General features: G+C 62.3%; 49 protein-coding genes (1 of these 49 running past the window's edge). 28 read left to right on the top strand and 21 right to left on the bottom strand.

What is annotated here, in order from left to right; translation table 11 throughout:
- From CH256_RS16900 to CH256_RS16890, 3 genes are all read right to left on the bottom strand, one after another.
- Positions 1-235, bottom strand: the 5' end (the start) of a protein-coding gene (locus CH256_RS16900) for an MFS transporter (protein ID WP_094670085.1). 1169 nt of this gene lie to the left of the window's left edge; the window shows 235 of its 1404 coding nt (coding positions 1-235); its start codon is at positions 233-235; its stop codon lies beyond the left edge, outside the window.
- Between the two features lie 13 nt (positions 236-248).
- Positions 249-1643: an MFS transporter gene (locus CH256_RS16895; protein WP_256989460.1), complete on the bottom strand. Its 1395-nt coding sequence runs from the start codon at positions 1641-1643 to the stop codon at positions 249-251.
- Positions 1644-2001: 358 nt separating this feature from the next.
- Positions 2002-2658, bottom strand: coding sequence for a DedA family protein (locus tag CH256_RS16890; protein WP_094670084.1), 657 nt, complete (start codon positions 2656-2658; stop codon positions 2002-2004).
- Positions 2659-2945: 287 nt separating this feature from the next.
- On the opposite strand from CH256_RS16890, the gene CH256_RS16885 reads away from it, so the two are divergent.
- The gene (locus CH256_RS16885) at positions 2946-3821 is read left to right on the top strand and encodes a helix-turn-helix transcriptional regulator (protein ID WP_037189065.1); all 876 of its coding nucleotides are present in this window, start codon (positions 2946-2948) and stop codon (positions 3819-3821) included.
- 174 nt (positions 3822-3995) lie between these two features.
- On the opposite strand, the gene CH256_RS16880 is transcribed toward CH256_RS16885, so the two are convergent.
- From CH256_RS16880 to CH256_RS16840, 9 genes are all read right to left on the bottom strand, one after another.
- Positions 3996-4352, bottom strand: a complete 357-nt coding sequence (locus CH256_RS16880) for a cyclophilin-like fold protein (protein ID WP_256989459.1) — start codon at positions 4350-4352, stop codon at positions 3996-3998.
- Positions 4353-4558: 206 nt separating this feature from the next.
- On the bottom strand, positions 4559-5017 hold the full coding sequence (locus CH256_RS16875) for a lipocalin-like domain-containing protein (protein WP_037189064.1): 459 nt from the start codon (positions 5015-5017) through the stop codon (positions 4559-4561).
- A gap of 669 nt (positions 5018-5686) precedes the next feature.
- Entirely contained in the window at positions 5687-6088 is a 402-nt protein-coding gene (locus CH256_RS16870; RefSeq protein ID WP_037189063.1) for a cupin domain-containing protein, read from the bottom strand.
- A gap of 44 nt (positions 6089-6132) precedes the next feature.
- On the bottom strand, positions 6133-6480 hold the full coding sequence (locus CH256_RS16865; RefSeq protein WP_094670083.1) for a carboxymuconolactone decarboxylase family protein: 348 nt from the start codon (positions 6478-6480) through the stop codon (positions 6133-6135).
- A gap of 153 nt (positions 6481-6633) precedes the next feature.
- Complete coding sequence (locus tag CH256_RS16860; RefSeq protein WP_037189061.1) at positions 6634-7662, bottom strand: zinc-dependent alcohol dehydrogenase family protein; 1029 nt, start codon at positions 7660-7662, stop codon at positions 6634-6636.
- Positions 7663-7690: 28 nt separating this feature from the next.
- Entirely contained in the window at positions 7691-9130 is a 1440-nt protein-coding gene (locus CH256_RS16855) for an MFS transporter (RefSeq protein WP_052047446.1), read from the bottom strand.
- Between the two features lie 996 nt (positions 9131-10126).
- Positions 10127-10978: a class II fructose-bisphosphate aldolase gene (locus CH256_RS16850; RefSeq protein ID WP_037189060.1), complete on the bottom strand. Its 852-nt coding sequence runs from the start codon at positions 10976-10978 to the stop codon at positions 10127-10129.
- 76 nt (positions 10979-11054) lie between these two features.
- Complete coding sequence (locus CH256_RS16845) at positions 11055-12596, bottom strand: four-carbon acid sugar kinase family protein (protein WP_218829147.1); 1542 nt, start codon at positions 12594-12596, stop codon at positions 11055-11057.
- A gap of 43 nt (positions 12597-12639) precedes the next feature.
- Entirely contained in the window at positions 12640-13260 is a 621-nt protein-coding gene (locus CH256_RS16840; RefSeq protein WP_218829146.1) for an aspartate/glutamate racemase family protein, read from the bottom strand.
- A gap of 580 nt (positions 13261-13840) precedes the next feature.
- On the opposite strand from CH256_RS16840, the gene CH256_RS16830 reads away from it, so the two are divergent.
- Positions 13841-15085 carry an MFS transporter gene (locus tag CH256_RS16830; RefSeq protein WP_217903139.1) on the top strand — a complete coding sequence of 415 codons (1245 nt, stop codon included), beginning with the start codon at positions 13841-13843 and terminating at the stop codon, positions 15083-15085.
- Between the two features lie 27 nt (positions 15086-15112).
- Here the strand turns inward: CH256_RS16830 and CH256_RS16825 are convergent, their stop codons facing one another.
- From CH256_RS16825 to CH256_RS16815, 3 genes are read right to left on the bottom strand one after another with little or no spacing between them, the layout of a single operon-like run.
- Positions 15113-15871, bottom strand: a complete 759-nt coding sequence (locus CH256_RS16825; protein ID WP_052047445.1) for an SDR family NAD(P)-dependent oxidoreductase — start codon at positions 15869-15871, stop codon at positions 15113-15115.
- A 52-nt stretch (positions 15872-15923) separates the two neighbouring features.
- Entirely contained in the window at positions 15924-17405 is a 1482-nt protein-coding gene (locus tag CH256_RS16820) for an aldehyde dehydrogenase (RefSeq protein ID WP_037189056.1), read from the bottom strand.
- A gap of 53 nt (positions 17406-17458) precedes the next feature.
- Positions 17459-18844, bottom strand: coding sequence for an MFS transporter (locus CH256_RS16815; RefSeq protein ID WP_141216754.1), 1386 nt, complete (start codon positions 18842-18844; stop codon positions 17459-17461).
- Between the two features lie 241 nt (positions 18845-19085).
- Here CH256_RS16815 and CH256_RS16810 point away from each other — a divergent pair, with 241 nt between their 5' ends.
- Positions 19086-19919, top strand: a complete 834-nt coding sequence (locus tag CH256_RS16810) for an IclR family transcriptional regulator (protein ID WP_082323550.1) — start codon at positions 19086-19088, stop codon at positions 19917-19919.
- Positions 19920-19952: 33 nt separating this feature from the next.
- On the opposite strand, the gene CH256_RS16805 is transcribed toward CH256_RS16810, so the two are convergent.
- The 3 genes from CH256_RS16805 to CH256_RS16795 form a co-directional block, all read right to left on the bottom strand.
- Complete coding sequence (locus CH256_RS16805; RefSeq protein WP_037189054.1) at positions 19953-21299, bottom strand: MFS transporter; 1347 nt, start codon at positions 21297-21299, stop codon at positions 19953-19955.
- 79 nt (positions 21300-21378) lie between these two features.
- Complete coding sequence (locus tag CH256_RS16800) at positions 21379-22758, bottom strand: MmgE/PrpD family protein (RefSeq protein ID WP_037189052.1); 1380 nt, start codon at positions 22756-22758, stop codon at positions 21379-21381.
- Positions 22759-22894: 136 nt separating this feature from the next.
- Positions 22895-23650, bottom strand: a complete 756-nt coding sequence (locus tag CH256_RS16795; RefSeq protein ID WP_094670081.1) for an SDR family NAD(P)-dependent oxidoreductase — start codon at positions 23648-23650, stop codon at positions 22895-22897.
- 1366 nt (positions 23651-25016) lie between these two features.
- Here CH256_RS16795 and CH256_RS16785 point away from each other — a divergent pair.
- On the top strand, positions 25017-25199 hold the full coding sequence (locus CH256_RS16785) for a hypothetical protein (protein WP_052047443.1): 183 nt from the start codon (positions 25017-25019) through the stop codon (positions 25197-25199).
- Positions 25200-25329: 130 nt separating this feature from the next.
- On the opposite strand, the gene CH256_RS16780 is transcribed toward CH256_RS16785, so the two are convergent.
- Together CH256_RS16780 and CH256_RS16775 are read right to left on the bottom strand one after the other, a co-directional pair.
- The gene (locus CH256_RS16780; protein ID WP_037189049.1) at positions 25330-26289 is read right to left on the bottom strand and encodes an alpha/beta hydrolase; all 960 of its coding nucleotides are present in this window, start codon (positions 26287-26289) and stop codon (positions 25330-25332) included.
- An 898-nt stretch (positions 26290-27187) separates the two neighbouring features.
- A complete protein-coding gene (locus CH256_RS16775; protein WP_306438722.1) occupies positions 27188-27991 on the bottom strand; it encodes an exodeoxyribonuclease III in 804 nt (267 codons plus the stop codon).
- Between the two features lie 739 nt (positions 27992-28730).
- Here CH256_RS16775 and CH256_RS16765 point away from each other — a divergent pair.
- From CH256_RS16765 to CH256_RS16730, 8 genes are all read left to right on the top strand, one after another.
- Complete coding sequence (locus CH256_RS16765) at positions 28731-30182, top strand: NAD(P)/FAD-dependent oxidoreductase (protein ID WP_037192135.1); 1452 nt, start codon at positions 28731-28733, stop codon at positions 30180-30182.
- Between the two features lie 134 nt (positions 30183-30316).
- Positions 30317-30556: a DUF3263 domain-containing protein gene (locus CH256_RS29015; protein WP_082323718.1), complete on the top strand. Its 240-nt coding sequence runs from the start codon at positions 30317-30319 to the stop codon at positions 30554-30556.
- A 451-nt stretch (positions 30557-31007) separates the two neighbouring features.
- Positions 31008-32144 (top strand): Re/Si-specific NAD(P)(+) transhydrogenase subunit alpha, encoded by a 1137-nt coding sequence (locus tag CH256_RS16755; RefSeq protein WP_052047776.1) that lies wholly within the window; start codon positions 31008-31010, stop codon positions 32142-32144.
- A gap of 159 nt (positions 32145-32303) precedes the next feature.
- Positions 32304-32630 carry an NAD(P) transhydrogenase subunit alpha gene (locus tag CH256_RS16750; protein WP_037192133.1) on the top strand — a complete coding sequence of 109 codons (327 nt, stop codon included), beginning with the start codon at positions 32304-32306 and terminating at the stop codon, positions 32628-32630.
- Entirely contained in the window at positions 32630-34072 is a 1443-nt protein-coding gene (locus tag CH256_RS16745) for an NAD(P)(+) transhydrogenase (Re/Si-specific) subunit beta (protein WP_037192131.1), read from the top strand. Before CH256_RS16750 ends, CH256_RS16745 begins: the two co-directional genes overlap by 1 nt.
- 113 nt (positions 34073-34185) lie before the next feature.
- Entirely contained in the window at positions 34186-34389 is a 204-nt protein-coding gene (locus CH256_RS16740) for a cold-shock protein (RefSeq protein WP_037192129.1), read from the top strand.
- Between the two features lie 467 nt (positions 34390-34856).
- Positions 34857-35672, top strand: coding sequence for an SDR family NAD(P)-dependent oxidoreductase (locus CH256_RS16735; RefSeq protein WP_037192127.1), 816 nt, complete (start codon positions 34857-34859; stop codon positions 35670-35672).
- 54 nt (positions 35673-35726) lie between these two features.
- On the top strand, positions 35727-36731 hold the full coding sequence (locus tag CH256_RS16730; RefSeq protein ID WP_094670079.1) for a GAF domain-containing protein: 1005 nt from the start codon (positions 35727-35729) through the stop codon (positions 36729-36731).
- 95 nt (positions 36732-36826) lie between these two features.
- Here CH256_RS16730 and CH256_RS16725 read toward each other — a convergent pair whose 3' ends face one another.
- Positions 36827-37279 (bottom strand): helix-turn-helix transcriptional regulator, encoded by a 453-nt coding sequence (locus CH256_RS16725; protein WP_037192122.1) that lies wholly within the window; start codon positions 37277-37279, stop codon positions 36827-36829.
- Positions 37280-38403: 1124 nt separating this feature from the next.
- Here CH256_RS16725 and CH256_RS16720 point away from each other — a divergent pair.
- The 16 genes from CH256_RS16720 to CH256_RS16645 form a co-directional block, all read left to right on the top strand.
- Positions 38404-39654 (top strand): hypothetical protein, encoded by a 1251-nt coding sequence (locus CH256_RS16720; RefSeq protein WP_256989457.1) that lies wholly within the window; start codon positions 38404-38406, stop codon positions 39652-39654.
- 49 nt (positions 39655-39703) lie between these two features.
- Complete coding sequence (locus tag CH256_RS16715; protein WP_256989456.1) at positions 39704-40297, top strand: hypothetical protein; 594 nt, start codon at positions 39704-39706, stop codon at positions 40295-40297.
- A gap of 74 nt (positions 40298-40371) precedes the next feature.
- The gene (locus CH256_RS16710) at positions 40372-41028 is read left to right on the top strand and encodes a hypothetical protein (RefSeq protein WP_037185244.1); all 657 of its coding nucleotides are present in this window, start codon (positions 40372-40374) and stop codon (positions 41026-41028) included.
- The gene (locus CH256_RS16705; RefSeq protein WP_094670077.1) at positions 41028-42317 is read left to right on the top strand and encodes a MinD/ParA family ATP-binding protein; all 1290 of its coding nucleotides are present in this window, start codon (positions 41028-41030) and stop codon (positions 42315-42317) included. Before CH256_RS16710 ends, CH256_RS16705 begins: the two co-directional genes overlap by 1 nt.
- Before the next feature lie 39 nt (positions 42318-42356).
- Entirely contained in the window at positions 42357-44420 is a 2064-nt protein-coding gene (locus tag CH256_RS16700; protein WP_094670076.1) for a cutinase family protein, read from the top strand.
- Between the two features lie 145 nt (positions 44421-44565).
- Positions 44566-46263, top strand: coding sequence for a peptidoglycan DD-metalloendopeptidase family protein (locus CH256_RS28885; protein WP_094670075.1), 1698 nt, complete (start codon positions 44566-44568; stop codon positions 46261-46263).
- Positions 46260-46856 carry a hypothetical protein gene (locus tag CH256_RS16690; protein ID WP_037192114.1) on the top strand — a complete coding sequence of 199 codons (597 nt, stop codon included), beginning with the start codon at positions 46260-46262 and terminating at the stop codon, positions 46854-46856. Before CH256_RS28885 ends, CH256_RS16690 begins: the two co-directional genes overlap by 4 nt.
- A 57-nt stretch (positions 46857-46913) precedes the next feature.
- The gene (locus CH256_RS16685) at positions 46914-47327 is read left to right on the top strand and encodes a hypothetical protein (RefSeq protein ID WP_037172763.1); all 414 of its coding nucleotides are present in this window, start codon (positions 46914-46916) and stop codon (positions 47325-47327) included.
- Positions 47328-47395: 68 nt separating this feature from the next.
- Positions 47396-48130: a hypothetical protein gene (locus CH256_RS16680; protein WP_037192113.1), complete on the top strand. Its 735-nt coding sequence runs from the start codon at positions 47396-47398 to the stop codon at positions 48128-48130.
- Between the two features lie 8 nt (positions 48131-48138).
- Entirely contained in the window at positions 48139-50322 is a 2184-nt protein-coding gene (locus CH256_RS16675) for a hypothetical protein (RefSeq protein WP_094670074.1), read from the top strand.
- Positions 50323-50325: 3 nt separating this feature from the next.
- Complete coding sequence (locus tag CH256_RS16670) at positions 50326-51912, top strand: SCO6880 family protein (protein ID WP_094670073.1); 1587 nt, start codon at positions 50326-50328, stop codon at positions 51910-51912.
- A 14-nt stretch (positions 51913-51926) separates the two neighbouring features.
- A complete protein-coding gene (locus tag CH256_RS16665; protein WP_094670072.1) occupies positions 51927-53429 on the top strand; it encodes an ATP-binding protein in 1503 nt (500 codons plus the stop codon).
- Positions 53426-54205 carry a hypothetical protein gene (locus CH256_RS16660; RefSeq protein WP_094670071.1) on the top strand — a complete coding sequence of 260 codons (780 nt, stop codon included), beginning with the start codon at positions 53426-53428 and terminating at the stop codon, positions 54203-54205. Before CH256_RS16665 ends, CH256_RS16660 begins: the two co-directional genes overlap by 4 nt.
- Complete coding sequence (locus tag CH256_RS16655; RefSeq protein WP_094670070.1) at positions 54202-56049, top strand: type IV secretory system conjugative DNA transfer family protein; 1848 nt, start codon at positions 54202-54204, stop codon at positions 56047-56049. The genes CH256_RS16660 and CH256_RS16655 overlap by 4 nt, the downstream gene beginning before the upstream one ends.
- Positions 56046-56669, top strand: a complete 624-nt coding sequence (locus CH256_RS16650; RefSeq protein WP_037192108.1) for a DUF4913 domain-containing protein — start codon at positions 56046-56048, stop codon at positions 56667-56669. The genes CH256_RS16655 and CH256_RS16650 overlap by 4 nt, the downstream gene beginning before the upstream one ends.
- Positions 56670-56933: 264 nt before the next feature.
- A partial coding sequence (locus CH256_RS16645) for an ATP-binding protein (RefSeq protein ID WP_218829144.1) occupies positions 56934-57671 on the top strand: 738 nt, incomplete at its 3' end.

The following is a 57671-nucleotide window of genomic DNA, read 5'->3' as shown; positions in this document are numbered from 1 at the left end:
GCGCTCCGAAGATCGTGCCGAGCTTTCCGCCGATCGGAGCGGAAACCGCTGTGGCGATATACATCCCGGAGATCAACCAGGATGCTCCCGCCGGCGAACCGAAGTGCGTGACGATAGCGACCATCGCCACCGCGATCATCGACGAGTTCAGCGGCTGCAGCACGCTCGCCGAAGACGCGGAGATACTGACCTTCGCCGGTACCGCCGCCCCGAGGGCTCTCTCTGTAGAACTCATCGAGCGAAGCAACTCACGCTCGATGTACGACCTTCGCCGAATCGGATGCGTCGGTCTCTTCGGTACCCCCCGGCACCGCGGAACTGGGCAGACCGTAGACGGACGACCGCAGATCGGTGTTCTTCGTTTCCGGCACAAGCCACACGCCAACCAGTCCGATGAGGCCGATTCCCGCCATCGCGTAGAAGGCTGGAGCGACCGGATTTCCGGTAGCGCTGATCAGTGCTGCTGCGATGAGCGGCGTGGTGCCACCGAAGAGAGCCACGGAGAGGTTGTACGAGATTCCATGGCCACGGCACCGAAGCGCCGTCGGAAAGATCTCGACCATTCCGGTGAACATCGCCGCTCCGTACATCGACAGGCCCATCGAGAGAAGTGCCTGTCCGACGAATGCGCCGGCTACCGTTCCTGACCCGGCAAGTGCGAACGCGGGATACGCGGCGACGAAGAGCCAGATCGCTCCGGCGTAGTACATCGGTTTGCGTCCGAGCCGATCGCACAGCTTTCCCATGACGGGAAGTAGTGCCGCGAGAACCATGATGGCCGCCATGTTCGAGAGCAACGCACTCGTGGCCGGTACACCTCCATGGCTGACCACGAAGGTGTACATGTAGCCGCTGAGCAGATAAGCGCCGATCGCGTACGGCGGCTGCAGCAAGATGACCAGAAGCATGGACTTGCGCGTGCCGAAGGCTCCCCGCATCGCGCCGGACACCGTCCCCGCGTTCTCCGGAGTGTTCATCTTCTCGTACTCCGCTGCGGCCTCGACGAACTCGTCGGGATCCTCCAACGTCCGGCGCAGCACGTAACCTACGACGGCCACGACTCCACCGAGGATGAAGGGGATTCGCCATCCCCACGCTTCGAATGCTTCTTCTCCCAACGCCGACCGAAGGCCGAAGATGATCGCAGCCACCGCGGCCACAGGCCAATACGAGAACGACTTCACCGTCCCCATCCAGGACGCTCGTTTCGTCGCGGGAGCCGACTCCACGATGTAGCTCTCGACGCCTGTCGTCTCGCCTCCGATCGACAGTCCCTGCAGCAATCGACAGAAGATCAGAATGAGTGTCGCGGCCAGGCCGATGGACTCGTAGGTGGGAATCATTCCGATGAGCATCGTTCCGACACCCATCAGCACGACGGTCCAGGACAAGACGGCGAGGCGGCCGAACTTGTCACCTACGTACCCAAAGAATGCGCCGCCGAACGGCCTCGCAACGAATGAAAGTGCATACACGGCGAAGGTTCCCAGGATCGCAGCCGCTGGGTTTCCTGCCGGGAAAAAGTGAATCGCGATGGTCGGTGCCATCAGCGCATATACCGAGTAATCGAACTGCGTACCGATCTCACCTATCGCCCCGCCGAGCTTCTTTCGACGGTCACTGTCTTTGTGCGACTCGGTCATTCGCTCTCCTTTTGTTCTGCGACGAGAACCCCTGCCGGCTCAGGGCCTCTTTGATTGCGGCACAGATGGGTTCGCGTGATGCAACGGACGGCACATCCAGATACATGCTGTATCAGCAGGATCTGTATGTCAATAATGACGTTAGATAATTGTCATACGTTTTGACGTCAAGGGCATGAGGCACAGCAGGCGGGGTACAGAAAAGCCCGTGGTCACCCGATATCTGATCGAATACTGGGCGAGCAGGTGGGGTGAAACCGGTCGGACACGGACCGCAATTCGACGCGGCTGCGATTCGACGATCGGCACTGGGCTTCCGTCCACTGAACTGCCGGCATCGCAGTCGTGAGAACTCCCTTTACGGGGTTGCCGGTACATCGAAGGTCGGTGCCGAATCCTTCGGCCCTGCAGAGGGTGTGCGTGCCCGGCGCCGTACGAGTCCCACGCCGTACGTGATGGACATCAGGCCGACACCGGCAGCGATGAAATACGGCGCGACGTTCGGATTGGCACCGACGGTGCTACCCACCACCAGCAAAATGGTCACCCACAACGCCGCGGCGGCAAAATTGCACAGCGCGAAAGTTCGGAACGCCATCGGGGAGGCCGCCGCCAACCGCGGACCGAAGGTTCTGGTTCCACCGAACAGATGACTGGCGATGGAGGCGACAGTGGCATGGCGATCGAAACCGCGCTGCGCCCGCCTGACAAAACCCGATGAAGACATCCTCTTCGGAGGAAGGGGCATCGAACTCGCGCCACCACGTCGGCGGCGTAGCAAGAAGGCTGTCTGCGCACCTCCGGACGACGCCAAGACCATCACCACTGCCGCAACGATCGGATCCACGCGACCGAGCCCGACGACCGACCCGACGATCAGCACGGTGCTGGTGCCTGGGAGGACGAGACCCACGAGCAGCGCAGACTCCGCCAACAGGACAACTCCGGCTGCACCGAGAAGATACGGCGCACAGACTCCGGCCAGGCAGACGAGAACAAGTCCGATATCGGGCACGGCCCCAACCTTTCAGTTGCATACGCCTAGCGGAGTGCGAGGTATCCAGCGCTGCCTTGCAGTGATGCTGGTTGTTGACGTCACCGGACTGGTCTGTCGGCACGCTCAGAAAGGACAGCGGATTTAGAGGACCAACGAATCCACGTTGCGCGAGCTGAACCCGTCGAATTCGTGACAGGACCAGCATTGCACGCGAACCCCAAATATGCGACGTTGCGACGGCGCCCCCGCGAAAGGTGTACAGATAGGGCATCGTTCATTGCCGCAACTGGCTCTACGCTCAGCTCATGGACAACAAAGCGGAGGTACGCGAGTTCTTGATGACCCGCCGAGCAAAGGTCTCGCCGGACGATGCGGGCATAACAGGCGGTGGGAACAGGCGTGTGGCCGGTCTGCGACGTAGCGAAGTTGCTGCTCTCGCCGGTTTGTCCGTCGAGTACTATGCCCGCATCGAGCGCGGCGCGATCGGCGGCGCGTCGTCCTCCGTACTCGACGCGCTATCGCGCGCATTGCGACTCGACGATACCGAGCACGCACACCTTCTCGACCTTGCGCGTGCTGCGGATGGCGTCCCCACGTCCGGACGCCCACGCCGAAAGACCGTGCGCGCCGCTGCCCCTCGGATAAGCCTCCAGTGGGCACTGGATTCGATTACCGACGGCGTTGCTTTCGTACGCAATCAGCGACAGGATCTTCTCGCCACGAACAATCTGGGCAAAGCGTTCTACGCGCCGATCATCGGAGACGGTGGGCGAGTTCCAAATCTTGCACGTTTCCAGTTCTTGGACCCGGTATCCCGCGAGTTCTACCCCGATTGGGATGCATTTGCTCAGATGTGCGTGTCGATCATGCGAGCCGAAGCCGGGCGCGATCCACACGATAAGGGGCTGCAAGATCTGGTGGGAGAACTCTCGACACGAGACGAGACGTTCCGAACATTATGGGGCGCACACAACGTTCGCTCGCACGGCGCTGGTAAGAAGCGCTTCAATCACCCCATCGTCGGCGAGGTTCATCTCGCCTACGAGGAACTCGTCATCACCGCTGATCCCGGTTCCATCCTGATGGTCTACACAGCGGAACCAGGTTCTCCGAGCGCCGAACGACTGCACCTCCTCGGCTCTTGGGCCGCCGAACACAGCCCGAGCAGTGGTCAGTCCTGAGGTAGCTTGTCTAGACGCTGCCTGAATTCGTATCCAGCTTTGCCGCAACGAAATCGGATCGGTACAGTTGTTCCCTTGGCCACTCGGCGACCTATCGTAGAGAACCGCGTCGTGCACCCGCCCTGCGACTGTAGGACGGGTGCACCGACAGATCTCGTAACGTCAGTGGGCGATTCAGTCCGATCGAGTAACGGTCACCGTCACGCTGCCATAGATCGCGCCGACAATGTCGGGTCCGGTCTCGTCCATGCTCCCCAGGATGACAATCCCTGGGAAGTAGCTCTGGTCACCGTAGTAGAGCACGAAATCGTTCCCCGGGGCATAGTACCCGATGTCACCCGGATTCGGGTCCGCCCCCGAAGGTGAACCCTCGGTTGTCAATTCGGCAGGCAGCGGCCCGGTCTTTTCCACAGAACCGTGATCGGCCATGGGGACTGTCAAAGGAAGCTGAGCCAGCAGGTCGCGGCTCGACGCGCTGCCGTTCAGCGTTCCACTCACCGTTCTGTCGCCTACCTGAATTTCGACGCGCATGGATTCTCCATTCTCTGTCGTGACGCTCTCCTCGCTGGTCGTCGCAGCATCCGCGGTCCGTGACCGGTCAGAAGCTCCCGACGGTGCAACGTCAGTGGCATCGGTTCCCCCGGAGCAGGACGCAAGTGCAAGGACGCACATCAGTCCGACCGCGGACGACACCCCGCGCATTCTGGATCGGTCCCCGGTTGTCGTGCCCGCCTCCCTCACGAGCTGGAGTGACGTTCGTAGGTCACACGAAACCCGTCGGCCGGATCACTCGGCGTCAGGACCAACGTGTCGCCATCGACCTCGAAGTTTCGATCGAGTGACTGCCCGATCAAGTCGCGCGCCAACGCCGATTCGACTGTGATGGTGAATGTTCCGGCATCCGAATCTATGGTCAGGTCGCCGTAGAACGCCTCGTATCCCTGCACCGTCAGAGCCGTGTCAGGCGCCTCGGTGTCCGGATTCATGGCCTGGACTGACACGGTGTCACTGGTGAAGGTGATCTGTCCCGAATACGGAACCGTCTGTAGATCACCCTCGGTGCCGACCTCGAGCGAGGTCATGCGCCACTCTCCGATCAGAGGGTCGCTACCCGCACCGTCCGAGCTCTGGGAACACGCGACGACCGAACCCATCAACCCCAATGTGACGGCCCCGGTGAGTATTTGCTTCTTCATTGTCCTACCTCGAGTGTGAGAAACGTTGTCCCTCCACACGGTAGGTGTACAAATCGGGCATTGGGAGTCCCTGCCAGGGCACCTATCGCAATCTTCGGGCCGCTCACGCACCGACCGATCAGTCTGTAAAGGCCGGCCGCGCGGGACATTCGAGCGCCGGTTTAATCGGTCCGGTGCGGTCAATGGATTGATATCCGGCGGCATCGGACCACCGTCGCCAGCGACCGCCCCGTCCGGCAGCCGGATGCCGGACATGCCTCCGCGCCGATACGTGCAAGTTCCAACTAGCGGTTGACGAAAGCACCGGATCGACTACGCGCCGTGGCCAGTAAACTCCTAGAGCAATCGAGACATCCGCACCGTTGCCCGTGACACGACCACCATCGTGTCCGCTCTCTCAGCCGGTACCAAGTCATCCTTCGCGAGAACAGCTCCGACATTTTCCTGCAGAACAGCGACCTGATTGCGCAGTCCGTTGCTGACGTCCTCCACGAGAGTCCTCCGTCCAAAACGCCGTTTCGAGACGCTCAAGCATTCCATCCATCGTGTCGGCGACAGAAGCACGTAGCTCGTCGCGCGGACCGCGCGCTTTCATTCGCCTCGACAGATCCCTTCCACTGAGATCGAGATCAGTGAAGCAGTGACCGAGCGATTGGCTGCCGAAGTAGCTCAGCGGCCCTCGTACTCGTCGTCGGTGATGTGTTCGGCCCAGGTCGTCGTAGTGGCGGGATCCTCGCCGTTCTGAAGCATGGCGATGTGCTCCATGTAGACGCCCGGAGCTGCGGCGTGCCAGTGCTCTTCACGGGGAGGGGTGTACAGAGTCTGCCCGGGGTGCACCTCGATGATGGTTCCGTCGCGGCTTCCGAATCGGGCAATTCCTTGCGTCACGCGCAGGTATTGGCCGTTCTCGTGGGAGTGCCATGCCGTGCGAGCGCCTGGGGCGAAACGAACCGTCGCGACGACCATGGTCTGACTCGACTCGTGCGGGAGCGCGATCGGATCCAGCCAGACATCACCGGCGAACTGGGCTGCGGGGTTCTTCGTGGTGGAAACTGGGGGTTCGATATTCACAATTTCACTTTCTATCGATCGAATCATCCGAATGCTTTTGTAGCTCAGCCTTTTTCGGCATTATCCTGGTCGTCGAACATCTTCTTCACAACACCCATCGCCGCCATCCCCTTGGGCCAGCCAGAGTACAGCGTGACGTGCGTGATCGCCTCGATGAGCTCGTCTTGCGTGACGCCGTTCTCGATGGCGCGGCCGAGGTGGAACCCGAGCTGCTCGGTGTCACCGCCGGCCGTAAGCACAGCCACCGTGAGGAGGCTTCTGTCACGGGCGGCGAGTTCGGTCCTGTTCCAGACATCGGCAAAGAGCATGTCGTCGGTGAGTTCGGCGAGCTTCGGGGCGAATTCTCCGAAGATCGCCCGCCCACCTCCTACTTGCTTGGGTTGGTCTGTCACGGCGTTCCTTCCTGGGCGATGTCACCAGCATGGCGCGAAAGACCCGAGGAAGGAAGGCACTACCGAGGAGCGCACCGACAGGGCATCGTTCACTGCCGGGCCTAGATCCCGCTGCGCACCGAAGCGCCCTGCTGCCCGATCCAGACAGCTACGTCAATCGAAGACGAAAACGCCCTTACCTATTTCACGTCGATCGAACAGCCGGTATGCACGTTCAGCTTCCGAAATCCGGAACTCGTCTGTGAACAGTGCCTCGATGTCGAGGCCACGCTCCGCCACGAACGCTGCGCACTCCTCTTGGAGGTTCTTGCTGAACGTGAGCGACCCCACGATTGTCTTGTGAAGGTGAATCAGTTCGTCACTGCTTATCTCCAAGGGTCCGAAAACACCTACCATGCACGCAGTCCCCCACTGCCGAATGGAAAGGACTGCTTGTTGTCGCACGGTCGCGTTGGCGCTGCACTCGATAGACTTGTCTGCACCTTCGCCGTCGCTGGTAAGTGCACGAACGGCGTCAACCGCGTCCACTTCGGCGGAATTGATGGCGAAATCGGCACCAAACCGCTTCGCCATCTCTAGTCGTGCCGAATCGATATCCACAGCAATGACGCGAGCACCGAATGCTTTGGCCAGCAGTGTCGCACTCAACCCGACCGGACCCTGACCGAAGATCGCGACCGTGTCGGTAGCGTTCAAATCGATCCTTTTGATTGCCGCGAATGCGGTACCCGTTCCGCACGAGATTGCAGCTCCGGTCTTGAACGACAACGATTCGGGCAGTTTGATCAGCGTGTGCGCAGGGACCTTCATGAAGTCAGCATGTCCGCCGTCACCGTTGAGACCCCCGTATACGATGCGGCCGTTCGGGCAATACTGTGTCCAGCCCGAGCGGCAATACCGACATGCGCGGCACCCGTCGTAGTGATGCACCATGACACGATCCCCCACCTGTGCCTCGGTGGGTCGAACCGCATTTCCTACCGACTCGACAACACCGCTCGGCTCATGACCTTCGATCACCTGTGCGTCCGCGGGCCGCTGCGGGCTGTGCAAGTGATGCAGGTCGCTACCGCACATACCGGAGGCCTTGACCCGAATTACCACTTCGTCCGGACCTGGCACTGGATCCGGTAGGCGACGAACCTCGATCTTGTTCTCGCCCAGAAAAACTACAGCATCCATTTCGTGGCTCCCCTGTGTGGTTTACGGTTCAGTGGCCGGTTCGCGTGCGTACGACCGACACGTCGGTATCCTTTGCCGGCCCAGAGTCGGCTTCTTGACCATCGCCGGACCGAGCCTCCTCGGCTATCTGGCTGAGAGCTTCTCGAGAAGTGTCGACGCGGGCAACGGCGTACATCAGGGTCGCGATCACATACAAGCCAGAAAGAGCCAGGATCACCCCGACGATTCCGAAGTGGGAGTACAACCAAAGAACGATGAACGGGGAGAAGATCAACCCCACACGACCGACGGTCTGAGTCAATCCGCCGCCCCGAAAACGGAAAGCGGTCGGAAAGAACTCAGGCACTGTGCCCAGACACATCGTCAAGAACGATGCAGCCATCGCGACCAGGATGAATCCGATGACAACGATCAGCGCAGGCTGCTGCATAAAGGGATAGATACCGGCGAAAATCGCAGCTAGCGTTCCGAAGATCACGATGCTGTTTCGACGACCGATGCGGTCCGCGATCAGAACACACAGCAACGGCCCCACGACATACCCGGACATGATCGCAGCGTTGAAGCCTAGTGATCGAGACACGGTAAGCCCCTGTTCGACGAAGAACGTGGGCATCCAACCCGTGATTACGTTGGAACCGAACAGGCAAATGACAGTGAGGAACAGCGCCATTGCCGTCCGTGCGACCACTGGTCGGGAGAACAACACCGTGATCGGCACCCACTCCGCCTTCTCGCTGACCGGGGTCGACGCCGCATTGGAGCTCGACGATGAGTCGATCAGGGTATTCGGGGTGCCGTTCTGCCTTTCGATCTCCTGCATGACCGCTTCGGCTTCCTCGTACCGCCCGCGTGACTCCAACCACCGCGGCGACTCCGGCATCGAACGGCGTAGCCACCACGCAACGAGCGCACCGACGCCCCCGATCACGAACATCGCGCGCCACGAGAATGTGGGAATTACCAACCAACCCAAGACAGCGGAAACTGTCACCCCCAGTCCGCCGAAGAAACCGAGGATTCCCAAATACCGACCACGACGAGCACGCGGAATGAATTCGGTGATCATTCCGTAGCAGATGACGTATTCGGCACCCATTCCTATACTCATGAGAAAGCGCAGGGCTATGAGAATTTCCATGTTGGGTGCCAATGCGGCACACAACGCCAACACCGCGAACAGACCCAGGTTGAACTGAAATGCGAAGCCTCGGCCGACACGGTCACTGAGCCAACCCGCAAACGCTGCTCCGATTGCCAGTCCCGCGAACGTGAACGACAAAAACAGAGAATTCAGTTGCAGCGTCGAAAATCCAGTCGGCAGCATCGAGGCAAGTACTGCAGCCGAAAGCTTGTTGTCGAACGCATCCCAGAACATTCCGAGCCCGACCAGAATGATCATGCGTCGATGAAACTTTCCCATCGGTAGGTTGTCGAGGCGTCTGCCCGCATCCACGCGTGTACTCACTGCCCCGCTCCCCTCAGCACCGGGTCGGTACCGAGACCGAGGAGCCACGCGCCTTGCATGGCTTGATCGACCGGACATGTTCGAAATTGGGTTTCCACAGCAACATACCTTTGGTTGGTGTTTCTATTTGTCGGACGCAAACCGATCGCCGGGTGGTCTTCGCCAACTCGTTCAGCAACACCATCCCGCCGACCGAAACCTGTTGCGAAGAGCACCATCGATCGAGAACCTGCAATCTTCCGCGATTCGTTCCTGATCGAACTCCGCAGCAGACAGATTCGCCGCACAACGCGACCAACGACTACAACCTCTCCGCCGATACGCTCGGCAGAAACCGGCGCGATGTGGCACCTGGTCGCGTGCAATGTCATGGTCCTTCATGTTGTACGAATCACTCTGGGCTCGTTGACCATTAAGTCGTCACAGCTCGTTCATGTCCAATACCGAAAGCCGATTTGACATATAGATCAGAGCGATAATTAGCGGCGAACTACTGGTCGAGTGAGGTACCGAACGCAGCAGATGCGCTTCGCGTCCTCTATTTCGGTCGGTCACAGCCGCTGAATCGATGGATCTGTGGTGCCGACGGCCGACCGAGCACAAGGCTTGGCCAGCGATCACCCACACGCGCTTCAGCCACTTCCGAGTAAAGAAGTGCGGATTTACGTGCAGGCGTGCCGACCGGGTCCGCGCCCGACTTCTCGATCACCGGACGATTCACCCGAAGGCAACAGCTTCATTGCGAGGCTAATGCCGCACGTCCGTCTCGCACACGGTGGCATCGACATTGCTCGCTCGGCTGCATGGTGCATCCAGTCGCCATACTCGAGCGAGAACTCCTGCCGGACGTGCCATTGGAATACCGTCGAATTAGGCGTGGATGTACCCGCATGGTGCCAAGCAAGAAGGATTGCCCCGAAAGATGTTCAGCTGCTGAGCTTTCGAGTTTCGACTGCTGCTATTCGAGAGGCTGCAGCACCGACGCCACTGCAGGACTCAGCGGGTGAGGGTGCCAAGGGTCGCGACGGCGAATGCCTGGGCGGCGTGATCCCACTGCCCCAGCAAACCGAGCAGGTTCTCCCCGTCCGCACGATACGACGGCAACTCACGTTCCAGAATCTCCAGAACGCCAGTTCGCAGCTCCGTGTTGAAGTTGATTTTGCCAACGTTCATCGTTGTCGCCCTGACCAGATCGTCTGCGGGGATTCCCGACGCCCCGTGCAAGACGAGTGGTATCGAGGTGCGAGAAGCGACGTTGCGTAGAACGTCCCATCTCAACTGTGGATCGCCGCTGTATCGGCCGTGAACGTTGCCCACTGCAACGGCGAGTAGCTGAGCACCGGTCCGATCCACGAAGTCCGCGACCAACTCCGGATCAGTGAGGCGGGCATCGGACGCCTCGGTGCCGGACGCGACGTGAGCACGGTCCTCGTCGCCGGCAAGACCACCCAACTCTGCCTCCATCACGATGTTGGGGCCGATGAGCTCGCGTGCCGCTCGAACCAACGCAATGTTGTCCTCGTACGCCAGCGAAGAACCGTCTACAAGAACGGAATCGGCTCCCGCCGCCACGGCGGAGGCGATCATCTCCAAGTCTCCTGCGTGGTCCAACTGTATTGCGACAGGAACGCATGCTCCGTCTGCGAGACCTCGAAGCGCCGTTATCAGCCGGCGACCTTGCTCGGTCGCTGCCGATTTGGGGGCGACCAACAACGTCGTTCCGAAGCCGGAGGCCTCCGCAGCCGCAACAACGGCGAGCGCCGTCGTGAAGTCGTAACAGGTGAACGCCGGCACCGCCGACCCATGCGTCAGGCTTGTGGAGACCAGATCATCGAGTCGAGTACGCATCAGAGGACGCCTTCCCAAATCCCGGCAATCGAACCCGGTTTTAGACCTACCCGTAACTTCGTTCCGCGATAAGTGCTCACGCTTGCCCCTCGACTTCTTGGTGGAACTTGCTACTCAGCTTTCGAGTGACGTCGACCAGTGACAGATCGTCGCCGACGTTGCCAGGGAAGACGACGTACGGGATACCCCGGCCGGGCCCCTCGGCTGGCTCCCACAACGAGACAATGCCGGGCAGCATCGGCCCACGAACGATCGCGTGGCGGATCTCCATCCCGTGTGCAGCAACGTCGGAGGATGTAATGCCTCCTTTGGCGATGACAAATCGAGGTGGGAAGGCTTCGAGGGTCCGCTTCACTACAGCAACCACCGCCGCCGAGACGGTACGAGCGATTTCCAGACTTGACGACGGGTCGTCGGTCTTGACGAGCGATCGGCAGGTGTGGACGATGACATCGCTGCCATGCAGGCCATCGACAACATCGGCGACGATAGCGTCGACATAAGGGTTGTCGAGCGCCTGGCGACCGGCAAGCAGTAGTTGCTCGACATCGATTTCGATGACACGAGCCGATCCATGAGCCGCTGTGAGGGCGTTGAGCTGACGTGTGGTGATAGCGACATGCGAGCCCACCACGATCAATCCGCCAGCGTCGGCGGAAGTGTTGCCCGCGTATACATCTTCCGAGACCAGTGCGGAACGAATCTCTTGGCCGATGCGTGCACGGACGAACGGCGGACCGACTCGGTAGAGCAACTTCTTTCCGCGGCGTTCGGCTTCCAGCAGTCCCAACGCCAGCGCTCGAAGGTCGTTCTCGGTGACGACGTCTGCGACGATCGGAGTCGAATTCGATGCAGGCTCGATTGCATCGGCGATAGCTTTGGCCGAGATGAGCGGGTCCTGCGCTGCCGCACCCGCTCGAATCACATTCAAATCCAGAACGATCACGGACTGTGCGGGAAGTCGACCGTCCGACTTCTCTTCGATGTACTCGGGCAACGACGAGTGTACGAAGCCGAAGCTGGCATCGTTGGCGAACTCCGTTTCCCCTACGGGAATCAGTTTTCCGGTCTCGGTGCCCGTAGCGCGCATGTAATGAACTCCACCGATGGTTATCCGCCCTGCGTCGGGAAACGCGGGTACCACCACAACGCCATCGGTGCCATCACCGGTTACTGCGGCCACGGTGGCGGCGATGACGTCGGGCTCAAGCGGAAAATGTCCACGCAGGGTCGAATCACCCCGACTGACGAACGACAGAGTCAAGTCTCCGCCGACGGTGGCCACTGCTGTCAGCGCGTTTCGTACCGCCTCCTCGTTCCGAGCAGCGGCCTCTGCCGGGCTCAGGCTGCGAGTGTTGGTCAGTACGTAGACGGCGGGCTTGGTTCCCTCGTCTCGAATGCGGTTGAAGGCCCAGTCGAAATCACTCGGTTCCCAGCTAGTGAGTACCGGTACGTCCCACACGGACTGAGTACCTGTGGGGTCATCGTCAAGAACGACCAACACGCGAGGACTATCTCCGTCGTGCGCAATGTTCTCCGACACTGTCGAGGCCGAAATAGCTACCTCGTCGGGAAAAGCTGACAACACTTCATGTTCGAGCAACACTGCGCACCCCATTGTGACGGTTAGTTCGGTTCCGAGACAGACCAACTGGAATCTGTCAGACGGCCAATTGAGAGACACGTTGAGCCAGGTAGCCAACACCCATCCGCGGACTGGACAACACCGTAACGCCGGTCCTTTCCTGCAATACCTCGGCGAGCCGGTTCATGGAAGCTTGCGCCAGGACGATCAAGTCGACCTTTTCGGCGAGGTTCGTCGCCTGCTCGATGATCAGCGCGTCATGCTTTTCGCGGTCTCCCGCCATCAGAACCGCGAAAGCGCCTTCGCACAACCGCTGCTCGATCTCCACATCGCGGCCGATCTCGACTGCCTTCTTTTCGATCAGATCGGAGGTAGGGCCCAGAGTGGTCGGCACCGTTGCCAGCACGCCGATCCGTCGACCGTCGCTGGCTGCTTGCAATGCCATTGCCTCGTCGATCTTGACCACGGGCGTCCCGACGTTCTGCGCAGCAACGTCCAAAGCCGGGCCGAGCGAAGAGCACGCGGAAAAGATGATGTCGGCACCAGCGGCCTCTGCAGCCTGGGCAAGACGCGTCATTCGCACTTCACTGTTCGGCGAAATTCCCTGTTCACGAACAACTGTGGCCAAAACATCGGAGTCCACGAAATGCATCACCTCTGCACCGGGGATCAACTCGGCGATCAAGTCGTTGATCACAGGTTCGACGGAGACGAAAACGAAACTCGTGTGAAGAATTGCAATCTTTTTGGTCAAGATATCCTCTTTCTTGGTGGCACCTGATTCTGACTCAGCGCGAAGTGGGCGAACAGTTCGTGGGACGACCAGCCATATCCACAGCTCGCGAGGCCGACACCGTGTCGCCCCAGCCAGCGGGCCGGCCGTGACCTCACCAGAAGCGAGATCGGACCGACGGTCGACGCGTTTGCGAAACGACAGGTCCGCGGATACGGGCGACTGCATGGACGCAGTCCGATCGATGTTCGAGCGCGATGCCACGATTCCCTTCGCCTTGGACGTCCGGTAGGTCCACCACCATTAACAGTCATCGGCTATTCGATGTCCAATATCGGTTTGTGATCAGCCATATAGCCTGCCACTATCGACTCGTGATCTACATCACCGCGCAGGTCACGTCGGCCGGCCGCGCGTGATCGCTCAATTCCCTCGCGTACAACATGTTTGACGATCGACGTAGAGTGTAGTCGACCGCCGGGAATCAGCGCGGCCACAGCGCGCCTGACCGACGAGTATTCGACGCCCAGAGCAAGGATCGACATTGGCATCGGCATTGCAAGAACGAACCTGGACCATCCGTCTGCTTATTCTCGCTGTTTCGGCTTCCATCGCAGTGAGCATCATCTATCTCCCGCAGGCGCTAATGACCGCCATGGCAGCGTCGTTCGGTGTCTCGCCGTTGATCACCGGTGCAGTGGCAACCGCGGTGCAACTCGGTTACGCGATCGGAATATTCCTGTTCGTTCCACTTGCCGACCGAGTACATCCCCGGCGACACATCACGATTCAGTCGGCTGCACTCGGCGTGGCACTGGCATGTTGCGCCGTGATGCCCAACGTCGTTGCGCTCGCTGTCAGCTTCTTCGCGGTAGGGCTAGTAGCAAACATTGCGCAGGTCCTCATCCCGGTGGTGGGCAAATTAGCTCCAGGTGACAAACGCTCCACGGCGACCGGGACCATGGTCGGCGCTCTTCTGGTCGGGGTCTTCGGTGGCCGAATCGTCGCCGGCCTGCTGGTCGACTCGATCGGATGGCGGCTCGTCGTAGCTGGTTTCGCTGCGACGATCCTCTGCACCATCCCGGTTACCAGGCGAATTCTGAAGGTGCAGTGGGTAACTCCCGCCCCCGGCAGTAAGTACCGCACGCTTCTGGCAGACACTTTGAAGCTCACCGCGCGTAGTCCCGAACTCGTCGAATCCTCGTGCATACAATTTTTCGCGTTCGCGACGTTCAACATGTTCTGGACGGTCAGCGTGATACATCTGACGTCGGAGACCCACGGCTGGTCCGTGGCATCCGCGGGGCTCTTCGGACTGGTCGGGCTCGCTGCGGTTGTGTTCACCCCACTGTTCGGTCCAGTCATCGACCGATTCGGATCTCTTGCAGTGATCGGAGTGAGCCTACCAATCCTGTTGTGCGCGTGTGTATCTGTCGCATTCGACTCCAATCACATCGCACTGTTTGCCGTGTCGCTGTTCGTCGTGACAGCCTGCAACCAATCGCTGCAAGCGGCGAACCAGACGAGGGTGCTCTCTGCAAACGAACAGTACGAAGCGCGAGCCAACACCATGTTCATGGTCGCCGTCTTCGCGGGCGGTTCGACGGGCGCTGTCCTCGCACCTCTTGCGTACGGGCTCGGCCGCATGCCTGCCGTCGCGGTGATCGCAGCGATACTCATCGTGCTCGATATCGCAGTGTGGTCCGCGGTCCGCGCGCGTCACAAGCGACGCACCGCAGGCCCATCGAGCGATCTGGAGCTGGTCGACGAGTCGACCAGCTCCAGATAGTCCAATACGATTGACAGGCAGCTTATTTCAGTGGAAGGACCGGCCACCATCGGTCGCAAGCGCTGAGCCTGTGACGTATGACGACTCCGAGCTGGTCAAAAAGAGAATCGACCGAGCAATTTCGATCGGCTCAGCCAATCGGCCCAGCGCATAGTTCCCAACGTTGTTTCGGTGTCCGTCTGCCATCGCGGTGTCCACCATCCCAGGGCACACACTGTTGACTCGCACTGTCGGTGCAAGCTCTGCGGCGAGAACGCGGGTCAGGTTCAACACTCCGCCCTTGGAGGCGGCATATGCGGTGTATCCGGGAGCATTGGGTAGCAAACCTTGCGCTGACGCGATGTTCACAATCGTCGCGGTCTCCTCCTTCTGCAGCCAGGGGATACAACTACGCAGAACTATGTACGCACCGGTCAAATTGACCTCTAGCACGTGCCGCCAGTCACCCGCTGTGACATCGGATGCTAAGCCGCGAAACATAATTCCAGCGGCGTTGACTACACCGTCGATGCCGCCCAGCGCAGTGGCCGCCCGATCGACTGCGTCCGTGACCGCCTCCTCGTCCGTGATGTCGACTGCGTAACCGGTTCCGCCGGTGAGTTCGGCAGACTGCAGTACGCCATGTTCGTCACGATCCAGTAGCGCGAGCGAAGCACCCTCACTAGCGAAGAGCTGGGCAGTCGATTTTCCGATCCCCGACGCCGCGCCGGTCACAACGATTCTGCGCCCGAGCAGTCGTTGCCCAGGCGTCGTCAGATGAGCTTCCATGGTTTCCAAAGGCGTCATGATGCCGCGTCTCCCTCTTTCGTATTCCGATCTCAACAATCAACGAACCGACTCAGCGCATCACGAAAGCATTGGATGGTGCACCGTCGTCGGTGGAGATAACAATGCTTTTGGTATCGAGATATCCGTCCACGGCTTCGATTCCGTGTTCGCGACCCAAACCGGACTGTTTGGTACCGCCGAATGGAACCATGTAGCTGTACGTACGGTAGGTGTTCACCCACACGGTGCCGACGTCGAGGGCCTTCGACATTCGTAGCGCGCGCCCGACGTTTTCGGTCCACACGCCAGCCACGAGGCCATACGCCACGTCGTTACCGAGGGCGATCGCGTGCTTCTCGTCCTCGAATTCGATGATCGAAAGGATGGGGCCGAACACCTCCTCCTGCGCGATCCGCATGTCGTTAGTGACGTCTGTATAGATTGTCGGCTCGATGAACTGACCACCGGTTAGATCCGAGCCACTGGCCGGCTTTCCGCCGAGAAGGCAACGAGCGCCCTCGGCGTTCGCAATGTCGATGTAGTCCAGTACTTTTCGGTACTGCGGTGGCGTAGCGATGGGGCCCACATTGGTCAGTGGATCGTTCGGATCGCCGAGTCGGATGCTGCGGGCAATCTCCACCAACTTTTCAGTGAACGCGTCCTTGATGGAACTGTGGACGAGCAACCTCGACCCGGCGGAACACATCTGGCCCGAAGCACCGAAAATCCCCGAGACCACTCCTGTCGCAGCCTTGTCCAGATCCGCATCCTCGAACACGATGTTCGGTGATTTTCCGCCCAGTTCGAGCGACACGCGCTTCATCGTGCGGGCGGCGCTCTCGTATACCTGCGCCCCGGTCGTATCGGACCCGGTAAAGGTAATCTTCGCGACATTGGGATGTTCCACGAGCGCCGAGCCGACGTCCGGGCCGAGTCCTGTCACAACATTGAACACACCGGCAGGGAACCCGGCCTGCCTGGTCAGCTCGGCGAACTCCAATGTGCTGGCAGAAGCGAATTCCGACGGCTTCACGATCACTGTGCACCCGGCGGCCAGAGCCGGCGCACACTTGACCGCCGCGAACCACAGCGGCGAATTCCACGCAGTGAGAGCTGCGACAACCCCGATCGGCTCTCGGTACGTGAAAGCAACCGAATCGGACTTCTCTATGGGAATTGTAGATCCCTGAATTTTGTCAGCAAACCCGGCGTAGTAGTACCAAACCTCAGCAAGCGACGCCAACTGTCCGTTGACTTCAGCGAGAAGCTTTCCGTTGTCACGAACCTCGACGGCTGCCAAGTGAGCGGCGTTCGCGAGGACGAGATCACCCAACCGGCGCATGATCTTCCCGCGCGCCGATGCCGACATCGACGACCACGGTCCATCCGTCATCGCGCGGCGCGCTGCCGATACCGTCCGTGTGACATCGTTCTGATTACCGAGAGGGATCTGTGCCCACGCTTCACCTCGATAAGGATCGACGGTGTCGGTCCATTTCCCTCCGTCGGGGTCGACCCAATCTCCGTCGACGAACAGCTGATACTTCTTCATAGTCGGTTCCCTTCGTGCGATTTGTCATGCGAGAAATGCCCATGCGAGTTCGATCACAGCGCAGGTCGAGCTCCGGCTGCACCGTGCACTGTGGCGGCAACTCCGTCGGTCGTGTATTCGGCCAGCTCGATGTGACGGCCCTCGTCGAGATTGGACACCGCGTATACGGATCCGACAATCACTGCCAAAGTGAACACCATCACCAAGCTTGTGCCACCTACGGCGGCGAGAGCTGCTGCAACGAATGGTGCCGGGGCCGAGAAGATCAGGTTGGCGAACGTATGCGACATGGCAGCGCCTGAGAAGCGCACCTCGGTCGGAAACTGCTCCGCGAACAGTGCAGGCTGAGCGCCGCTGAGGAATTGAATGGAGCACAAGACCAAGGTCACTATCAAGCCTGTGACGAGTGCGTTCGCGCTGGCAAGGGTGAAGAAGAGCAAGATTCCGGCGAAGCAGCTTGCAAGTCCGATGTAGAAGACTTTTCTACGTCCGATGCGGTCACACACCCATCCACCGGCGATCGAGAAGAGGATCGATACGCCGTTGGCAGTCATCAGGATCACGAACGCCGTCTGCGAGGACATCCCCGTCTCACTCGGAAGGTAGCTCAGCCCGTACACCGCGATCAAGTAGAAACTAAGTGACGAACCGCCCCAGGCCAGAGTCAGCATGAACACCTTGCGGGGGTGCGTCTTCAAGACCGACAGTCCGGCACTGCGCGACTTCTCGATCTTTTGCTCGACAGTACTGTTGACGACGAACGCCGGGGTTTCCTCGAGCTTCGTTCGAATGAAGACAGCTACGACGACGATGAGGATGCTGCCGAGGAACGGCACCCGCCAACCCCACGACTCGAATTGCTCCTGGCTGAGTGTTGCACTGAGAACGACCAAGGCGAGGTTCGCGAGTACCTGACTGACCGGCGAGCCAACGATGATGAACGAGCCCAGTAGTCCTCGCCGGCTCTTGTCGCCGTGTTCCATCGTCATGAGTTGGTTTCCGATGGCTTCGCCGCCCAACGAGAATCCTTGAACGAACCTGAGACCCACGAGCACAGCGGCAATACCGAACCCCTGTCCCGTCGGCAAAAAACCTATCAGGATCGACGAGCCGCCCATGAGAATCAGCGTGGCGAACAAAACGGGCTTACGCCCATGTCGATCACCGAGATGGCCGAATACCACCGCACCTACCGGTCGTGCGACGAACCCGACGCCGAACGTCGCGAACGACGCCAGGAGCGCACCAGTGGACCCCAGACTGTGGAAGAACAGGACCGGGAACAGTGTTGCGGCGAGAGCGCCGTACACGGCAAAATCGAAATACTCCAGAGCAGACCCCAGCGTGCCACTCACGACGGCGCGAGTCTCCATCGTTCTGGGATGCGTACGCGCGGCCGGGATAGGAACCGCCGACTCCGGTTGACTACCTGTGGTCACTTCATTCTCCGAATCTCTCCATTGAGTCGCCAGGCGGTCACTGCGGTGGACCGGGGCCTGAACGTCCCGATGCGGAATAGCTGATCAGGTTTTGGTATCGATGTTGCTTCGATCACAACTCCCCTGATCCCATTAACCCCTGTCCGTAGACCCACGTCCAATACCGACATCCGAACACCCAGATAGCCACTTCCTATTGCCCGCGTATCTTCGCGATGCTTCTTGACCCGACGTTTCATATATGAAACTATTCGGAAATCACGACGACTACCGCGAAAGTTGGGCTAGGAAATTGAGCGCAGAAGCACAGGATCAGAAGTACCGAGCGCCCGCCCTGGCGAAGGGTCTCGACATTCTCGAGCTTCTCGCTTCAACCGAAGACGGTCTTGCTCAGGCCGAAATCGGTAAGCAACTGGGAAGAACGACATCTGAGATCTTCCGAGTTCTGATGGTGCTGCGCGAGCGAGACTACGTCCAGGTCGATGAAGCCGACCGATACCGACTGACGACAAAGTTGTTCGAGATGGCGCACCGCACCCCTACCATTCAGCGTCTCACTGCAATTGCAGGGAGCGAGATGCAAAAGCTTGCCAATCGTATCGGCCAGAGCATTCACCTCTGCATCCTTCATTCTGGTCAATTACTCGTCGTCGCTCAGGTCGATTGCCCCGATACCAACGTGCACACCGTTCGGCTGGGTGCGCTCATTCCGATCGATAATTCCGCATCCGGCCGGGTACTTGCCTCGCAAATGGATCCCGGCGACCTCGAAATTTTACTTACCCTTGCCGGGCCCGGTGACAATGACCAACGCACCAGGTTTCTAGCAGATCTCGCCCAGGTACGGGCAGCAGGCTATTGTCAAGGCAGATCCCTTACGATCGAAGGTATCACCAACATTTCTGCACCTGTCTTCGACTTCACCGGCAATGCCGTGGCTGCGATGACTACCCCGTTCATACACCGACTGACGGGAACCGGAAATGTAGATCCAGACCATGCTCGGTCGTTGTTGGTACAGACTTGCGAAAGCCTTTCCCGCAGAATGGGAGCTGGAGCAAGCTGGAAACACTGACCTTTAATCGGATACCGATTCAACTAAATCCGCTCACCTCCGCTGCGCCTTTTCGATCCGGTTACTGCGCGAGGAGTCTCGCTGCGGAACCTTGACGAAAAGCAATAGAACGAAGGCGAGAGATAGTGCAACCAACGGGACGCTCATTCCGACGATGATGTCGCCGGGGGTCGCGATCTTACCGATGAGGAACGGTCCGAAAAATCCGCCTGCGGAGGCGAGCGAGTTTATCACTGCAATACCGACAACGGCTTGGCGCTTGGTCAGAACCTCGCTGATCAAGGCCCAATACGTCGGAATGTTCCCGATGACGCCGCATGCAAGCAGTATCAATCCGATCATCCCCAACAGCGGCGAGTCTCGGAAGACACCCGTTGTGACAAGACCTACTATCGCAGTGGCAAAGCAGAGCAGAACAATCGGCTTTCGTCGACCGCTAATATCGGCGTACCGAACCAAGAGCAACATCACGATGGCACCGCAGACGTACGGAATAGCTCCGTAAATTCCGATGCTGGTGGGTGAATATTGCGGATTCAGCTGGGACACAACCTGCGGGAGAAAGAACGTCATGCCGTACGTGGCAACTCCGGCAAGGGCATTGATGAGTCCGAGGTAGAGAACCTTGCGATTCTTCAGTGTCTTGAGCTCGCTCGAGTGCTCCTGATCGTCGTCCGGCATTGCCGCGTACTCGTCCGCAATCGAAGTCTCCAGCCAATTTTTCTCATCGTCGTTGAGCCACTTCGCTTTATTCGGACGGTCCGCCAACGTCAGCAAGATCCACACTCCGAGCAGTACGGGGGGCAAACCTTGCAGAATGAAGATCCAGCGCCACGAACTGAGCCCGAACCATTCGACGTGATCGAGAATTAGCCCACCGCTGAGGCTACCGACGATGAGGGCGAACGGCATTGCAAGTGCCATCACACCTATCGCGCGGCCGCGATCGTTGTTGAGGAACCAAAACGTCAAAAACAGAATCAGCCCCGGGAACAACCCCGCTTCAGCGATGCCGAGCAAAATTCGTGCGACGTACAGTTGGGTAACGGAGTGTACAAATCCGGTTGCAACAGTGACCAAGCCCCAGGTAATCGCGATCCGCGCCAGCCATACCCTCGCACCGACCCGAGCAAGGATGATATTGCTCGGAACTTCCAAGAGCACGTAAGCGAGAAAGAAAATTGCCGCAATTGCACCGTAGGTTGCCACATCGATGCCGAGCTCACTACCCATCGTGAGTTGGGCATAGCTGATCGATGAACGATCCATATAGTTGAACGCATACAGCAGAAAGACAATCGGCAGGATCGTCTTGCGTACTTTTCTGACAACGGCCTTGCCGTCGACCGGCGAACTTACCGGCTGAGGATTTGAAGTCACCGCGCTACCTCCATCTTGATTGGACCAGAATGGTTTGAACAGGAATTTAGGAAATCAATACTTCTACGACAACGACCGCTCAGCGAACGAGCTCGATGATTTCGGTCAGGTTGTTGCACTCCTCCAACCCCCAGAGCAGGGTCGTCACGCGGTCGATGTCATCCGTCGGTAATGGCCGAATAGACACACGTGCACAGTCATCGAACTTCTTGGCCAGCTCTTCTACAGTCATCGGTCGCTCCGGCGTGCCTGGAACATCGGAACCCCGGCGGGTAAAGATTTGTCCGTTTCGAAGTTGCACCTCAACTTTGCCATCCGGCAATTTCAGATCCCAGTTGAGTTCGGCATCCTGTACCGGAACCACCTTGCTCGCCACCGAAAGGACTTCAGCATCTTTCAAAGTGTCAATAGAGAAGTCGGACAGAAGCATCGATCCCTTCACCAGTGCTACTGCGACTGTGAACGGTAGCGAGAACTTAGCGTCCATCATGGTTTGAGGTGCTTGTCGAGCGTGGAGTGGGAGAGCCATCCGTTCTGCGAAGTTGCCCACGTACACTCTGACCTCGGCGATGTCGGCAGCGTCGAAGGGGTTTTCGCGTACCAGCTCGATTGCGGCATGAATGTATGTGTGCGCGTTTCCGACCGCTGGCCAGTACTTGTACGTCATGCCTTCGCTCAGGTAGTCGACTCCCAGGCCCGCAAGCATTTTCGCACGGTCGAAATTGCCACCGAAGTAGACATTGAAAATTCCGGCCTCCCCCTCGAAGAGGTTCTGCATTCCATGCATACCCTTCCCTGCCAGGAGAGTTGCATTCACACAGCTTTGAGCAATGAATCCCGCGTACAGACCACGGACATCGCTACCGACACCGAATATCTGCTCCATGGTGCCGCCCGCGGTGAGGCTCGAGATGCCCAACGAGTGGGCTATTTGCTCTGCGGTCAGCCCCATCAAGGAGCCACAGGCGGCAGTGCCCGAGTACGTCCCGACGACACTCGACAGATTCCAGTCCATGTTCCATCCGACATTGCAACGGAGCCGGATGAACAACTCTTGCCCGATCGCCACCGCAGTGATGAGGTCCTTGCCGGTCACGGAGCCCTTGCGTTCGGCCAGAGCGAGGAGAGCCGGCACAAGTGAGCTGTCCGGGTGCGCACCCCACGGAGTCTGACTGTCGTAGTCGAGACCGTGTGCGAGAGTGCCGTTCGCGAAGGCCGCGGCCGCGGCGGGGACGCGGCCACCAAAGCCGAGGATGCTTGCTTCTTCCTTACCACCCGCATCGGTGACAAGCTCGACGATCGGTCTGACAGCGGGCTCCATTCCACTTGCGCCCAGAATTACTCCAATTGTGTCGAGAATGCTCTTCTTGGCGGCCTCGACCGCGCCAAGCGGCAAGTCCACATATCGGGTGTTTGCAGCGAACTCTGCAAGGTCCTGAGAGAGGTCACGATTCGTCATCGTCAGTTTTCTCCAATTAAGTGATTGGTGTTTTCGGGTTATCGGGGTGGCCGTTTCGACGGCAATGCAGATCTCGAAACAGCAGGCCGCCGATACAAAGTGTCGGTGGTGACCAAGCACCACCACTTCTGTGCCCCTAGAGGCAAGCGGTCTGTCCGCCGTCCACCGAAACGACTGAGCCCGTCATGAAGCTGGCGTCATCGCTGAGCAGAAAAACGATCGCCGCCGCAATTTCTTCGGGATAACCGATTCGACCAATTGGATGTTTTGCGTTGATCGGTGCAGCCTTCACCGGGTCGTTCATCATGTAGTCGGTGAGCGGTGTTCTGGTCATTCCGGGGGCCACCGCATTGACGCGTATCCCTAACGGTCCCAACTCAGGGCACATCGATTTCGTGATTCCGGAGATCGCGAACTTAGACGCGACGTACGAGAGCCGGTTCGGCACACCGAGAATGCCTGCCCCTGAGGAGATATTCACGATCGCCCGCGGTCCCTGGGCGTCCTTCACGGCCAGCACGAAGGCCTGGCACATGTTTATTGTGCCGTCAAGATTGACAGACATGATCTTGCGATGCGCCTCAGGGTCAAGGTCGACGATTGTTCCTGCACCGGTGATTCCGGCGCAATTGACGAGCCCATTGATACCGCCGAGCTTCTGTCGCGTCGTGTCGAGAAGATTCACGGCTGCGGCGTGGTCGCAGACATCCAGCACCGCTCCGTGCACGCGGTCTGCGTTGGACACGTTGGCGATTGCCGCGTCTACCGCCTCCTGCGTCACGTCCACGACGACAACGGTCGCACCCTCGTCGATCAACCGAGCCGAGGTCGCGGCACCAATTCCGCTACCCGCGCCTGTCACAACGACAGTCCGTCCTTCAAATCGCAACATCACTCAATCTCCTACTGATCGGCAGAGGCGCTCAAGCTCACACCTGACGTTGGATGTGATGAGACGCACTTTCGTACATGAAAGAGCGTTTCATATATAGAGGATGCCGTCAAGGCCCGTGAACCCTCCGGCTGGGGCGGTCGCTTCAGATCGAGAACCACGACCAGCGCCAGCAGGTCGACTGGGCAGAGGTCCCGCGCTTGCCGGCACTGGCGTTGTAGGGCAGCTCGTTTCGGCAAATCCGTCGGGGTCGACAACAATCGGCGAGTTCTCCTGGGGTTGGCATAAGCCGACTTCGGTCAGGCAACGATGACGATGCAGTTATGCGCCTGAACCACATCGAGGACCATCGGTGACGTCCGGTATTCACCCCAGCCCGGGTTACACGGCCTCGCTGACATTTCAAGCTGTCTCTCAACAACGCGAAGAATCCACAGCGACGGCCGCGAAGCCTCGGTCCGGGGTACGCATCCGGGCGAACCGGATCCGTTCTGCCCCGCCTCCCCCCGGGAACACAGCGCAGCTGCGGGCGGACTCGAGCGGCGGTCGCAACGTGCCTGATACCTGCGAATATGCGTGTTGATTCACCCGGTTTCTCACGTCAGGTTCGGATGCCGCTCTGGTCACTGCGTAGCACTGGTGTGCGGCCGCGGTCGACGCCTCGGTCGAGAGGCCGATTCTTGTCGTTCGAGGAACTGGAGTTCATCGCCAACGGCGTCCGGGACGAGTGGACAATGCCCGCCATCGCGCCGCGCCTGGACCCAGCAGCGCCGATCCTGATTCGAGAATTCGAACAGCACAGCTATTCAGTGGTCCTCGCAAGGATCACCGGGCCCAGCGTGCTGCCCGTAAGTCAGTCACAACCCAAAATCTCGTAGCTGGCATCGACCAGCTGCTTCGGGAACGGGTGCAGGTGCTTCTCGAATGGAGAACTCGCCGAGCAGATCTCGGCGACATTGAGGAAGGAAGTTCCCCACTCGGCGAAGGTGCGTGCATCGCACGAAACGATCTACCGAACCCGCTATGGTCAAAGTGAAGCCGGAAGCCCAAGGAGCTGCGCAGGCAATCCCCTGACGGGCGAACCTGTGAAACTTACGCACGTGCGTACCACCGAGCGCGAATCCCGCGGATGCTCAACATCTCCGACCAGCCCGCCGATGTCGCCGATCGAAGCGTTCCCGGCCACTAGGAGGATGATCTGATCATCGAGACCAAGGGCGGGTCGACGATCTGGACGCAAGTGGTGATGTTTGTGTATTGCCCATCGCTTATTCGGCGTCGTGGGTCAATGATGCGATGAGGGCAAAGATCGCGGAACTGCCTGCGAACCTGGACCCTTCGCTTGGCAGGGATCAGGGTCGGGGAGATGGCCAGATATGCCGAGATCAAAATCGCCACGGGAGCGCAGATCCAGTTCTGCGATCCGCACTCCCCGTGGCAGAGGGGCACCCACGAGAACACCAACGGTCTGCTCCGTCAGTACGTCAAAAAGGTACCGACCTGTCAGCGCACGACCCCGAGCGATCCGACGTGGTCGCGGTCCTACTGAACCCCCGCACCCGCGCAGCCCTGGGATGGGCTACTCCGTTCGAGGAGCAGGAGAGACGAGGGCTCGTTGCGACCACCACATGAACGCGTCGCGCTTCCCGCACCAGATCGACGCGCCGGTCGTCAGTGGATTATCGGACAAAGCTTTCGCTGAAGAATTGTGAAATCTTGTCGAACGGGATGAGGTCTGTGCGATCGTAAAAGTCGATGTGTCGAGCGCCAGGGACCACGACAAGCTCCTTCGGCTCGGCAGCCTGCTCGTAGACTGTGTCACTGAAGTATCGAGAGTGAGCATGCTCGCCTGTGATCAACAGGATCGGCCGCGGCGAGATGTCCGGCAAATGAGCCAACGCGCCAAAGTTGATGTGCGAGGGACTACTTGTGACAGTGAATCCGCCGATCGACCGAGGGTGGCGACCGCGGTCGGTCACGTAGTACTCGTGGAATTCCGCCGTGACCGGATCGACGGCGTCGGGATTGAACTCGGAGGGAAAGACCGGCGTCAGCGCCGGCTCACCTGAATCTACGTCCAACCAGCGCTGCGCGGCGATGGCTTGCAGTGCTGCCCGACGCTCCTGGTCGGTTTGGGAGTCGAGCCATCCGCCTCGCGCGATGCGGTTGATGTCGTATAACGCGGAAGTTGCAACAGCTTTGATTCGAGGGTCGACCTGGGCTGCGTTCAGCGCGAAGCCCCCACTTCCGCAAATGCCGACAGCACCGATTCGGTTGCGGTCGACGTAGCCGAGCGATCCCAGATAGTCGACTCCTGCACTGAAATCCTCAGCAAAGATTTCGGCCGACGACGCGTGCCGTGATTCACCGCCGCTTTCCCCATTGAAGGAGGGATCGAATGCAAGGGCGACGAACCCGCGTCTGGCGAGTTCATTGGCGTACACACCGGGGCTCTGCTCTTTCACTCCACCATAAGGCGGTCCGATCACGATTGCCGATTGCGGAACCGACCTGTCGACGTCCTTCGGCGTGTACAGGTCGGCGGCGATGACGATCCCGTATCGGTTCTTGTACCGAACGGGAGTTCGCGTGACCTCGGTCGATGGAGAGAACGTGAGATCGCCTTCTTCTTGTGCCATGGCGACTAGAGCTCCTTCTTGATCGGGTTCCGATCAGCCAGACCCGACTGACCAGCGATAGTGAACGAGCAAGCGTGGTTTCGAGTGGGGAGGCAGGCCGGGACTACGGGGGGGTGCCCGACACACCCCGCTGATACGAAGCTCGCCGTGTTGTGGACAGGTGGACGAGGTAGAAAACAGATTTGCCGTGCAGAGCTTTCTGACGACGCGGCGGGCTCGTTTAGGCTCCGAGGACGTTGACTCCGTGCTGGTGCGGGGCTACGCCGCGACGAGGTCGCAGTCTCGGCTGGGGTGAGGATCGAGTGGCATAGCCGGCTGGAAAGTGCACACATGAACCGTATGTCGGATGAAGCAGATGTCTACCGATCGATGAAGTTGACGCTAATATCCCGACAGAATTCCTCGCCGAGGCGGACCGTTATTAGGTCACGGCGTCCGCATCATTCCTGCGGACCGTTCCGGATTGCTTGACATCGATTGTCCACGTTCCAGACGCATACGAACCTACCCGCACATGATCATCGTCCAGGACCAGAATATCCCCGCCTTGCATTAGGCGAACGAGGCATGTCATCGGGTAGCAGTCTGCTGCCCCATCGCTGATCACGTGGATACAGCTGCGGTTCGGACCCGAGCCGTAACGCCCTGAGACCTGACAGTCTTCTGCGATCGTTCCTCTCGTGTTCGTGGTCATTCAGCTGCTTTCGAGATCGTGTGAGTATCGGCTGACGGTCGGAGATCGGACTTCCAAGAACGACCTCGGACCAATTTGACAGCTTTCCTAGAGCCAAGTCCAGTATCGAAAGGCAATACGACTTATAGGCAAAAAGAGTAACTTCTCCTTGACGTCGGTCTCCGTGCGGTGCTGCAGGATAGAGTCCGCTGTGCAACGGCAGCTTCACCTTGCGCCCGAAGGGGGTGGGACCATCGGACCGAGGTCTCCATCGGGAGCCACATCCAGGTCCATCAGCACTGGGGCGTGGTCGCTGGGTCGTGATCCTTTTCGGGCACCGCGATCTACCCAGGCCGCACACACGCGTTGTGCCACAGGAGCACCCGACAGGATGATGTCGTAACGCACCCCAAGATTCTTGTGAAACATTCCGGCTCGATAATCCCAATAGGTGAACACACGCTCGTCAGGCCACCGCTGACGTACCACATCGTGCAACCCCAAAGACGTCAGTCGCAGAGCGACAGCGGCTTCTTCTTCGGTAGCCGCCACGCCGACCTCGAAGGCCTCGGGTCCGTACACATCAAGCAGAGACGGCGAGACATTCAGGTTGCCTGCCAGCACCACCGTATCCGGACCAGTTGCAACCAGTTCGCACAAGGCAGCCAGCCATTCGAGCCTGTAACGATGTTTGGGAGACGCATCGCCAGGCCCGCTGGGAACGTACAGAGAATGAAAGCTCACCCCGGCACACGTAGCCATGACGGCCCTACCTTGCGAACCCGCCAATCCCGATGCAACGTCATCGAGTCCGACACGAGAGAGGAGGGCTACGCCGTTTCGCCCACCCTCCCCTGTATGCGAGTACCCGTATCCACGTTCAGACAAATCGACGTCGAGCAAATTTGCAAAATCAGTATCCGAGACCTTGGTTTCCTGCAAGCAAACTACATCGGGTCGCCGCAAATCGAGCCAATCGACGAACTGAGTTCGTCGTTGCCTGATGGAATTGACGTTCCATGTGCTCACACGAATTTCTGTTCACCTCACCAAAGTTGCATTGCCGTCTTCTCGTCGAGTTGATGGGTGAACCCTAGTGCACTTTCGCATCCGACAATCGATCCATCACCGAGCGGACTGCCCAGATTCATTCGACTCACGTCGTACCGCGACGAGAATCCTGTTCGGTACCGATCCGAGGGCCGAACCGTCCACGACTGCAACCCAGGCGGATAGCTACCCGATGCCGCCGAACACAGCCTTCGCAACGCTGCACGTCGTCGTCGACGGCACCTAACGACCACCGGCACTCGTTACACGTACGCCTAGACGCAACCATCTTCTGCTCCGTCATGGTCTTGACCCGAAACGGCATACCCGTATTAGTTGATTCCAGCTCGAGTCCCCAGGCCACGCTAAGCGATCCGTTTCGCTACGGCGTCTGGCCATTGGAACACGAAGTACAGGGCACCCCGCGCCGGGGCTGGTTAAAACGCGTGGGACAGTCTCTGTCATCGAGTACCAGCTCGAGATCTCGAGGCACCGTGGTCGCGGGCAAGAGCTTCTGCATCAGTCTGAATTGCTGAGATCAATAAGCGGTATCGAGTTTCGATATTGGACTTGACTCGCCGGATGGTGGATAAAGAAGGCGTATCTGTGACAGCACCTACCACTGCAGCGGATGCGCACAGTAGTGACCCCGACGGTTTCCTGATTCGGCGAATGCTCGACAGCCGTATCCCCGTCCCGGATATGGAAGGACACCACGATTCTCGTATCTGACACGCCCGAGCTCACCCCTGCTCTCGCGCAGCGCATCCACAGACACCACGTCGTCATCATCGGCTCCGGGTTCGGTGGATTGTTCGCGGCGAAACAGTTGCGTAAGGCCAATGTGGACGTCACTCTCATCGCGAAGACCACCCACCACCTTTTTCAGCCCCTGCTTTATCAGGTGGCCACCGGCATCCTCTCGGAGGGCGAGATCGCTCCATCGACACGGCTGATCCTCAAGAACCAGCACAACGCGTCGGTCGTCCTCGGCGACGTCACCACCATCGACATCGATAACAAGGTCGTCACCTCACGCTTCCTCGAGCGGATCACCGTCACCGAGTACGACAGCATCATCGTCGCCGCGGGCGCGGGCCAGTCTTACTTCGGCAACGACCACTTCGCCGAGTACGCACCCGGAATGAAGACCATCGACGACGCCCTCGAACTACGCGGACGCATCCTCGGCGCATTCGATCAAGCCGAAGCCGCCACCGATCCAGCCGAGATCGAAAGGCTGCTCACCTTCGTCGTCGTCGGTGCCGGACCTACCGGAGTCGAAATGGCAGGCCAGATCGCCGAACTCGCACACAAGACCCTCGACGGCACCTACCGCCACATCGACAGCCGCAACGCGCGCATCATTCTGCTCGACGCGGCCCCGAAGGTGTTGCCGCCGTTCGCGGATTCCCTCGGTCAGGCCGCCGCGAAGCGGCTGTCCAAGGTGGGCGTGGACATTCAGCTCGGGGCGATGGTCACCGATGTCGACGCCGACGGTCTGTCCGTCAAGCACGCCGACGGAACGATCCGACGCATCTCGGCGCGCACCAAGGTGTGGTCTGCCGGTGTTGCCGCCAGCCCCCTCGGCAAGCAACTCGCCGATCAGTCTGGAGCCGAGGTCGACCGTGCCGGGCGCGTGCTGGTGGGCAAGGACCTCACGCTTCCCGGTCATCCAGAGGTGTTCGTGGTCGGCGACATGATGAGTCTCGACAAGCTCCCCGGTGTCGCGCAGGTTGCTATTCAGGGCGGACGTTATGCTGCACGGGTCATCGAAGATGGCGTCGAAGCTGTACGGGCGGGCCGAAAAATGCCTGCGCGCAGTGACTTCAAGTACTTCGACAAGGGCTCGATGGCCACGGTGTCTCGTTTCAGCGCCGTCGCGCAAGTCGGTCCGATCAAGATCACCGGGTTCATCGCCTGGGTCATGTGGCTGCTCGTCCACCTGCTTTACATCGTCGGCTTCCGCAGCCGACTGACCACCGTGATCTCCTGGCTGACGGCGTTCTTCTCCAAGGGGCGAGGTCAGCTCGCAGTGACCGAACAGCAGGTCGAGGCGAGGGCAGCAATGGTCTACTTCAACGCGCCGGATACGAGCGATGCAGGCATCGAAGTCACCGCACCGGAACCGGCGCTCGCCGCGCACCCACTGCAAGCGACCCGCGCGTAACCAGTAGAAACACGCACGATTCCGCCGAATGCAGTACTGCAAGCTCTCGGAAGAGGTAAAGCATTTGCCGTTGATCGGTCGGACTTCGCACATTTCTGATCGATTTTATGAAACTATGACCCGAAAGAGTAAACATGCTCCTGAAATCAGACAGAGCTATTTTGGATTTCGCTTTAAAGTGGCTCCCGTGGGGAGGGGGGTCTGACGAAGACATTATGGTTGGATTCGGACTATCGGCTGTGCAATTCTACTCACGCTTGCAGGCGTTTCTTGATTCCGGAGCGCGTCCGCAAGATCTGAACGAGACAAAAGTGATCGAATTATATCGACTGTGCAATTCACATCTTGCACAGGTTCGACGACTGCGAAAGTAAGTCAATTCAGCACACACCAGATCTCGCACAATATTTCACGCTGGACTCTCTGCCTCCTTGCACACACTACATGCGTTGCGTCGGAACATGCCCTCGTCGGTCTGTCTCGAACGGCAGCGTTGGACGACACAGCCAATAACATCTTAGTCAATTCCGTGGGTACCAGATATTTGGACCGTCCGCCCCTCGCGAACAGAGATCCGGCCAAGCTTGATGCTGCGGCTGCAATCCAGCCGCTAGGTCGATTGGCTCGATCAATGGAAAAGCATCCATGATCGTCTTCCTGTGCATTTCAGCGGTGGCCTTCGCAACCCGGGGCACATGTTCCCGTCGACGGTGGATACCTGGACCGCTGACTTCATTGCGGACATATGCCGGCCTAAATGAGCTCGCTCAAACATTATTTCGTTCCTACATTTCTACAAACTCGCTCTGATCAGAAAGCAACCCTATGACCGCTGATCCAAGAATTACGAGACACACCAAAGTCGGCGTCCTCCGCGAGTCATCGGACGGTGAACGCCGTGTGGCTCTGGTTCCCAAGATTGTTGGCTCCTTGATCGGCAGGGGTGTGGCGGTTGTTGTCGAGTCGGGGGCCGGTCTGTCCGCCCTCATTCCGGATCAGTTGTACGTCGAAGCAGGAGCCGAGATCGGCGACCCGTGGTCTGCCGACGTGGTGGTGAAAGTTGCCCCTCCCACCGACGCCGAAATAGCGAAATTGTCGCCGGGTACGACGTTGATCGGCTTCCTCGCACCTCGTAACGCCGACAACAAGATCGAGGCGCTCGCCGCAGCAGGAGTGCAGGCATTCGCCGTCGAGGCAATTCCGCGTATCTCTCGTGCCCAGGTGATGGACGCATTGTCCTCGCAAGCGAACGTGGCGGGTTACAAGGCAGTGATTCTGGCGGCGTCGGAGTCCACTCGGTTCTTCCCGATGCTCACCACTGCCGCGGGCACGGTGAAGCCGGCGACAGTACTTGTGCTCGGCGTCGGTGTCGCCGGTCTGCAGGCACTGGCCACGGCGAAGCGTCTCGGCGGTCGACCGACCGGGTACGACGTGCGTCCCGAGGTTGCCGATCAGGTGCGTTCGGTGGGTGCTCAGTGGCTCGATCTCGGCATCGATGCCGCTGGCGAAGGTGGGTATGCGCGTGAACTGACCGAAGACGAGCGCGCCCAGCAGCAGCAGGCTCTCGAAGAGGCCATCAAGGGCTTCGATGTCGTCATCACCACCGCATTGGTGCCGGGTCGTCCCGCGCCTCGTCTGGTCACTGCCGCAGCGGTCGAGGGCATGAAGCCCGGAAGTGTGGTCGTCGACCTCGCAGGTGAGACCGGCGGCAACTGCGAGCTGACCGAACCGGGCCAGACCGTCGTCAAGCACGACGTCACGATCGCCTCGCCGCTGAACCTGCCCTCAACGATGCCCGAGCACGCAAGCGAGCTGTACTCAAAGAACGTATCTGCACTGCTCGAGTTGCTGCTCGACGAGAACGGTGCCCTCGCACCCGACTTCTCCGACGAGGTCATAGCACAGTCCTGTGTGACCAGAGCGGAAACGGACGAGCAAAGCGAGACCGCAAATGCTGGCTGAAGTGACTTCTCTCGGACGTCCCGCGAACGCAATGGCCGACCGGTTGACGTCACTTGTCGGCCACCTGGTTTCTGCCCTCAGCAAGCCCCTCGAAGCTCGGCATCTCAGCCTTGAATTGGACGCGGCATCGCGTTCCCTGATTCCGGACAGTGAGTATTGATGTACACCCCACTTCTCGCGAACATCGCGATTCTTGTGCTGGCCGGCTTCGTCGGCTTCGCGGTCATCTCCAAAGTTCCCAACACTCTGCACACGCCGTTGATGTCGGGCACCAACGCCATTCACGGCATCGTCATGCTCGGCGCGCTCATCGTCCTCGGTCGCTTGCCGGAGGACGCGTCGTGGGGCGTGCGCATCATTGCGTTGGTCGCGCTGATCTTCGGCACGCTCAACGTCGTCGGCGGGTTCCTGGTCACCGACCGCATGCTCAGCATGTTCAAGTCCAAGCCGGTGCCCGCCAAGACCGAGAAGGGTGCCGACTCCTGATGAACAACCTTGTCAACATTCTCTACATCGTCGCCTTCGGCATGTTCATCTACGGCCTGATGGGTCTGACCGGTCCGAAGACCGCCGTGCGCGGCAACTGGATCGCCGCCGTCGGTATGGGAATCGCTGTGATTGCAACGCTGATCGAGGTGCGCGACGCCGCCGCGATCAACTGGATCCTCATCGCCGCGGGCCTGGCGATCGGTGTGCTCCTCGGAGTTCCACCGGCCAAGCGCACCAAGATGACGGCAATGCCGCAGCTAGTGGCACTGTTCAACGGTGTCGGCGGCGGCACAGTGGCGTTGATCGCGTGGGCCGAGTTCATCGAGACCGACGGATTCTCGGCATTCCAGCACGGTGAAGAACCGACGGTCCACATCGTCGTCGGATCCTTGTTCGCTGCCGTGATCGGTTCGGTGTCGTTCTGGGGCTCGCTGGTGGCGTTCCTCAAGTTGCAGGAACTGCTCAACAAGAACGTGGAAAAGGCGTTCGTCAAGAACGCACGAACCTTCCAGCTGACCAACATCGTCCTGCTGATACTCGCCGTGGCGGTCGCGATCTACATAGGAATCGAATCCACCCCGGGTCATGGCACCTCGGTCCTGTTCATCGTGCTGCTGCTCGTCGCTGCCGGTCTGATGGGCCTGTTAGTGGTCTTCCCGATCGGCGGCGCCGATATGCCCGTGGTGATCTCGCTGCTCAACGCTCTGACAGGTCTCTCCGCTGCGGCTGCCGGTCTCGCACTCGACAACACAGCGATGATCGTGGCAGGCATGATCGTCGGTGCCTCGGGCTCGATCCTGACCAACCTGATGGCAACAGCAATGAACCGGTCCATTCCGGCGATCGTGTTCGGATCGTTCGGAGGCGGCGGTGCCGACGCCGCTATCGGAGCAGACACATCCGGCGGCGTCGTCAAAGCAACGTCAGCAGCGGATGCAGCGATCCAGATGGCCTACGCCTCGCAGGTCATCGTCGTCCCCGGTTACGGCCTTGCCGTCGCGCAGGCCCAGCACGCAGTCAAGGACATGGCGGCAATCCTCGAAAGCAAGGGCGTTGAGGTGAAATACGCCATCCACCCCGTAGCGGGCCGTATGCCAGGGCACATGAACGTGCTTTTGGCCGAAGCCGACGTCGACTACGACGCGATGAAAGAAATGGACGACATCAACGGCGAGTTCTCACGCACCGACGTCACCATCGTGATCGGTGCCAACGACGTCACCAACCCGGCCGCGCGCAACGACCCGTCCAGCCCGATCCATGGCATGCCAATCCTAAACGTCGACGAGTCGCGCTCGGTGATCGTGCTCAAGCGCTCGATGAGCTCCGGCTACGCAGGCATCGACAACCCGCTGTTCACAGCCGACCGCACCTCCATGTTGTTCGGCGACGCCAAGAAGTCGGTCAACTCTGTGATCGAGGAGCTTAAAGCGCTCTAAACACCATTGTTGTAAGTGAAATGTAGGCCGGCTATCTCTTCGAGGTGCTAAACCACTCCGCAGAGATACCCGAAAGGTGATGACGCGACTTTGAGCACGAAGGGTAAGTGGTTATGGCGAACGGCACCGTGAAGTGGTTCAACGGGGAGAGGGGCTTCGGCGTCATCGAGCAGGAGGGTGGCGGATCCGACGTGTTCGTCCATTACTCCGAGATCGAGGGGCAAGGTTTTCGCAACCTGGATGAAGGTCAGCGCGTGGAATTCGAGATCGGTCAGGGCATCAAGCGCCCGCAAGCAACCGGCGTTCGCAGCCTCTGATAGCGCGGAACACGCACCAGGGCAACCGCATCGAATGATTGGGCACGCACGTGGCCGCACCCAATCCGTCCTGAGCGGCAGCACCATGGCGGCTGTCAGATCGTCACCAACGGGCAACTCCTGCAGACACTCGCATTCCCGTGTATGCCACTCGCGCGTCACTGCCTCTTCCGTTTCCGGGTGTGTGAACACATCAGCATCCCACGGCGGGCGGTAACCGCAGGTAGTGATCTCGCATGGCTTGTCGGCAGAGTCGAAGGCGAGCAGGTCGATCGAGACAACAGTGGCGCTGAACTGGTGTTCGGTCCCTCTTCGGGCTTCTTGCGCTGGCTGCCGAGGCGATTACAGAGCCGGTCCGATACTGGATACAGACCGCTATACAGACCAGCTGGTTGCTAGCGCGACTGCGGACAGTTCGTTACTGTGCCTAGTTACCAAGGGCAGCGAGGTGCGGGAGGCGCGGTTAGATGCCACGGGAATGGAGAGCAGCGGTCACCGGCGCAAGTTCTGGGGTCGGCCGCGAAATTGCGTTGCAGCTCGCAAGCCAGAACTGGTCTCTTTCCCTCGCAGACAAGAACTTCGACGCCCTCCTGGACGTCCAGTCACAGTGTGCGGCTACCACCAACGTCACACACGTGACCCGTCTAGACGTCGCCGACCGGTCTCAAATCGACTCGTGGGCAGCGTCTTCACGCTCCGCCTTAGGCGATATCGATGCGGTCTTCAACGTCGCGGGCATCCTCTACAGCGGCGACGTCATCGACACTCCCCCAGCTGACTTCGATCTCGTGATGGCAACCAACTTCGAGAGCGTGGTGAACAGCTCTCGCGCCTTTCTGCCGGATATCATGAAGTCACGTCGAGGTCGAATCATCAACGTGTCGTCCGCCTTCGGTGTCATGTCTGCACCCGGCTACTCGGCGTATAACTCATCCAAATTTGCCGTACGAGGTTTCACCGAGGCCCTAAACCAAGAGCTGCGGCTCGCATCACGAACGGCCCGTGCGACATGTGTCATCCCTGGTGGACTCAAGACGTCGATCGCGCGGACGGGACGGGCGGCACCCGGAGTTGATCAGGCGCGGACTGCCGAACTATTCGATAACCACGTAGCCCGAACCACCCCTGAAGTGGCCGCCCGCAAGATTATCGCGGGTGCGTGGAAGGGAAAGTCGCAGGTGACAATTGGGAATGACGCTCGCCTCATCGACGTGACCACGCGCGCGCTCGGCCCTCTTTACCAACAACTGCTACCTGCGCTCCAAGCACTGCGGCGGCGCTGACAAGCCGTCACCAACGGACAATTCACTCACCAGACCTGCGGGGGTCGGTCAACCATGTCGAATAGCTGGATCTTGATAGAGACGTTCGGAGACGAAGAGCCATCGGTTATCGGAGTTGGGTCTTCGCCCAAGTCCTTTGTCTCACCTCGTAATGTTCTACGCAGCTCCTCCAGCCGCAACGAGGCAATGGCCGCGGTAGCGGAAGCATTTTCCACAGGGGCTGTGGTGGATCGGCTGTCCAAAGACCGCTACAGGCGAGTACTGGCCGAACCACTGCACACCTTCGCGGGCCGCACCCATGGCGTGTGGGTGTGGCTCGGCCATCGCGACGAGACTCCACCTCGACGAGACGCCGCTGGGGCGTGGCAGTTCAACCTCACCAAGAGCACCGCAAGCGGTAGCAACGATCTACTCGACCTTTACCGCGTTCCGCAGGACGAGCGCGAGACCCAGCGTGCACTCGCGGGCGCGTTCACCCGACTTGTCACCAACCGTGACGAGAGCGAAGCTATGGCCAAGATCGTTCAATCAGCGCCTGGCACCACTCATCAGGCGGTCTGGACCGTCAGGACGGACGATAGCGAGCTTCGGGCCGCGCACTTCTCGTGCAGGATGATTGCCGAAGACGGGGTTTCGGGCACCGAAGTGATCCTGAGGGGTATCACCCACGACATCGGCCCCGCAGGGGAAATCAATATCGCTCCCCCACCTACGATTCTCGAGCATCGCGTTCTGGAGGCTTCCACCAAGGAGGGCGAGTACCGCGCACTGGTCAACCTCAGAACGCTCAACTTGTTGCGCTGGTATAACTCTGAACCTGCACCGAATATCTGCTGGGAGAACCTTCTGGATGAACCGTTACCGGCGATTCATCCGGACGACGTACCGATTGCGAAGCAAATGTCGAACGCACTCGCACGCGAACGCACCAACGGCGTGCTTCGCTTCAGGACTCTCGACGGAAATTGGAAGCCAATGACAGTCGACGCGGTTTTGGTCTCGCTCGATCAGCACACCACAGCCGCGCTCGTCACTCTGACCGAATTGCCCGAGGAGTAAATAAGTTCGCGGATACGGACGAATCCACATAGCCCGTTGTGGACTCCGAGCGGTCGAAGTACGCGCGCATAGATTCCGTTTTATAGTTGCGTCTTTTACAAGGATTGCGCGCGTGTCGTGCGGGCATCGCGGGTTCGACTCCACGCAGCCGCCACCGTCCGAATCGACACCCCATATGCATCGGCGAACAGTTCGATGCGCTCCTCGTTCTCGGGCTTGCGCCCACGTTCGATGTCAGCGAGAACGGTAGTCGACATCCCGAGCAGCTGCGCAGCGTCGCCTTGAGACAGCGCCGCGTGCACCCTCAAGTCGGACAGTTTGAGCTGGGACTCCGGGATCGGAACCAGCGCCGCGACCGACGTATGCAGGGCGTTCGCGATCCGGCCAAGCGTCGCAGGCGGTGGCGTCGAGCGCCCCGTCTCCCAGGTCGATACCGCCTGCCTCGTTGCACCCACTTTCGCTGCGAGGTCGTCAGCACTGAACCCCGCACGTACCCGTAGCTCCCGCAACCGGTCGGCGCGAAACCCACGAACTCCGCTTCGCGGCACTGTTTCAACTCCCTGTCGACCTTGCAAGACAGTCCCATCTTCCTCGGTCGACAACGACTGCGAGCCCTTGTGAGTTTTATAGTTGCGCGTTACTGTTGCTAATATGCACTCGTACGATTTGAGTTCCACGAAGCAGAACCGATTGCGCGGTGTACCGAACCTGTTCTACAGTCCTGATGCGCGCCCAAAAGGGATTCCTCGGTGCTTGTCTATCTCGGCACTGCTTGTAGCGCGGGACATCAGGTCGGTCTGTTCACAGAATCCGTCCGACCATTCCTGTCGGGAGTTCTACATGTTCGCGTCGCTCGCCCTTGCCGCATCGCAGTTGCCGTCGACGGCTGAGACCAGCAATTACCATCGTCGAACGTCAGCGCTGGGCCATGACGGACGAGGTGCGACGGCAGGTGCATTCAGCCGACATTGCCGCTTTCGCCGAAGTTACGGGGACGAATCAAAGTGAGTGCCGCACGGGATGCGATGGTGCCAAATCTTCTCTCACTGAATGAGTTCTGCGCATCAATTGTCGTAAATCGGACACACGGCGACCTGATTGCATGCTCGCTCGACCATGGGCATTCCGGTCGCCATCAATACATCGGTGACGACGGAGCCCTGCTAGCCGAGTGGGGTCCATCCGCATCATGCAATAAGCGGTCCACTCCTACCCCTAAGCCGTAGACCTGGCAGCTCGGACTGCAACCCGACCCGAGTGGGCTTTCGCTGATAGTCCCACTCGTGAGCTACAGGAGCTCCCCCGCGCCCTGTAGCTCGACCGGTGGACCGGCGCGAGGGTCGCGCAGTGAGCGCATTTCATCATGTTCAGCGCTGCGTGGCCCCGCCGGGACATCACCCCTCGAACTCACACCTCTTCGCACAGAAAGGATTCCGATACCCGATGTGGATTTTTCAGCAGCCGTGGTTCTGGTCGGTGGTCTTCGGCTGGCTCTGAGCCTCTAGCACGTGATGGGTGCGTGCGACTGGCCCACAACCTATGGATCGCACGCACCCATCCACTTCTCTCGACCGACTTACCTAAAACCAATTGTCGCCAGAACGGTTGCTCCGCAATCGCATTCACCAGCACGACCCGATCGCCGGGTCGCACCAGGAAGGGATCGACACCAATGCCAGCATCACAGGGCACCGGACACCACCGCCCATCGAAGAAGCGAGGGCGGGTGATCAAATCGCTGCCCGCCGTGGCCGCGGTGACCATCGCCGGCCTGACCGTGCAGGCCGCTCCTGCTCAAGCTGCACCATCGCAGCCGGGAGTGACCAGCCCTCGAGGATCACAACCGGGGGTCACGAGCGCACCACAAACGGCACCCGCCACCCCGCCGCCGGCCGCGCCGGCGCAGCGTCAGTACCTGCCCGGCTACCAGCCCTCACCACAGGTCCAGCAGACCCCGTCACGGAGTTACGACGACTACCTGGCGGGCAACCAGCAGTCCTCGTACTACCAGAACACCTACTACGAAGCCCCCGCTCCGCAGGCCGCCCCGAGCGAAGCGCCCCCGGCATTGCAGGCGACCCCGCCGCCCCCGCCGCCGGTCCCGACCGTGCAACGCACCGTCATAGCTCCGATCGACGCACCCGACGGCTACTTCCTCGTCGGCGGTGAACTCGTGCCGTACGACCCGAACATCGTTGACCGCAATTTCGTCGAGCAGTTCAACAACACCACCCAGGCAATCCAGGCTGATGGCGGAAACTGGCTCGCGGACAACGGGTTCGCCGACGCTCCACGCGCCGACCGCATCGCGGCAGGTACCGCTACTGGTGTCATCACCGGCGGCGCTGTCGGCCTTGCCGCGTCCGTGGTCCCGGCTGCGGTGATCACCGGAACGGCTGCTGCCATCGGCGGTGGACTCGGTGCCGCCGCCACTACCGCAGCCGCACCCGCGGTCATCTGGGGCGGGCCGCTGGGCTGGGTGTTCATTCCCGGCGCAGCCGCGCTCGCAGGAGCAGGAGTCGGCGCGGCCCTCTCCGCACCGATCGTGCTGGGTCTGACCGGCGCAGGCGCTGTCATCGGCGGCGTCCTCGGTGCCACCGTTCTCGGCGGCGAGCAGCAGATCATCGAAGAGCCTGCACCGCTTCCGGCGCCGGACAGCGTCCCGGCTCCTCCGGCTGCGCCGCTGACCGTCGATGCCCCCAGTGTGCAGAACGCCATCGACACCACGGTCGAGCAGGCAACTACCGCCGCCCAGGTGTGGACCGAACCCGCGTACGACGCCGTACAGGGATTCACCTCCACCGCGCTCGCACAGCCGGAGGTGGCACAGACCGTCGCAGCCGTCCAGTCCGCCACAGCTCCTCTGGTCGATCAGGCCACTGCCGCTCTCGGCGGCTTGCAGGCGGCGTTCGCACCCGCCTGATTCGCCCTACAGCCAGCTAGTTGAACAAGCCAGGAAGGACAACATCCAGATGATCCGCCGTTCGACGACATCTCCGATTGCCAGTGCCACCGGCCCCGCCCGGTCAGGGGTGCCGTCGAGCTCGCCCCGTGTGCCGCGATCGCGCCGACGCGCGGTCGCGGCAGCCGGGGCTGCTGTGGTGTTCGTGGCCGTCGCCGCCGCTGTGTTGTTCAGCGGTGGCGACTCCGAGCCGGACACGACAGCCACCGACACCATCGCCTCTTCCTCGGTCGCGCCGACAACCGTTGCGGTCGGGCCGGATTGCTCGATGCCGGCCGGTGATCGGAACAGCGGCCCAGGGGTCATCGCCGCGTTCGAGCACGCCTACTACGTCCAGCGATCGGGCGCGGCCGCGCACGCTCTGGTTTCACCGAACGCCCCGGCGAGTGCCCCGTTCTCCGTCGAAGCCAACCTCGACGCAGGTATCGCCACCGTCCCGGTCGGCACCACCTACTGCCTCGACATCGACCCGCTGCGCACCGGTTCCTACACCCTCACTCTCACCGAGAGCGGCCCGAACGGGCCTGGGACGCAGTACCGCCAACGGATCACCACCGACCAGGTCGACGGTCGCTACGTCATCGCCGCCATCGAGCCAGCGTGATCACCCACCGCCGCCACAGCGCGAGATCGCCGCAGCACCGCGGCGAACAGCCACCACGAAAGGAACGCCAGGACATGAGCGATGCAGCGAGCGAATGGGCCGAGGCCGCCACCGCAGTACGACAGGCACGCGAGACCCTCGAGGCGTCGACCGCGAGCGAGATCCGCGCATGGGCCGAAAAGTCCGGGCTGACCGACTGGTCGATGTGGCAGAAGATCAAACGCGAGCTCTACAAGCAGCTCGACCTCGACTACGACGGATTGCGCGCCAGCGAAGCCGAGCAGGTCACCGACGCGGTCGCCTCCGCGGCGTCGGCCGCACCGGTGGTCGAGCTCTACGCTGCAGGCGATGAGCGCGGCAGCTTCGCCGTGGTCGGAGACGGTGACGAAACAGCCTGGTACGGAACATTTCACGCCAAGGACGCGGTGTTCCGGCAGGGCGATCAGACCTCGGCCGACGACTCGGCGGCCGGCAAGGCAGCCTTTCTCGCCGGCAAGCTACGCGAAGAGCTCGACGCCCCCGCGATCCGGCTGATACTGCACATCTCCAACCCTCACCTCGACGGCACACGGCTCGCCGCTCTAGCCGCGCGATACGGAGTGCACCTCGAACGCCTCGAGATCGACGACGAGAACCCGGCCACCGTGTGGTGCGAGGTTCCCGGACACCGGCCGTGGCAGGCCATCCGGCTCTCCGACCTGCTCGTCGACGATCAAGCGGAGGTCGGCTGATGGCCGAACAGCACCCGCGCCCCGACGTCGAGAACCCCGTCGCGGGCTACGAAGCCGAGGACACCGTCAACCTCCGCGCTCAGCGGCTGCGCCGACCCGAATCCGAACCGGACGAACAGCCTGCAGAAGAGCCGGCCGACGACACCGCACCGGACCCGTACGGGGTCGGGCAGGACGCATTGGCGGCGGTCGAGACACCCGATGTCGACCCCGCAGCGTTCTACCGCGCACGACTGTTCGACCGCCAGGAAGAAGACCTGACCGCCGAGCCCGCCGAAGCAGGCCTGAGGGGCCGGATCAACGCCGCCCTGGGAACTCACCTCAAACCCAAGCCCACCTCTGCCGAAGTCAGACTGCGTCAGTCGATTCGCGTTGTGCAACAACCCCTTCCCGGATGCTCGGTGGTCTCGGTCATCAATCCCAAGGGCGGAGCCGGCAAAACTCCGACATCGGTCATGCTCGGTTCGACGTTCGGCAAGCACCGTGGCCACGGGGTGACGGTCTTCGACGCCAGCGAATCACTCGGCAGTCTCGGCGATCGAGCCGCCCGCACCACCGATCCGGAGCTCACGGTGTGGGACCTGCTCGACCACGCACACGAGCTGGCCTCTTCGTCGGCGGTGTCGGGATCGCTCAATGCGTTCCTGCGGCGTCAACCGACGATGGAAGGCATTCTCGCTGCTGATAATTCGGCCGACCGTGAGCGCAACCTGGGGTGGGACGAATGCGCTGCGGTGATGGCAGTGCTGCGCCGACACCGGGACCTGATCGTCATCGACACCGCTGCCAATCCTTTGGCCGAGAGCTGGCAGTGGGCCGTGCAGCATTCCGATGCCCTGGTCGTTCCGCTCCCGCTACGCCTCGACATCGCACGGCAGGTCTATCAGATGCTCGAGGGCATCATCGCCCGCGGCTACGGGCACCTGTTGGCATCGACGGTCGTGGTGACCTGTGCAACCCCCGATTCCAACCCGGGATTGGCGTCGGCGGTCTTCGAGGATCTGCGCAATCTCGGTGTGCAGGAAAGCAATTTCATTCAGGCCCCGTACGAATCAGCGCTCGCCCGCGGCGATCGGATCGTCTACAAGGACCTTCCTCCGGCCACGATCGAGGCCTACACCAACGTCACCGCCCTGATCGCCGACAACGTCGCCGCGGCACGACACGGCGTGGCCTACCAATTCACCGATCCGTACTCGCCGCAATCGGTGAACCGCCAGCCCGACAGCGCACCACCCCCGCAGCTCTCGCAGTGGGAGCGGCGCAGCCGCGACCGTCGCGGAGCCTGACCCGTTCCCACCCCGCTCGACGCACACGAGGAGAACACCATGACCGGCCAGAGAACGCACACCGCCCCGCGTCGACGACCGCGCCGGACACCGTCGGCGCTAACCATCGTCGTCTCCGCGGTGGTCCTGGCCGCGGGCACCGTCCCCGCACACGCAGCCCCGGCCGCGACGGCGGCGACCTCGTGCGCGAAGTACGTCGCGATCATGGCCCCGGGTACGTGGGAGACCAACGCCGCGGCGAATCCGAGCACCCCGGTCGGGATGCTTGCCACTGTCGGCAACGCGCTGAAACAGAAGTACGGCAACGACATCGAGGTCTACTACCCGGCGTACGCGGCCTCGGCGTTCGACAAGGGCCGCACCTACGCCGACAGCAAGGAGACCGGCAAGAGCGCGATCAACAACATCCTCACCTCGGCGTGCGCGACGTCGAAGTTCCTGCTCTCGGGCTACTCCCAAGGCGCGGACGCTGCCGGCGACATCGCCGCCGAGATCGGCAACGGCCGCGGCGTCGTGCCCGCGGCCCGCATCCTCGGCGTCGGTCTGGTCGCAGATCCGCACCAGGGCACCGCCGGCGGCACCGTCGTCGGGCCGAAGGTCGACGGCCAGGGCATCGGCGGCGTCCGGCCCGAAGGCTTCGGTTCCCTGGCCCCAGTGGTCAAGCAGCTCTGCAATCCCACGGACCTGTACTGCTCGACGAATGCAGGCAAGGACGGTCTGCTCGCGGGCCTGGGCAAGGTCCTGGCGAACAAGCCCGTCGACCCAGCCATCACCGGCAGGCAAACCAGAAGCGGATCGACCGCAGCAGCGTCGACGATCGCGCAGGGAGGCGTCACGGGTGCCGGAACACAGCCCGGGACGACACCGGCACAGTCGGCTTCGGTCAGCGATTTTGCGTCGTCGCTGGTCTCGGACTTCTCCCGCGTCGATCTGGCCGGTGCCGCGAACACCGCCTCGACCCTCGGCGAGCGGGTCGCCACCCTGCCCGACTCGGTGGGAACCAACCGCACTCAGTCTCAGGTCGCCAGCGTCGGGGCCTCGGCGATATCGCTGCTCAACACCCTCGAACCGGTCGCCGATGTGCAGTCGGTGATCGCCGCGAACCCCGGCATCCGCTCCACTCTCGACACCGCACCGGAAGGATCGCCGGAAGCGAAGACCTCCACGGTGCTCGACGCACTCGACCAGATCGACATCCCCGCAGTCCTGAGCACAGCGACCTCGATCGCCGACACCGCCTCGTCGGTACTCGGCGGAACCGGCACCACCGCCGGCCTCGCCGGCACCGCGTCGACCCTGAGCGGGCAGGTCGCACCGTTGCAGTCCGTGTCCCCGGACGCGCTGACCTCGGCAACGCAGGTCCTCTCACTGCTCAAGCCGAAGACAGTGGTCAACCAGATCGTCAACGTCGCTACCGGCTTCACGAGCCTGGACTACCAAGGCATCGTCGACAACCTGATCGCGCTGCCGCAAAAGGTCGCCGCACTCGATGTTGCGGGATCGCACAAGATCGCCGGAGACCTCAACAACCAGTTCGCACCGATCGTGAAAATGGCTGCGGGAGTGGACCTGAGCACCCTGGCAGCGTTGGTGGCGATGATCCCCGACCCCAGCGGCTCGGCGCAAATCGCCTCCCTGGTGCTGAGCTTGCTCGGCAACGTCGACGTGATCCGCCTGGCCAACGATGTCGGCGCGATTCAGGAAGTCGCGTGGAAGATCCTCGAAACCGGCAACCTCGCGGCCGCCGCCGAGCTGCTCCCGATCGGGCTCGACCTCGCCTCGGTCGCGGTCGGAGTGCTCACCGGATCCTCCAAGACCAGCCCCGACCAGCTCGGCGCACAGACCCAGGTCACCGGTCAGTCCGCAGCGATCGGTCAGCAAGCCTCCACCGGCGACTTCGCCGGTCTGGCAGGCAGTCTCGTCTCACTGGCCTCGTCACCGGGTGCCGGCGATGCTGCCGAGCTGGTCGGTGCCGGTATCGACGCCGCGACGTTCTTCGCCTCCGGTGCGCACCAGTCCTACGGCGACTTCACGGTCGACTCCACCGGCCGCAGCGCCCTGCAATGGCTCATCGACTTCTTCACCCAGAAGATCGGGGGCTGACCGGCGGCCACCGAGCAGGCTCTGCAGCCGGGCGGGCATGACGCAGAGCAGCCGAAAACTACAGCACCACAACAGAAATACGCGTACCACCACAGGTGTCCGGGCGGGCACTGATCATTCTTTCGATTCGTGAGGACATGCACCGATGGCAGCATCACAGCAAGGCAGCAAGGGCAGTGCCGGCGCACTGAGCCTGCTGCTGATCGCTGCCGTCGCCGCGATCGGCCTGTTCGGGGTCCTGTCGGGCGATCGCACACCGCCCGTCGACGAAGGCACGTGTCTGCCTTCCGGTTCGGCCGTGGTGGCCCCGCACTCGGGCACGGTGGTGATGCCGCTGCGTGAAGGCACCTATCAGGCCACGAGCGGTTTCGGTGCCCGCACCAATCCGGTCACCGGCGAGGCCGAGGGACACCAGGGCCAGGACTACTCCGCCCCGCTCGGGACCCCGATCTATGCGGCCACCGACGGCACGGTCGTCAAGGCCGAACACGCCAGCGGGTTCGGCAACTGGATCATCATCGACACCACCGTCGACGGCCAGTCGCTCTCGACGGTCTACGGCCACATGAACGACGACGGTGTCGGGGTGAGGGCGGGCCAGACCGTCAAGGCCGGTGACCCGATCGGCGGCGTCGGCAACGCCGGTCAATCCACCGGGCCGCACCTGCATTTCGAGGTCTGGCCCGGGACTCGTCTCGCGTCCGGATCGAGCCCGGTCGATCCCGTTGCCTGGCTCGCGGCCGCGGGTGCCACCGCACCGACCGCGAGCGCGGACGTTCTCGCCGCTGCCCCGGCCGGCCTCTCCGCCGCGATGCCGACCACCGATGCCGCGGCGCAGGGTGTATCGAGTCGATCAGTAAAGCTCGCCGCTGCGGTCAAACCCGGATGCGGTGTCCCGGCCGGGTCGACCGGACTGCGGCCGGGGTCGGTGCCGGCAGACTTCGAGCCGTGGATCGTCAAGGCCGGCACCGTGTGCCCCGAGGTCACCGCGCCTGTCGTCGCGGCGCAGCTCGAACAAGAGGGCGGTTTCGACGTCAACGCCCACAGCAACGGTTCCGGCGCGGACGGGCCTGCGCAGTTCATGCCCGCCACCTGGGCCGCGAAGGGCGTCGATGGTGATGGAGACGGCCGCAAGGACACCCGCAGCATTGCCGATGCGGTGATGAGTCAAGCCGCCTACGACTGCGAGCTGGCGGGCATCGCCAAGGACTCGCTCGCCGCCGGCAAGGTCAGCGGCGACCTGACCGAGCTGTATCTGTCGATGTACAACTGCGGCCCCGGCGCGACCCTCTCGCAGGGCCGGGTGTGCCAGAACGCCGAAACCCTCGACTACGTCGCGAAGATTCCCCGCAGGGCCGCAGAAGCGTTCTCCGTCGCCGTCCCCCAGGCCACACCGGGCATTGTCCCTGGTGGCCCGTTCGGGCAGAACGTCGTCGCGGCCGCGATGCGCTGGCTCGGCACCACCTACGCCTGGGGCGGAGGCGACCGCAACGGACCCACCAAGGGAGTGAGTGACGGCGGCGGCCGCGCGGACATGATCGGCGACTTCGACAAGGTCGGCTTCGACTGCTCCGGACTTGTCCTCTACGCCGTCGCACAAGCCTCCGGCGGCGCGATCGTGCTCCCCCACCAGGACTCGGCGCAGATCGCCGACAGCCGCGGCCGCGTGATCGCCACCCCCGGCGACCTCGCTCCCGGCGACATCATCCAACCCCACTCCGGCCACATTTTCATCTGGCTCGGCGGAAACAAGGTCGTCGAGGCACCGCAGTCCGGCGACGTCGTGAAGGTATCGGACTGGAGCCCGCCCGCGAGCGGCCTGACAGCACGGAGATTTGGATGAGAACCACCCACACCGCACTGGCCGCAATCCTCATCGCTGCAACGGTTCTCACCGCCTGCAGTGGTGGAAGCACGGACAACGGCAGCGACGATGCCCCGTCGATACCGGCGCAGCAGTGGACACCGGGAACGCCCCCGCCCAGTGGCAGCGATCCCACCCGCACCCCGCCGCCGACTGCGACTGCGCTGCCCGACATCGCGGCCGGGGTGGACCGGCAGGACCCGGACTCGGTGGCCACCGCGGCGTTGACGGTCTGGTTCACCTGGAACACCGCCGTCGACGACGGACCCAACGATGCCGCCGCCCGCACCGCGCCGCTGCTCACCTCCGAGTACGCGCGCGAGATCACCTCCACCACAGCGCAATCGAGCCCCGGAGCGCAGTGGCTGGGCTGGGCCGCGAGCGGCGCGGTGCTGACCCCCGATCTCGCCGCCGACGACGAACCCGTTCCCCCGCAGACAGATTCGACGGCCTACCGGTCCTACCGCGTCACCCAAACCGTCGACGGTGCACCGGTGAGCGAGAGGGTCGTCGCGATGATCTTGCGGCGCGGGTCCGACGGCTGGGAGGTGAGCCGCATTCAAGACAAATAGCCCTGCCTCGTTCACCCGCTTCACTGCAGAACAACCCGTTTCGGAAAGGAACCCCCGATGGACACAGAATCCGTCACCACACCCACCACCCGTACACCGCACCGAGCACGCCGCGTACTCGGCGTCCTCGCTATCACTGCCGCGCTGACCGTCCTGGCCGGCGGAGTCGCCGCCGCACAGGCGGTCAACCCGTACGACGGGGTCAACCCGGACATCGGCTTGTTCGGGCCCGCCCTGAACCAGACGTGGAAGCGCCTGCTCGCGGCGATCTGGGGAGCCAGCATCGCCCTCGCGGGCCTGTGGGTGCTGACCTCGTTCCTTGCCTCCAGGAAGGCCCGCAAGCGCAACATGTCCAGCGATCTGAGCGAGGCGGGCGAGGATCTCAAGCTCTCCCTCATCATCTTGGGCGGTGTGGCTGCTGTCTCGCCGATCGTCGGCGCGGTCCTGCTTCTCGTCCAGCCCGGCGCGTAGCCGACCCGGCTCTACCCTCCATTTTCTTTGCCCCGACGCGGCACCGTCCGCAGAAACGAGCACTCATCATGGCCATCGACTACCGCAACGTCGGCTCCGAACCCCCCAGCTCGCCCAACACCGGCACCGTCTCCGGTGATCAGCACTCCGACAGCAAGTCCGGGTCCAAACGCTGGATCATTCTCGGGGCAGTCGCCCTGGCGATCCTCGCCGTCGTCTCGGTGATCGTGGTCGGTCTGTCGGGCGGCTCCGACGAGACCGGCGGCAGCGATGCCATCCGCGCAGTACACGGGCCCACGACGGTGAACAACGGTGTCCCCAGCGGCTACACCCGCGACACCCAGGGCGCATCGACGGCCGCGGTGAACGTGCTCCAGGCGTTCGATCAGGCCAGCCAGGGCCGCATCGACATGAACGATGTCCGCTCGACGATGATCGCCGCCGACCCCGGTGCCGAACTGGCCCGCGAGATCGAACTCGGCAGCAACCGCGTCGAGAGCAGCGACGTGATGAACACCCTGCCGGCCGCGGTGCACGTGTCCTCGTTCTCCGCCGACGCCGCGCAGATCTCGGTGTGGTCGATGACCACCACCCAGTCCGACATCAACAACACCGGCACCGTCGCTGTGAGCACTCTGTGGGCGACCACCGACATCTCGTTGGTCTGGCAGGACGGGGACTGGAAGGCCAAGGACTGGTCCTACCGCCAGGGCCCGCGGCCGGAAGACGCCTCTTACCCGGCCGCTGATTCCGCGCTCGGCGGTCAACTGACCGCCGGGTACTACACCTTCTACATCGACTAGGAGAGAACATGATTCGCCGTCTCGTTCTCGTCGCGGTCACCGCCGCACTGGTGGCTCTGTTCGGGTCATCCGCTGTTGCGCTCGCTCAGCCTTCCGCCGTTCCCGCTCCCGCTCCGGGGGCGGTCACCGCCCAGCAACCGGCATCGAGGCTGCCCGCGCACTTCCCGGACGATCTCAAGAAATTCATCGGCGGTACCGAGGAATTTCGGAGCGGGCCCTGGTTCACGGGGAACTGCGCAGACCACGGCGGCGACCTGGGAACCTATATCTCCCAAGCACTCACGAACGAAAACCGGCTCCTGTACTGGACGGCATCGGACGAGAACAAAGCCGTCATGCTCGGCGGTGCGGGCGCGGTCGGCTCCGACCCGCAGGCCCAGGCCACGGCCGAGATCACCCGTCAGGCCGTCGCCGACGGGACCGAACCACCCGCCGACGCTCTGCCGACCGTGTTTCCGGCCGGGGACACCAGCTTTCACCCACCGACGGGAACCTGCGCCGAGGACCTCGCCCGGTGGGGCACCAAAGAATGGGGAACGTGGGGCTTCGCCTGGGCGCAGACCCCGGACGCGGACTCGCTGACCGCGATCAAGGCGCTGCCCGGTGCCGACAAGGTGCCCGACGCGGCCTGGTCGGACCCGTGCTCGCAGGGCTCGGGCGACCAGTACTGCATGCATGCGTTCTTCGTGGACTGCTCGAAAGCCGAACGGGCAGATGCCAGCCGCTGCCAGGACTGGAACCTCTCGATCGGGCGATTGTTCGCCGGCACCGCGAACTGGATCGACAAGAACACCTCGTTCACCGAACGCCTCGACGACACTCTCGGCAAGGTCATCGCGGCCACCCCGCAGTACAAGCTCGGCAAGGCCTACCTGCAGGCGTTCTCCTGGATCTCGGGGGCAGCGAACGACGTCGTCGACTTCGTCACCGATCCGACCACCGTCATCGACGACTGGGTCAACGCCACCAAGAGCGGGGCACTCTCACTCACCGACGCCGTCCTGCGCGGACTCACCTCGACCGGCGACTTCGATCCCACCCAGCAATGGTTCGTGACCTATTACGCCGGATCGACAGGTCTGGGAATCATGGTCATGTCGCTGGCGGTACTGCTGGCGATCATGCGATCACGGCACAAGGGCTCACCGTCGGAGCTGGTGGCCAACGTCTTCGGCTACATGCCCGCCGGGGTGGTGATGATGCTGTTCTCCCTGGCCCTGGCTCAACTGGTGATCGAGTTCGCGACGGTGCTCACCGAGGGCATCGCCAGTTTCAGCGGCTCCACGATCACCGAGATGGTGCAGAACATCTACGCCACGATGGGCACGCTGAACAAGGACACCGTCGTCGGCGGCTCGATCGTCGGGCTGGTCTTCTTCGGCATCCTGCTGCTCGGTGCGATGTCGGTCTATCTGGGTCTGCTGATGCACCAGATCGGGCTTCCGCTGACCGCGTGCATCGCCGGAATCGGCTACGGCATGTGGGTGCACCCGACGTGGCGAACCAAGGCCGTGCGGCCATTGTTCACGTTCGTCGGCATCGTGCTCAGCAAGCCGATGCTGTTCCTGCTCATCGCGATCGTGCTCGCCGGGGCCAACAACGCTCTGCTCTCGGGCGGCGGCGGCTCGGGCGACCTGACCTCGCTCGGCGCTCTCGTGCTCGTCGGTGCCTCGATGGTCGTCGTCGGCCTGGCACCGTGGGCGATGCTCAAGTGGGCACCGATCCTGCCGACCAAGGCCGACTCCGAAGGATTCGGCGGCGGTGGTGGCTCCGTCGCCGGCGGTGTCATCGGAGGCGTGGGCAGCTCGGCCCTGTTCCGCAGCCGTAGCGGTGGAGGCGGGGGCGGAATTGGTCGACGGCGTCGAATGCCCGGATCGGGTGGCCTTGTCGACGCCGTCGCCGGAGCGGGTCGAGCGCGGTGTGACGGTCGACCCGCCTCCGCCTCCGCCCCCGGCCACACCACCGGGGCCGCGCACAGCGGCGGCACCGACAAGGGCGGGGCGTCGACACCGAAGCGCTCGACCATGGGAATGGCCGGCCGACTCGGCGGAAAGCTCGCGACGGGCTCGGCCGCGACGGTCGCCTCGGCCGGGGCCGCAGCGGTGCCGATCGCCGCGCAGTCCGCAGCGGCGGCGATGAACAAAGCCAAGTCCGGTGCCGAGTCCGCTCCGTCCGAAGCCGAAGGCAGGTAAGCGATGTCGACCGAGATCGTCGAGCACGACAGCGAGCAGAGAACCTCCATCCTGGGCGGTGAGATCGCGCGCCGGGGTATGACCGGGATCTCGGCACCGGTGCTCATCACCTGGACCGCGGCTCTGGTCATCGGCGTGGTGTACTACTTCGCCGCGGGCGGGGGCGCGATGACCGTCGGGCTCGTGGCCGTGTTCTACGTCGGGGTGTTCGTCTCGACGTACGAATTCGGCGACACCTCCCTGGCGGCGCGGCAGTTGCACCGGTTGCGGAACTGGGCGCGGACGCGGCGCGGGGAGCACGTCTACCGCAACGCCGACGACCCCGCCTACGGGATAGCCGACCTCGACCCCGGCTGGGAGTACCCGGTGCCGCTCGGGCGGACCGCCCCACTCGACGTCGCCGGCACCGGCCTGGACGAGATGTTCATCGTCCGCACCGCCAACCCCGGCGAGCGGGCCTATTACACGGTCGTACTGTCCGTGCAGGGCCTGGCCTGGGGGCTGCGCACCGACGCGGCCTGGGCGACGACCTCGGAGAAGTTCGGTCTGTTCAGCGCCTCGATGGCCCGCAAGACCTCGCTCATCCGCGGAACGCAGCTGATCCACCGCTCCATTCCCGCGGATCTGACCATGCACGAGGACTGGGTCGAGCGGGAGGTCGAACAGCTCGGCGACATGCGTCTGCGGGCACCGGTGGAGTCCTACGGCGACCTCATCGACACCATTCGGCCGCACTCGGAAGAGCACCGGGCGTACGTGGTGCTCAAATTCCCCCAGACCGACCACTTCGAGGCCGAAGCCGCGCGAGCGGCAGGCGGGAAAGGTGCCCGATTCGAAGGCGGTGTCGCCCAAGTGATTCGCGACGAGACGATGCGCGCGGTGAGCAAACTCGTCGCCGCCGGCATGGGCCGCGTCCAGGTCCTCGGTGAGCAGCGCACCTGTGCGCTGATCCGCGCGTTCATCGACCCGTCGAACCCACTCGATCGACACCAAGGGGCGCGGTGGTCGAACTGCTGGCCCTCCTACATCGGTGGCCACGACTCGGTGGTGGTGTCCGGACGCTGGCACACCCGTGTCGGGTTCCTCCCGCCGGCGAGCATCGAACCCATTCCGCTGGGCCCACTGTGGCTCGCGCCGCTGCTGACCGGGGTCGCCCCCGACATCGGCGACGATGAGAACCCGCCGTCCCCGACGATCCGAACAGTCAGTGTCCGAGTCGATTTCGTACCCGACGCCGTCGCCCGGGAAGCGGCGAGTCAGGACTTCACCCAAGACAAGGCGGCGCAGGAAAGCGCCGCACGCAAAGGCATCACCGGCGACGGCTCGGCAGAAGTGATGGCCACCGCGTCCGGACGTCGACGCACCGATCTGATGCCCGGCTCGGGCCATCACGGCACCATCTACTCCCTCGCCGTCGCAGTCACCGGCCGCGACGAAGACGACCTCGAGCGGGCCTGCATGCGCGTGGAGGAAGCCGCCGACGAATCAGCAATCAAAACCATCACCTGGCAGGACGACACGCACGACGTCGCCCTGTTCACCACCCTTCCCTTCGCTCGCGGTCTCGCCGTGACGCGCTACACCAAGTAGGCCAGGAGATTTCGATGCCGCAACACACAGCCCATCGCCCCTCCAACCGACCCGCAACCGATCAACCGTCCCGATCGGCACGCCCCCGGCTGCTCGGCGGCGATCGCGAACGGCTCGGCCACAGTGCCGCCGTCCTTGAGGCCGCGGAGGCGATCCCCGCCAAGGTCGCCCGCCGTAGGCCGCCTCGGCGGTTCACGATCCTCGACCGCTACGGCTGGTACGAACCCCGCACCGAAGGCGCGTGGAGTACAACCAGGCAGTCCGAAGCGCTGAACCTGGCCATCAGCCGCCGCAGTGCCCGCCACCAGGGAGCGGTGACCGGTCTGAACCGGATCTCCCAAGATCTGGTGATCACCGATCCGTTCGAGCTCTACGGCACCGACATCTCCAACATCAACGTCTGCGTCGTCGGGGACATCGGCAAGGGCAAGTCCTCGATGATCAAGACCGCGTTCCTGTGGCGGCAGATCATCTTCGGCCGACAGGTGGTGGTCATCGACAAGAAACGCCAGGGCCGCGAGGGCGAGTACTCCATCTTCGCCCGCACCCTCGACGTGGAATCGGTCCGGTTCAAAACCGGTGGCGGCGGCGCCAGACTAAACCTGCTTGACCCGGCGATCACCACCGGCGGTGAACACGCCGGCGGCCTCGACGGTGTCACCCCGGCCGGTCAGGAAGCCCTCGTCCTCGCCGTCCTCGCCGACACGATGGAACGGCCCCTGACCACACCGGAGAAGAGCGCCGTCGGCCGGGCGTTGGAGCTGGTCAACGCCGACGCCGACGCCACCGGTCGCGCACCGGTGCTCAAGGATCTCGCCCGCCGCCTCGTCGAACCCTCCACCGACGACGGCACCTACTTCGGTGACCGCTGGTCCGAGCGTTCCCTCGAATGGGGCTACGAGCCCGGACTGGCCCTGCTGCGTCTGGTCGACCGGGATCTGAAGGGCCTCGTCGACGCAGAAACCTCCCCGGAGGTCCGCGCCGCGCTCGAGCACCCCTTCGCGCACTTCGACGTCTCCGCGCTACCGACCGAAGGGCCTGCGCTGCGGGTGGTGATGACCGTGATCAACACCTGGCTGGCGAACCTGCTCGCTGCCCGCTCGTCGGTGTCCAAGCAGACCATCCTCATCGTCGAGGAAGGCTGGCACGTCGCCGAAGGATCGACCGGCGCGGTGTTCCGGTCGAACATGAAACTCTCCCGCGGACTAGGTCTGTCGACCGTCTCGGCCTTCCATCACCCCTCGGACATGTCCCACGACTCCCCCGCCCGTGCCCTGATGCAGGAAGCGGGAATCGTGTTCCTGTTCGCGCAGGAACGCTTCGACGACGCCCGCGAGACAGCCGAGATGTATCACCTCCCACCCGGGTCCATCGACATCATCATGGGCCTCGGCCAGGGCGAATGCCTGGTCAAGATCGGCTCGTCCGACCCGATCCTGATGGAACACGTCCGCTCCCCGCAGGAAATCGCCCTCACCGACACCGACGCCGCCGTCAAAGGAGTCAAGCCAGCATGAACACCTCCTCGCCAGCGGCCCGGCGTTCCCGCACCATCGACGTGCGCGTGAGCTCGCTGGCCTCAATCGGGTACGCCGACGACACCTGCTCGAGCAGCGAAGGCCGGTTCGCATCCCCTTCCGCCGCAGCACGATTCGCCGCCGCCCTCGACGCCGGTCACCCCGACATCACCCACACCCCCACCGGCCACGGTGACGACGAAGTCTGTGTGTCCGGCACCCCCGGCGAGATCACCTGCGCGCTCGCCACCATCCCGATCTACAGCGCCGGCGTCCGCACAGCGCGGATACCGGCACCGGACTACCTTCTTGCCGCCGGCGACGAGGTCACCCTGCCGATCCAGTGGCGGGGCGACGTCGGCCCCGATAGCCGTGTGATTGTGGCGGCCGGCGTCGATGTGCGTGTGCTTTCGACTCGGCCCGATCCACTGCCGAACTCGACACTGCTGCTCGGACAGTGGGCACCGGTCATCGCGCACCGCCTCGCGCACGACGTCGCCCGCTCGATCACCGAGCGCAGCGGTCGACGGACCCCGGCCACCGTGACGTACCTGCCCGACCGGGGGCGGTTCGAGATCACCCATCCCGACCTGATTTCCGATACCGACGCCGCCGCGGTGGCCCGGTACATCCGGATCACGCAGCTACGAGCCAACCTCGCCGCCCTACATTCGGTCGCCGACGCGGACTGCGCAGTCGGTCTCGCCGCCGAGCTGCATGTGCTCGAAAGCTATTCCCGCCGTGTCTCTTCCACCGACGATAGGACCGTTCGATGAGTGCGATGCAATCCCCTCCCCATAGGCCCAGTGGGCCGTTCGTTCCGTCCGAGGTCTGGGTCGGTGCCGCTCTGATCGTGGGGCTGGTGTTTGCTGTCGCCGGCGGCGGCATGGTCTCCTCGCTGGTGTCGGGCAAGGTGATCGCGATGCCCACCAGCTTCGGTGAGCTGTTCTCGATCTTCCGCGGGTTGGTCACGAATCCGTCGGACCCCGCGGCCGCGTGGCCGGCGACCGCGCAGCCGGGCCCGGCGTGGGTGACCTGGGTGTGCATTCTGGTGCTCGGTGCGCTGTATACCGCTGTGGCCCTGTGGATCAGCTCCGAGATCCACGACTGGCAGCACCACCGCGGTCAGGCGCAACGCGGCTTCGCCGGCCGACGTGAGCTCGCCCGGGCGGGTATCGACGAGAAGAGTGTTCGCACCGCTGCCGTCGCCACCCGCCTTTCGTTGAAAGGCACGCGGGCCTCGAAGCTGGACGCGAGCGAGGTCGCGATCGCGTTGGGCCGCAACATGGTCGACCCCGACAGGGTCGTCTACATCAAGCAGAACGACTGCATGCTCGTCGAGGGCGTCACCGGCTCGGGTAAGACCTGGCGCGTGGCGTATCGGCGCTGCATGGACGCACCGGGAACCCTGCTCGTGACGTCAACGAAAGTGGATCTGATCTCGGCAACGTACGAGCACCGCGCCGCGCTCGGACGGGTGTCGATCTTCGATCCGGACAACATCACCGGATGGCCCGACCCGATCCGCTGGTCGATCCTCTCCGGATGCAAGGATCCGGACGTGGCGATCCGCCGCGCGCAGAGCTTGGTTTCGGCAATGCCGATGGGAGACACGAAGAACGGCGGCTACTGGGAGGACAAGGCAGTGGTACTGCTGCGCTGCTACCTGCACGCGGCCGCGATCAGCGGCGCGGACCTGGCCACGCTGCGCGTATGGGTGAACTCCCGCAAAGGCCGCGAACCACGCGAGATCCTGATGCGGACGATGCCCGGCTGGGAAGCCGAACTCGGCCAGATCCTCGACTCCGGATCGGACTCCTCCGACGACATGATCGGCGCGGCCAGCAGACTCCTCGCCCCGCTCGCCTCCCCCGCACTGCTCAAGGCCGTCGATGTCCCGATGCGCGAGTCGTTCGACATCGACGAGTTCATTCGATCCGGCACGGACACGCTGTATCTGGTCTCGAAAGGCAAGGACAATTCTGCGGCACCATTCATCGCGGCCCTGGCCAGCGAAGTGCACTACCTCGCCGACCGGCATTCGCAGTCCCTGCCCGGTGGCCGATTCGATCCCCCGATCCGGTTCGAACTCGACGAAGTCAACAACGTTGCCCCGATCCCCGGCCTGCCGGATCTGATGTCGGACTCGGGCGGCCGGGGCATCACCATCCACGCCTACGCCCACAACGAAGAGCAGAACAAGCTCCGCTGGGGCGCGGTCGCGGGCAAGATGTTTGCCGACAACTCCCCCGCCCGCCTGATCCTTCCCGGCCTCAAAGGCGACGAGCTGCAGGCGATCTCGAAGATGCTCGGCGACCGGTACGAGTGGCAGCCGTCGGGCAACGCCCAGTCCGGCCCGACGCTGCGAGAGGTTCCGGTGATGTCGCCGGCGCAGATCCGTCAGATGGACCCCGACCAGGGTCTGCTGATCTACCGGACCGCGCCGCCGATCCTGGTGCATCTGCCGACGGTGTGGGACGAGAAGGAATCACGTGCCGCGGTGCTGCAGTCGCAGAAGATGTTCGACGAGATCGTGGCATCGGGCACCGCGCCACGTACCGAGGTGCAGTCCGGTTCGGTAGTGCTCGACAAGGTCAGTGACGGGACGACACTGTCGTGACCGCCCCCGGCGGGGAGCAGGAAGAGTTGGTGCCGTCGCGGTTCACCTGGCGCTACCTCGACGCCGAACAGGCTCGGGGCCTGTGGTCGGAGCTGATCGACTGGACCACCTGGCTGCGCGAGCGCTACGAGCTCGGCACCAAGATCCCGCCGTGCTGGTACCGCCACGATCCCGTCGTCGAGGAGCTGAGCGCCCTGATGGCGGCGTGGACCGATGCCTACTACCGCGGTGACGAGTACCGGGACGACCTCACCGCCTGGCACACCCAGTGGTTCCGGCCGCTCATGGCGCGCATCCGCGACATCTCGGACTTCGACAGCTGCACCCACGATCGGTGTGCGCACCGCGCGATGCCGCCGACCACGCTCGCCGGTATCGAGGAGTTCGTCGATGCCGACATCGACGCGCGCCCCGAACCGGCACCGGCCCCGCCTTCAGCGGGCGTCGATGTCACCGCGGCCGAGGAAGTGCGCACCATCTCGGCCGACGACATGAACATGGCCATCGACTCCGGCCTCGCCGAACCGCTCGATCCCGCGGACCCCGACAGTCCCGTGATCTTCGAGGGCATCGGATGGACTTTCAACGCTCGTATGGGTGCCTGGGTTCCTTCCACCTGACCTCATTCCCACTCCCTGATCTGCGGACCTGTACAGCTCGAGCGTGGCCGCGACGCCGTACATCCCGCCCGGATACGGACCGCACGGCCGCCCGGAGAGCAGGTCCGCCGAACCGGTATCGGCCGCGCGTCCCCGCCCTGACGACGGCCGATACCGGGACGTTTCTGGGAGGCAGAGTCGCAGCGGACCCAGAACGACGAAGACGGCTCGAACTCAGCGACCGACTCCGAAAATCTACAAGCTTGGATCCCATGTGATCAGCCATTGAGCAAGCTTCCCGGTTACCGTTGGAGAGTCATTTCCCCAACGACCCAGCAACCAGTACCGCCTCTTAGAGACGTGGCGGCGGAGGTAGACGACGGCATGTCCGCACTTCATATGGATCGACTGCCCACGGGAACTCACCACTGGCGCACTCTGGTCGAGGAACTGCTGGCGGTTGGGGACGATCGCCACGAGGGGCACCACCTAGAGCTCAAATCAGAGGTCGACTTGTCGACCAAAACAGGCAGGGCAAAGATTGCGAAATTCATCCTCGCAACGGCCAACCGCTCGCCGGATTTCGCTGCGCCTCGTTTCGGCGGTCACGCAGTGATGCTCGTCGGCCTGGACTACAGCTCGACGCCACCAGCAATTGGCGGTGCGGGCAGATTCGACGACAAAGACCTGCGTCGGGAGGTGACGAACTTCGTTGGCGATCCCGGACCGGCATGGGATTACCAGCGCATCGATATCGACGGCAGCGAGGTCGTCGCCATCATCGTCGATCCTCCCAAGCAAGCAGCAATATGGCCGTGCCAGCGTGACGGGGAGAATGTTCGGAACGGTCTGATCTATCTACGACCGGGGGCCGAGTCCAGACCGGCCAACGGCCCTGAGGTGACAGCGATGCTCAACCGGGTTCGTCACGCGCAGCCTGCTGTCGAAGTCGACGTACAGATCCTGGGGTCGGTCTGGGCAGTGGGCTTCGACCCCTCAGCCGCTATCGCGCACATTCACGAT

This window comes from Rhodococcus sp. 05-2254-6 (genome assembly GCF_002258565.1).
Taxonomy (GTDB): Bacteria; Actinomycetota; Actinomycetes; order Mycobacteriales; family Mycobacteriaceae; genus Rhodococcoides.
Note: the sequence above shows the minus strand (reverse complement) of the source record. Positions and strands in the feature narration are given on the sequence as shown.

Coding starts and splice junctions, on each gene's coding strand:
- CH256_RS16715 (WP_256989456.1), top strand. CDS start 39,704: ATGATCCGCCGTTCGACGACATCTCCGATTGCCAGTGCCACCGGCCCC.
- CH256_RS16810 (WP_082323550.1), top strand. CDS start 19,086: ATGAAACTATTCGGAAATCACGACGACTACCGCGAAAGTTGGGCTAGG.
- CH256_RS16785 (WP_052047443.1), top strand. CDS start 25,017: ATGGCCAGATATGCCGAGATCAAAATCGCCACGGGAGCGCAGATCCAG.
- CH256_RS16780 (WP_037189049.1), bottom strand. CDS start 26,289: ATGGCACAAGAAGAAGGCGATCTCACGTTCTCTCCATCGACCGAGGTC.
- CH256_RS16885 (WP_037189065.1), top strand. CDS start 2,946: ATGGACAACAAAGCGGAGGTACGCGAGTTCTTGATGACCCGCCGAGCA.
- CH256_RS16750 (WP_037192133.1), top strand. CDS start 32,304: ATGTACACCCCACTTCTCGCGAACATCGCGATTCTTGTGCTGGCCGGC.
- CH256_RS16850 (WP_037189060.1), bottom strand. CDS start 10,978: ATGCGTACTCGACTCGATGATCTGGTCTCCACAAGCCTGACGCATGGG.
- CH256_RS16655 (WP_094670070.1), top strand. CDS start 54,202: ATGAGTGCGATGCAATCCCCTCCCCATAGGCCCAGTGGGCCGTTCGTT.
- CH256_RS16705 (WP_094670077.1), top strand. CDS start 41,028: ATGGCCGAACAGCACCCGCGCCCCGACGTCGAGAACCCCGTCGCGGGC.
- CH256_RS16825 (WP_052047445.1), bottom strand. CDS start 15,871: ATGACGCCTTTGGAAACCATGGAAGCTCATCTGACGACGCCTGGGCAA.
- CH256_RS16670 (WP_094670073.1), top strand. CDS start 50,326: ATGTCGACCGAGATCGTCGAGCACGACAGCGAGCAGAGAACCTCCATC.
- CH256_RS16665 (WP_094670072.1), top strand. CDS start 51,927: ATGCCGCAACACACAGCCCATCGCCCCTCCAACCGACCCGCAACCGAT.
- CH256_RS16735 (WP_037192127.1), top strand. CDS start 34,857: ATGCCACGGGAATGGAGAGCAGCGGTCACCGGCGCAAGTTCTGGGGTC.
- CH256_RS16895 (WP_256989460.1), bottom strand. CDS start 1,643: ATGACCGAGTCGCACAAAGACAGTGACCGTCGAAAGAAGCTCGGCGGG.
- CH256_RS16875 (WP_037189064.1), bottom strand. CDS start 5,017: ATGAAGAAGCAAATACTCACCGGGGCCGTCACATTGGGGTTGATGGGT.
- CH256_RS16860 (WP_037189061.1), bottom strand. CDS start 7,662: ATGGATGCTGTAGTTTTTCTGGGCGAGAACAAGATCGAGGTTCGTCGC.
- CH256_RS16845 (WP_218829147.1), bottom strand. CDS start 12,596: ATGGGGTGCGCAGTGTTGCTCGAACATGAAGTGTTGTCAGCTTTTCCC.
- CH256_RS16680 (WP_037192113.1), top strand. CDS start 47,396: ATGGCCATCGACTACCGCAACGTCGGCTCCGAACCCCCCAGCTCGCCC.
- CH256_RS28885 (WP_094670075.1), top strand. CDS start 44,566: ATGGCAGCATCACAGCAAGGCAGCAAGGGCAGTGCCGGCGCACTGAGC.
- CH256_RS16795 (WP_094670081.1), bottom strand. CDS start 23,650: ATGTTGCGATTTGAAGGACGGACTGTCGTTGTGACAGGCGCGGGTAGC.
- CH256_RS16755 (WP_052047776.1), top strand. CDS start 31,008: ATGACCGCTGATCCAAGAATTACGAGACACACCAAAGTCGGCGTCCTC.
- CH256_RS16740 (WP_037192129.1), top strand. CDS start 34,186: ATGGCGAACGGCACCGTGAAGTGGTTCAACGGGGAGAGGGGCTTCGGC.
- CH256_RS16820 (WP_037189056.1), bottom strand. CDS start 17,405: ATGAAGAAGTATCAGCTGTTCGTCGACGGAGATTGGGTCGACCCCGAC.
- CH256_RS16880 (WP_256989459.1), bottom strand. CDS start 4,352: ATGCGCGTCGAAATTCAGGTAGGCGACAGAACGGTGAGTGGAACGCTG.
- CH256_RS16710 (WP_037185244.1), top strand. CDS start 40,372: ATGAGCGATGCAGCGAGCGAATGGGCCGAGGCCGCCACCGCAGTACGA.
- CH256_RS29015 (WP_082323718.1), top strand. CDS start 30,317: ATGCTCCTGAAATCAGACAGAGCTATTTTGGATTTCGCTTTAAAGTGG.
- CH256_RS16720 (WP_256989457.1), top strand. CDS start 38,404: ATGCCAGCATCACAGGGCACCGGACACCACCGCCCATCGAAGAAGCGA.
- CH256_RS16745 (WP_037192131.1), top strand. CDS start 32,630: ATGAACAACCTTGTCAACATTCTCTACATCGTCGCCTTCGGCATGTTC.
- CH256_RS16685 (WP_037172763.1), top strand. CDS start 46,914: ATGGACACAGAATCCGTCACCACACCCACCACCCGTACACCGCACCGA.
- CH256_RS16660 (WP_094670071.1), top strand. CDS start 53,426: ATGAACACCTCCTCGCCAGCGGCCCGGCGTTCCCGCACCATCGACGTG.
- CH256_RS16800 (WP_037189052.1), bottom strand. CDS start 22,758: ATGACGAATCGTGACCTCTCTCAGGACCTTGCAGAGTTCGCTGCAAAC.
- CH256_RS16690 (WP_037192114.1), top strand. CDS start 46,260: ATGAGAACCACCCACACCGCACTGGCCGCAATCCTCATCGCTGCAACG.
- CH256_RS16700 (WP_094670076.1), top strand. CDS start 42,357: ATGACCGGCCAGAGAACGCACACCGCCCCGCGTCGACGACCGCGCCGG.
- CH256_RS16730 (WP_094670079.1), top strand. CDS start 35,727: ATGTCGAATAGCTGGATCTTGATAGAGACGTTCGGAGACGAAGAGCCA.
- CH256_RS16675 (WP_094670074.1), top strand. CDS start 48,139: ATGATTCGCCGTCTCGTTCTCGTCGCGGTCACCGCCGCACTGGTGGCT.